At 73.4% G+C, this 57671-nt stretch carries 43 protein-coding genes, 1 tRNA gene, 1 other RNA gene and 1 pseudogene (2 of these 46 only partly in view); 30 read left to right on the top strand and 16 right to left on the bottom strand.

The window, feature by feature from the left end; all coding sequences use genetic code 11:
- Together OG370_RS15515 and OG370_RS15510 are read right to left on the bottom strand one after the other, a co-directional pair.
- Positions 1–828, bottom strand: partial view of an ABC transporter substrate-binding protein gene (locus OG370_RS15515; RefSeq protein WP_443060675.1) — the 5' portion only. Its footprint begins 585 nt before the window's first position; the window shows 828 of its 1413 coding nt (coding positions 1–828); its start codon is at positions 826–828; its stop codon lies off the left edge, out of view.
- Positions 829–1198: 370 nt separating this feature from the next.
- A complete protein-coding gene (locus OG370_RS15510; RefSeq protein WP_328464632.1) occupies positions 1199–4561 on the bottom strand; it encodes an FtsK/SpoIIIE domain-containing protein in 3363 nt (1120 codons plus the stop codon).
- A 555-nt stretch (positions 4562–5116) separates the two neighbouring features.
- On the opposite strand from OG370_RS15510, the gene OG370_RS15505 reads away from it, so the two are divergent.
- The 4 genes and pseudogenes from OG370_RS15505 to OG370_RS15490 all read left to right on the top strand — a co-directional run bounded on the left by OG370_RS15505 (position 5117) and on the right by OG370_RS15490 (position 11948).
- Positions 5117–6868 (top strand): serine/threonine-protein kinase, encoded by a 1752-nt coding sequence (locus tag OG370_RS15505; protein WP_328464630.1) that lies wholly within the window; start codon positions 5117–5119, stop codon positions 6866–6868.
- 357 nt (positions 6869–7225) lie between these two features.
- Positions 7226–8533 (top strand): annotated as a pseudogene (locus tag OG370_RS15500) (serine/threonine-protein kinase); the annotation flags it as partial.
- Positions 8534–9658: 1125 nt separating this feature from the next.
- Positions 9659–10777 (top strand): peptide chain release factor 2, encoded by a 1119-nt coding sequence (prfB, locus tag OG370_RS15495; RefSeq protein WP_328464628.1) that lies wholly within the window; start codon positions 9659–9661, stop codon positions 10775–10777.
- Between the two features lie 253 nt (positions 10778–11030).
- Positions 11031–11948 (top strand): hypothetical protein, encoded by a 918-nt coding sequence (locus OG370_RS15490; protein WP_328464626.1) that lies wholly within the window; start codon positions 11031–11033, stop codon positions 11946–11948.
- 100 nt (positions 11949–12048) lie between these two features.
- Here OG370_RS15490 and OG370_RS15485 read toward each other — a convergent pair whose 3' ends face one another.
- Positions 12049–12240, bottom strand: coding sequence for a hypothetical protein (locus OG370_RS15485; protein WP_328464624.1), 192 nt, complete (start codon positions 12238–12240; stop codon positions 12049–12051).
- Between the two features lie 389 nt (positions 12241–12629).
- On the opposite strand from OG370_RS15485, the gene ftsE reads away from it, so the two are divergent.
- From ftsE to OG370_RS15435, 10 genes are all read left to right on the top strand, one after another.
- Positions 12630–13319, top strand: coding sequence for a cell division ATP-binding protein FtsE (ftsE, locus tag OG370_RS15480; RefSeq protein WP_328464622.1), 690 nt, complete (start codon positions 12630–12632; stop codon positions 13317–13319).
- Positions 13320–13367: 48 nt separating this feature from the next.
- Positions 13368–14288, top strand: coding sequence for a permease-like cell division protein FtsX (gene ftsX, locus OG370_RS15475; protein ID WP_328464620.1), 921 nt, complete (start codon positions 13368–13370; stop codon positions 14286–14288).
- A 210-nt stretch (positions 14289–14498) separates the two neighbouring features.
- Entirely contained in the window at positions 14499–15809 is a 1311-nt protein-coding gene (locus tag OG370_RS15470; RefSeq protein ID WP_328464618.1) for a S41 family peptidase, read from the top strand.
- An 18-nt stretch (positions 15810–15827) separates the two neighbouring features.
- A complete protein-coding gene (smpB, locus tag OG370_RS15465) occupies positions 15828–16307 on the top strand; it encodes an SsrA-binding protein SmpB (protein WP_328464616.1) in 480 nt (159 codons plus the stop codon).
- 122 nt (positions 16308–16429) lie between these two features.
- Positions 16430–16816, top strand: a transfer-messenger RNA (tmRNA) gene (gene ssrA, locus OG370_RS15460).
- A gap of 237 nt (positions 16817–17053) precedes the next feature.
- Positions 17054–18196, top strand: coding sequence for a uroporphyrinogen-III synthase (locus tag OG370_RS15455; RefSeq protein ID WP_328464614.1), 1143 nt, complete (start codon positions 17054–17056; stop codon positions 18194–18196).
- Positions 18197–18623: 427 nt separating this feature from the next.
- Positions 18624–19265: a CGNR zinc finger domain-containing protein gene (locus tag OG370_RS15450; protein WP_328464612.1), complete on the top strand. Its 642-nt coding sequence runs from the start codon at positions 18624–18626 to the stop codon at positions 19263–19265.
- A gap of 152 nt (positions 19266–19417) precedes the next feature.
- Complete coding sequence (locus OG370_RS15445) at positions 19418–21703, top strand: HelD family protein (protein ID WP_328464610.1); 2286 nt, start codon at positions 19418–19420, stop codon at positions 21701–21703.
- Positions 21704–22134: 431 nt separating this feature from the next.
- Entirely contained in the window at positions 22135–23577 is a 1443-nt protein-coding gene (locus OG370_RS15440; RefSeq protein ID WP_328464608.1) for an NAD-dependent malic enzyme, read from the top strand.
- A 191-nt stretch (positions 23578–23768) separates the two neighbouring features.
- Positions 23769–24050 (top strand): HU family DNA-binding protein, encoded by a 282-nt coding sequence (locus OG370_RS15435; RefSeq protein WP_103888102.1) that lies wholly within the window; start codon positions 23769–23771, stop codon positions 24048–24050.
- A gap of 244 nt (positions 24051–24294) precedes the next feature.
- On the opposite strand, the gene murA is transcribed toward OG370_RS15435, so the two are convergent.
- Positions 24295–25653 carry a UDP-N-acetylglucosamine 1-carboxyvinyltransferase gene (murA, locus tag OG370_RS15430; RefSeq protein ID WP_328464601.1) on the bottom strand — a complete coding sequence of 453 codons (1359 nt, stop codon included), beginning with the start codon at positions 25651–25653 and terminating at the stop codon, positions 24295–24297.
- 154 nt (positions 25654–25807) lie between these two features.
- Between murA and OG370_RS15425 the strand changes: the two genes are divergently transcribed.
- From OG370_RS15425 to OG370_RS15395, 7 genes are all read left to right on the top strand, one after another.
- Positions 25808–26395, top strand: coding sequence for a YqgE/AlgH family protein (locus OG370_RS15425; RefSeq protein ID WP_328464599.1), 588 nt, complete (start codon positions 25808–25810; stop codon positions 26393–26395).
- Between the two features lie 11 nt (positions 26396–26406).
- The gene (locus OG370_RS15420) at positions 26407–26715 is read left to right on the top strand and encodes a DUF3039 domain-containing protein (protein WP_328464597.1); all 309 of its coding nucleotides are present in this window, start codon (positions 26407–26409) and stop codon (positions 26713–26715) included.
- A 58-nt stretch (positions 26716–26773) separates the two neighbouring features.
- Positions 26774–27961 carry a tetratricopeptide repeat protein gene (locus tag OG370_RS15415; RefSeq protein ID WP_328464595.1) on the top strand — a complete coding sequence of 396 codons (1188 nt, stop codon included), beginning with the start codon at positions 26774–26776 and terminating at the stop codon, positions 27959–27961.
- 88 nt (positions 27962–28049) lie between these two features.
- Positions 28050–29678, top strand: a complete 1629-nt coding sequence (locus OG370_RS15410) for a beta-N-acetylhexosaminidase (protein WP_328464593.1) — start codon at positions 28050–28052, stop codon at positions 29676–29678.
- 264 nt (positions 29679–29942) lie between these two features.
- The gene (locus OG370_RS15405) at positions 29943–30815 is read left to right on the top strand and encodes an FAD binding domain-containing protein (RefSeq protein WP_328464591.1); all 873 of its coding nucleotides are present in this window, start codon (positions 29943–29945) and stop codon (positions 30813–30815) included.
- Positions 30812–32902, top strand: a complete 2091-nt coding sequence (locus tag OG370_RS15400; RefSeq protein ID WP_328464589.1) for a 2Fe-2S iron-sulfur cluster-binding protein — start codon at positions 30812–30814, stop codon at positions 32900–32902. Before OG370_RS15405 ends, OG370_RS15400 begins: the two co-directional genes overlap by 4 nt.
- 41 nt (positions 32903–32943) lie before the next feature.
- Complete coding sequence (locus OG370_RS15395) at positions 32944–35217, top strand: xanthine dehydrogenase family protein molybdopterin-binding subunit (RefSeq protein ID WP_443060868.1); 2274 nt, start codon at positions 32944–32946, stop codon at positions 35215–35217.
- Positions 35218–35362: 145 nt separating this feature from the next.
- On the opposite strand, the gene OG370_RS15390 is transcribed toward OG370_RS15395, so the two are convergent.
- The gene (locus OG370_RS15390) at positions 35363–36109 is read right to left on the bottom strand and encodes an isocitrate lyase/PEP mutase family protein (RefSeq protein ID WP_328464587.1); all 747 of its coding nucleotides are present in this window, start codon (positions 36107–36109) and stop codon (positions 35363–35365) included.
- Positions 36106–36552, bottom strand: a complete 447-nt coding sequence (locus tag OG370_RS15385; protein ID WP_328464585.1) for a carboxymuconolactone decarboxylase family protein — start codon at positions 36550–36552, stop codon at positions 36106–36108. The genes OG370_RS15390 and OG370_RS15385 overlap by 4 nt, the downstream gene beginning before the upstream one ends.
- A 240-nt stretch (positions 36553–36792) precedes the next feature.
- Here OG370_RS15385 and OG370_RS15380 point away from each other — a divergent pair, with 240 nt between their 5' ends.
- Positions 36793–37956: an SPFH domain-containing protein gene (locus OG370_RS15380; protein WP_328464583.1), complete on the top strand. Its 1164-nt coding sequence runs from the start codon at positions 36793–36795 to the stop codon at positions 37954–37956.
- 146 nt (positions 37957–38102) lie between these two features.
- A complete protein-coding gene (locus OG370_RS15375) occupies positions 38103–39284 on the top strand; it encodes a hypothetical protein (RefSeq protein WP_328464581.1) in 1182 nt (393 codons plus the stop codon).
- A 124-nt stretch (positions 39285–39408) separates the two neighbouring features.
- On the opposite strand, the gene OG370_RS15370 is transcribed toward OG370_RS15375, so the two are convergent.
- Positions 39409–39482, bottom strand: a tRNA-Cys gene (locus OG370_RS15370).
- 405 nt (positions 39483–39887) lie between these two features.
- On the opposite strand from OG370_RS15370, the gene OG370_RS15365 reads away from it, so the two are divergent.
- Positions 39888–41312, top strand: coding sequence for an MFS transporter (locus tag OG370_RS15365; protein WP_328474125.1), 1425 nt, complete (start codon positions 39888–39890; stop codon positions 41310–41312).
- A 115-nt stretch (positions 41313–41427) separates the two neighbouring features.
- On the opposite strand, the gene OG370_RS15360 is transcribed toward OG370_RS15365, so the two are convergent.
- The gene (locus OG370_RS15360; RefSeq protein WP_328464579.1) at positions 41428–42657 is read right to left on the bottom strand and encodes a hypothetical protein; all 1230 of its coding nucleotides are present in this window, start codon (positions 42655–42657) and stop codon (positions 41428–41430) included.
- A 249-nt stretch (positions 42658–42906) separates the two neighbouring features.
- Between OG370_RS15360 and OG370_RS15355 the strand changes: the two genes are divergently transcribed.
- The 3 genes from OG370_RS15355 to OG370_RS15345 all read left to right on the top strand — a co-directional run bounded on the left by OG370_RS15355 (position 42907) and on the right by OG370_RS15345 (position 46966).
- Complete coding sequence (locus tag OG370_RS15355; protein WP_328464577.1) at positions 42907–44700, top strand: DEAD/DEAH box helicase; 1794 nt, start codon at positions 42907–42909, stop codon at positions 44698–44700.
- 267 nt (positions 44701–44967) lie between these two features.
- Positions 44968–45738: an IclR family transcriptional regulator gene (locus OG370_RS15350; protein ID WP_328464575.1), complete on the top strand. Its 771-nt coding sequence runs from the start codon at positions 44968–44970 to the stop codon at positions 45736–45738.
- A 439-nt stretch (positions 45739–46177) separates the two neighbouring features.
- On the top strand, positions 46178–46966 hold the full coding sequence (locus OG370_RS15345) for a hypothetical protein (protein WP_328464573.1): 789 nt from the start codon (positions 46178–46180) through the stop codon (positions 46964–46966).
- Between the two features lie 91 nt (positions 46967–47057).
- On the opposite strand, the gene OG370_RS15340 is transcribed toward OG370_RS15345, so the two are convergent.
- From OG370_RS15340 to OG370_RS15310, 7 genes are all read right to left on the bottom strand, one after another.
- Complete coding sequence (locus OG370_RS15340) at positions 47058–48419, bottom strand: MFS transporter (protein ID WP_328464571.1); 1362 nt, start codon at positions 48417–48419, stop codon at positions 47058–47060.
- Between the two features lie 103 nt (positions 48420–48522).
- Positions 48523–49107, bottom strand: coding sequence for an ArsR/SmtB family transcription factor (locus OG370_RS15335; RefSeq protein ID WP_328474123.1), 585 nt, complete (start codon positions 49105–49107; stop codon positions 48523–48525).
- 162 nt (positions 49108–49269) lie between these two features.
- Positions 49270–50319, bottom strand: coding sequence for a glycine betaine ABC transporter substrate-binding protein (locus OG370_RS15330; RefSeq protein ID WP_328464569.1), 1050 nt, complete (start codon positions 50317–50319; stop codon positions 49270–49272).
- A gap of 32 nt (positions 50320–50351) precedes the next feature.
- The gene (locus OG370_RS15325; RefSeq protein WP_328464567.1) at positions 50352–51296 is read right to left on the bottom strand and encodes an ABC transporter permease; all 945 of its coding nucleotides are present in this window, start codon (positions 51294–51296) and stop codon (positions 50352–50354) included.
- Positions 51293–52570: a betaine/proline/choline family ABC transporter ATP-binding protein gene (locus OG370_RS15320; protein ID WP_328474121.1), complete on the bottom strand. Its 1278-nt coding sequence runs from the start codon at positions 52568–52570 to the stop codon at positions 51293–51295. Before OG370_RS15320 ends, OG370_RS15325 begins: the two co-directional genes overlap by 4 nt.
- 40 nt (positions 52571–52610) lie before the next feature.
- The gene (locus OG370_RS15315; RefSeq protein ID WP_328464565.1) at positions 52611–53258 is read right to left on the bottom strand and encodes an ABC transporter permease; all 648 of its coding nucleotides are present in this window, start codon (positions 53256–53258) and stop codon (positions 52611–52613) included.
- Positions 53259–53298: 40 nt separating this feature from the next.
- Positions 53299–53769 (bottom strand): Lrp/AsnC family transcriptional regulator, encoded by a 471-nt coding sequence (locus OG370_RS15310; protein ID WP_328464563.1) that lies wholly within the window; start codon positions 53767–53769, stop codon positions 53299–53301.
- Positions 53770–53893: 124 nt separating this feature from the next.
- Here OG370_RS15310 and hppD point away from each other — a divergent pair, with 124 nt between their 5' ends.
- Positions 53894–55018: a 4-hydroxyphenylpyruvate dioxygenase gene (hppD, locus tag OG370_RS15305; RefSeq protein WP_328464561.1), complete on the top strand. Its 1125-nt coding sequence runs from the start codon at positions 53894–53896 to the stop codon at positions 55016–55018.
- Between the two features lie 168 nt (positions 55019–55186).
- Complete coding sequence (locus tag OG370_RS15300) at positions 55187–56557, top strand: FAD-binding oxidoreductase (protein ID WP_328464559.1); 1371 nt, start codon at positions 55187–55189, stop codon at positions 56555–56557.
- Positions 56558–56752: 195 nt separating this feature from the next.
- Here the strand turns inward: OG370_RS15300 and OG370_RS15295 are convergent, their stop codons facing one another.
- The gene (locus tag OG370_RS15295; RefSeq protein ID WP_328464557.1) at positions 56753–57232 is read right to left on the bottom strand and encodes an SsgA family sporulation/cell division regulator; all 480 of its coding nucleotides are present in this window, start codon (positions 57230–57232) and stop codon (positions 56753–56755) included.
- Positions 57233–57513: 281 nt separating this feature from the next.
- Here OG370_RS15295 and OG370_RS15290 point away from each other — a divergent pair, with 281 nt between their 5' ends.
- Positions 57514–57671 carry the beginning of an RDD family protein gene (locus tag OG370_RS15290; protein ID WP_328464555.1) on the top strand. 1135 nt of this gene lie beyond the right edge of the window, so the window shows 158 of its 1293 coding nt (coding positions 1–158); its start codon is at positions 57514–57516; its stop codon lies off the right edge, out of view.

Below are 57671 nucleotides of genomic sequence, written 5' to 3'. Positions count from 1 at the left end.
GAGCTGGGCGAGCGTGGTCAGCGCGGTCTTCACCGACGGGTCGGTCCACTTGATCTTGTGCGCGGTGAGCGCGTCGTACTTCGCCGGACCGGCCTGCGAGAGGTAGATGTTCTCGAACCAGTCGGTGAGGGTCCAGCCGTCCGCGCCGCCGATCGACACCGCCGGGGTGCCGGACTCGTAGACGGTCTCGGCGGTCTTCAGGAAGTCCGCCCAGGTCTTCGGCACGGTCGCGCCCGCGTTGCTGAAGGCGCTGGAGTTGTACCAGATCAGTGACTTGTTGGCGACCTTGGCGTAGACGCCGTACTGCTTGCCCTTCCAAGCGCCCAGGTCCTGCCAGCCCTTGGAGTAGTTCTTGCTCAACTGGGCCTGCGCGCCAGGGCCGAGCGGTTTGAGCCAGCCCTTGTCGGCGAACTGGTGCAGCACGCCCGGCTGGGCGAGGAACGCGACGTCCGGCGGCTGGCCGCCCTCGATCTTCGTGCCGAGGAAGGTCGACTGGCTGTCACCGGTCGGTACGAAGGTGGACTTCGCGCCGGTGAGCTTGTCGAACTGGTCCAGGACCTTCTGGAACGCCTTCTGTTCGGGGCCGGTCCACACGGCCGCGACCTCGAGCTTCTGGCCGTGCAGGTCGGGCAGTTTCAGTTCGCTTCCGTCGCTCCCGCTCCCCGTGGAGGACGCCGACGACGTGTGCTTGGCATCGTCCTTCTTGCCGCTGCCCCCGCCGCACGCCGCGGTGGTGAGCGCAAGCGCCGACACCGCCACCGCGGCGAGCGCTATGCGCGTAGTGCTCCGTCGTGCGTGCTTGGTGTGTGTGCGCTTTAAGGTACGCATGTCGTCATCCCCTCAGTCCCGTGGCGACTGTCCTACGCCCGTCGCGACAGCGCTCGCAAGGTCTTACGCGGGCTTGCGGGGGTCATTGTGACTATGCCGTGATCTTGGATCAAACCCTTCGGGGGCAGGTACGGACGGACCGTCAGGTCCGGGCGGAAAGCCGTGCGGAACCACTCGGCGAACGTGTCGGCGCGGGTCTCGGCGAACGCCGGAACGGGGGTCCCTGGCAAGGGATTTGGCCGGAGTCGCCGTGCCCGCGCCGAGCCGCGCCGTGCCCGCTCCGCGCGGTGCCGTGCCCCTGCGGCGCCGCCTTCCAAGCCGCGCCGCCTTCCAAGCCGCGCCGCCTTCCGGGCCCGGCCGCCTCCCCGCCCTAGATCCGCGGTCGGATCAGCGCGGCCGGCGCGGTGGCGGCGGCCGCCTGGCGCGCGCCGCGCGGCGCGGGCTCCTCCGGCGGCGTCTCGGCGGCGCGCTGCAGCGCGCTGGCCAGCAGCGCCAAGTCGGTCGGCCCGTTGCCGAGTTCGCGGACCTGGCGGCGCGCCGGCGGGTCACCCATCCGCTCCCACTCCAGCGGCACCACGGTCGGCCGCAGCGTCGCGGTACGCGGGATGCGCGCGCTGACCCGGGCGGCCTGGAACGGCGTCACCGCGCCGCCGGGGCGCCGTAGATAGCCGCGCCCGGGCACCGCGTCGTCCAGCCCCGCCGGGTCCTCGACGTGCACCAGCAGGGCCGCCGACTCCGGGTCCGCGGTCCGCAGCGCTATCCGCAGCCGGGCCCGTTCGTCGGTGTCGGTGCCCGCGGTGCGTTCGGGGCGGCCGGTCGCGGCGAACAGGTGCACGCCGAGCCGTTCGCCGTCCCGCGCCACCGCTTCCAGCGCCCGCACCACGCTGCCCGCGGACGGCCGTCCGGGACTGCCGAGGCCCGGCGCCACGAGCGCGTCGAAGTCGTCCACGACGACGACCAGGCGCGGGAGTACGGGCACGGGCCGCGCGGCCGCACCCGGCCCGGAGCCGGTCGAAGCGGAACCGGCGGAGCCGGGAGAACGGGCCGAACCCGCGGCACCGGCCGAACCCGGGGCACCGGCGGAACCGGAGACCGAACCCCTCGAACCTGTCGCGGAGTCGGCCGAGCCCTGACCTCCCCTGCGCCCGCCCTGGTGCGGCACCATCCCCGCCATCGCGCCCCTGCTGTGCCACGCCGCGAAGTCCTCGCCGCCGAGCACCTCGGCCCGCCGCTTCAGTTCCGCGCTCAGCGCCTGCGCGAACTCCCGCATCCGCACCGGGTCCGTGGCCACCAGATGCGTGGAGACGTGCGGCAGGTCGGCGCAGGAGGCCAACCCCTCACCGCGCTCCGCCCCGGCCCCGTCCACCAGCACCAACGCCAGCCGCTCCGGCCGGTCCGCCGCCGCCAGCGCGGCCACCAGCGAACGCAGCAGCTCCGTCTTCCCCGTGCCGGGCGCGCCCCCGACGATCGCGTGCGGCCCCTCGGCCACCAGGTCGACGGCCACCCGGCCGCCCGCCCCCACCCCGATCACCGCGGCCGCACCCCCGGCCGTCCCGGGCGCCTCGCCCCACCGCGCCGCGATCCGGGCGGGCGTCGCGATCGCGAGGTCGAGCTCGTCCAGCAGCCGAACGGTGGTCGGCAGCACATGCCGTGACGGTACGTCCACCGATCCGGCGTCGGCCTCCCGCAGCGGTGCCAGCGCCCGCGCGAAGTGCTCGGCCCACACCGCGGACACCGCGTCCAGCACTATCGTGCCGTCCACCGGCGCCGCCGGGTACGTGCCCGCGCCCGCCCCCGCGCCGTACGTCCCCGAGGCCGCCTCCAACCGCAGCGTGGTCGCCACGTCGCCCGACACGTGGGCCACCACACCGCCCTGGACGGCGGGGCGTTCACCGGTCTCGGCGAGGCACAGCACGTGGATGCCGGCCGACGGTCCGGCCGTCGATATGCGGGTCAGGGCGTCGCGCAGGGCCGCGGAACCGGGGTCGCCGTCGAGGACGAGAAGCGTGTACGGGCCGTCGTGGCGGGCCGCGGCGGCGGTGACGGCGGACTCCGGCGCGGTCGCCCACCCGGGCCCGAGCGGGCCGGACTCCAGCCGCCGGACCAGCTCGGAGGTGCGGGCCTCGGCCTGGTCGCGGTCGAAGGCGAGCAGCAGCCGGCAGTCCTGGCCGTGCGCGGGCCGCAGGTGCGGCAGCCAGTTCAGCCAGGACCACTCCTCGGTGCGCTCGTCCGCGCCCCGGGTGCGGTCCGCGCTGACCAGCACCACCTCCAGCACGGCGGGGGAGTGCAGCGCGCACAGCTGCGCGAGCACCGCCCTGCCCAGCCCGGCCAGCCGCGGCCGGGGACCGGCCAGGGTCAGCGCCGAGGTGGCGGGGGCCCGCAGGTCCACGGTGTACGGGGCGCCGCGCAGCAGCCCGGTGCCGTCCGGTGCCGGCAGGTCGGCGGTGCCGAGGCGTACGGTCAGCGCGTCCGGGTGGGTGGGGGCGCGCTCCCACAGCCGGCGGCCCGGGCCGAGCACGGTCAGCAGGACCGCCGCCGGGTCGGGCCAGCGCTCGCGCAGCGCCTCCGCGGCGGCGGGGTCGTCCGCGGCCGTCTCGGGCCCGGCGTCGTCGGGCGCCTGGCGACCGCCGGCCAGCCGCCTGGCCCACGCTCCTATGGCGCCGACGACCCCGGCGCGCGGTGGCTCGTCGAGTTCGCGGCGGTTCCGCTCGCCGGTGGCGCGCCGGGAGCTGTCCACGGCGGGCGGCTCGGCGGGCGGCCACGCCGCGCCCCCGAGAGTCTCCGGGCCGCGGTCGTGGCCGCTGTGACCGCCAGGGCCGCCGTCACCGGCGAAGCCGCCGTAGCCCCCGTAGCCGTCGCCGTCGGCGCCGCCGGGAACGGCGTCACCGTCCGGTCCACCCCTGCCCGCAGCACTCGGAGCACCGTGCGGACCGTCGCCGCGGACTTCTTCGTACGGTCCCGGTCCCGCGGCCGGCCGCTTGGCGCCGGCCGAACCCCTGGTCCCCGGCTCCGCGCCGCTCTCGGGCCCGCCGTCCCCGCCGCGCGGCGCCACCCGCAGGTGCCCCTCGCTGTCCACGGCGGTCGACAGCGGCGGGGGAGCGGCCGGGCGGGCCCGGGTGAGGCGGAGCGTGGACTCGCCGATCCGCAGCAGTTCGCCGGGCGGGAACGGCAGCGGGTGGGCGCCGACCGGGCGGCCGGACAGCGTGGTGCCGTTGGTCGAGCCGAGGTCGGCGACGGTGACCGTGCCGTCTGCGCCGACCGCGATCTCGCAGTGCAGCCGTGACACGTCGGGGTCGTCGAGCGGCACGTCCGCGTCGGCGGAGCGGCCGACACCTGCCTGCCCGCCCTGGAGCAAGTGCACGCCGCCCGCGTCGGGACCGCCCACCACATGCAGCGTGGCGAGGTCGGCGGGCGGCCTGCCGTACTGCCCGAAGCGGCCGTACTGGCCGTGGTCGCCTTGTTGCTCGGCAGGGGCGTGCAGGGAGATCAGCGCGCCGTCCACGAGGGGCGGGACGCCGAGGACCGCGGTGGGGGCGAGCCGGCCGGTGCCCGCGTACAGCACCACGGAGCTGCCCGAGGAGCGGCCGCCGGGCTGGGCCGAGCCGGCCGCCGAGGCCAGGGCGCCCGCGACGGTGCTCAGCGCGGTGCCCGCGGGAGCGGTGACGAGCACGTCACAGCCGCGGGCTGCCCGGCCGCTGCCGCGCGGCCCGAGGACGGTCAGCCGGATCTGCATCTCGTCCGCGGTCCCTTCTCCCCGTGGCGCGGGTGCGCGCAGGGAAGATGCTCCCCGCCCGCGCCCGCACCTCGACGTACACCTACGCGGTCACGCGCGCAGTGGCCCGACGGACGCGCGTACGCGGTGACTTGACCCCTGCATCCTCCCACCCCTCGGTGACAGTTCGCCCCCGCCCCGACGATCTTGGCTCCCCGGGGTGCGCTTGGTGCGGCCGGAGGCCGCAGGCCCTGCCTCTGCGGTGGGTGTGCCGGGACCATCGGCCGGTGGGTGGCTGGTCGCTCCGTTCTCCCCCGGAGCTTCGCCTGGGAGGTGCCCCCACGCGCCCCTGGAGGGTGAACGACTTCCGCGACGGTTCGCCAGGGTCCCTGACTCGGTGCCCTTTGCCCGGGGGAGGGGTGCGGCGCTGGCCGCGGAGGGTGCCGTGCGTACGGGGAGGGGGCGCAACCGTTGGGGCGCGGCGCAGCGTCTACCTGGGAATCCGGCACCCGGCGGCGGCAGGCTCTACGCTGGGCCGGACCGGGAAAGACCATCACGCAGCAGGGAGCGCATGACGTGCGGCCGGTAGGCAGCAAATACCTTCTGGAGGAACCGCTCGGACGCGGTGCCACCGGGACCGTCTGGCGTGCCCGGGTGCGCGAGGACGAGGGCACCCTGGTCGCGGTCAAGGTGCTCAAGGAGGAACTGGCCGGCGACCCGGACGTGGTGATGCGCTTCCTGCGCGAGCGCTCCGCCCTGCTGCGGCTGCGGCACCCGCACATCGTCCGGGTCCGCGACCTCGTGGTCGAGGGTGACCTGCTCGCGCTGGTCATGGACCTGATCGACGGCCCCGACCTGCACCGCTACCTGCGGGAGAACGGCCCGTTCAGCCCGATCGCCACCGCCCTGCTGACCGCGGCCGTCGCGGACGCGCTCGCCGCCAGCCACGCCGACGGCATCGTGCACCGCGACCTCAAGCCCGCCAACGTGCTGCTCGCCACCACCACCGGCGAGGACGGCGCCGAGCGGATGCACCCGATGCTGACCGACTTCGGTATCGCCCGGCTGGCCGACTCCCCGGGGGTGACCCGCACCCAGGAGTTCGTGGGCACACCGGCCTACGTCGCCCCGGAGTCCGCGCAGGGCCGCCCGCAGACCTCGGCGGTCGACGTGTACGGCGCCGGCGTGCTGATGTACGAGCTGGTCACCGGGCGTGCGCCCTTCCGCGGCGACTCCGCGCTGGAGGTGCTGCACGCCCACATGACCGACCAGGCCGAGCGCCCCGGCAACGTGCCGGAGCCGCTGTGGACCGTGATCGAGCGCTGCCTGCGCAAGAACCCCGATCAGCGGCCCAGCGCGGAGAACCTGGCGCGGGCGCTGCGGGTGGTCGCCGCGGGCGTGGGGGTGCACGCCAGCCCGGCGCAGGCCGAGGCGGCACTCGGCGTGGGCGCGCTGCTCGGCCCCGAGGCCGACCCGGCGCTGGTGCCGGGCACCGGTGATCCCGCGGCTGCCGGAGCCTTCGGCGACGCCGAGCCCACCCAGGTGCTGCCGGCCGGCAGCACGGCGTACGACCCGAACGCGACGACCGGCGTGCTCGACTCGGACCGCTATCGCGGGGCCGTGGACGCCGCCGATGCCGCGAACGCCGCTGACGCGGCGGGTGTGGCCGGCGCCGCCGACGGCACCCGTGTCCTGCCCGCCTCCGAGGCGCAGGGCCCGCCGCAGGCCCAGGGCCCGCACCCGTGGGAGTCCCAGCTCAGCGCCGCCCGCCACCGCAACGAGCAGACCGAGGTCCGCCAGGTCCCGCCGGAGATGGACCCGCTCTACCGCCGCCCGGTGCGCAGGGCACAGCAGCAGCAGCCCCCGCAGCAGTCGCAACCCCCGCAGCAGTACGGCGGCGCCCGGCCGTACCCCCAGCAGGGCAACCCGGGACAGGCCGGCCCGTACGGCTACCCGCAGCAGCAGCCCCAGCAGCAGCGGCCCCAGCAGCAGCGCTACCAGCCGCCGCCGCAGAACTACGAGCCCCAGCGGTACGAACCGCAGCGCCCGCCCGCTCCGGCGGCGCCCGCGCGGGGGCACGAGCCGCGCGAGCCGCGGCGCGGCGCGAACCCGATGAAGATCCCGGGCCTGGGCTGCCTGAAGGGCTGCCTGATGGTGATCCTCGTGCTCGTGGTCATCTTCGTCGTGGTCTGGTACACCACGCCGCTGCCCGACTGGGTGAACAGCACCCGCAACCTGTGGGACGCGACGTCGAGTTGGGTCAACAGCGCGTGGGACAAGATCTCCGCGATCACCGGCGACTCCGGTGGCGGCTCCGGCAGCAACTGACCGTTCCGAAAGCCCGCCGCAGCCCGTCCCGCCGCAGCCCGTCCCGGCTCGGCCTGACCCGGCCTCACCCTGCCCGTCCCTGCCCGGCCTTGCCCGTCCCGAGGGTGTCCCGCCGCACCCTCGGGACGGCCCGCATCCGCCCGATTCGCCTCCTGGGTTGGGGATTTGTCGACTTCCAGAGGGTGATTTCTCCGGCAGAACGCCTCCTCACCGGCCGTGGGCGTCCCGAACAGCCGTCGAGCCGCGTAGCTTTGTCGCCAACACGAGCCATCACGCGGTGCCCCACGGCGTCCCGGTCCCACCCGACGCCCGCGACACTCGGCAACGCGGCGGACCGTCGGAGGAGTCGGAGCAGCCTTGGCCAGGAAGATCGGCAGCCGGTACACCGCCCACCAGGTGCTGGGGCGCGGTTCGGCGGGCACCGTGTGGCTCGGCGAGGGACCCGAAGGCCCGGTCGCCATCAAGCTGCTGCGCGAGGACCTCGCCTCCGACCAGGACCTGGTGGGCCGGTTCGTGCAGGAGCGCACCGCGCTGCTGTCGCTGGACGACCCGCACATCGTCGGCATCCGCGACCTCGTGGTCGACGGCACCGACCTCGCCCTGGTGATGGAGCTGGTGCGCGGCACCGATCTGCGCTCCCGGCTGGAGCGCGAGCGCCGCCTGCTGCCCGAGGCGGCCGTCGCGATCGCCTCCGACGTCGCCGACGGCCTGGCCGCCGCCCACGCGGGCGGTGTCGTGCACCGGGACGTCAAGCCCGAGAACGTGCTGCTCGACTCGGCCGCGGTCCCCGGCCCCGGCGGCGCGCCGCCCGCGCTGCTCACCGACTTCGGCATCGCCCGCCTCGTGGACACCCCGCGCCGCACCCGCGCGACCCGGATCATCGGCACCCCCGACTACCTCGCCCCCGAGATCATCGAGGGCTTGCCGCCGCGCGCGTCCGTCGACATCTACGCCCTGGCCACCGTGCTCTACGAACTGCTGGCCGGCTTCACGCCGTTCGGCGGCGGCCACCCCGGCGCCGTACTGCGCCGGCACGTCACCGAGACCGTGCAGCCGCTGCCCGGAGTGCCCGAGGAGCTGTGGCAGATCCTCGCGCAGTGCCTGGCCAAGGCGCCCGCGTCCCGGCTGAAGGCGAGTGAACTGGGCGCGCGGCTGCGGGAGTTGCTGCCGGACCTGGCCGGGCTGCCGGCGCTGGACGTGGCCGCGCCCGGCGCGGAGGGCGAGCCGGAGCGGGCCGGCGGGGTGTACGACGACGCGGACGAGCCGGTGGTCGGCGCCGGCTTCGGCGCCGACCCCGACCAGGGCCTGACCCGGCCCGGCGACGACCCCGGGGGCCGCCCGGCGCGGGACCGCAGGCGCGGCGCCGTGCCGCTGGTGCGCGGGGCCGCCCCGGACTCCAGCCGCGACACCCACACCAGCATCAAGCTGCCCACCGCCGAGGAACTGGCGGGCTTCGGGGCCGAGGCCGCACGCTCCGGGCGCCCGGGCCGGGCCGGCCACGCCGACGGCGCGGGCGCCGCGACGGGTCCGGCCGGCAGCGCGGGAGGCGGCGGGAGCGGCGCAGGACGCGGTCGCGCCTCCGCGGCCGACCGCCCGGCCAGCCCCCGGCACCGCTCGGTCTCCGACGCCGTACGCCAGCGGCGGATCAAGCTCGCGGCAGCCGCCGCGGCCGCGCTCGCCGTCGCCGGGCTCGGCGGCTGGGGCATCGCCTCGGCCGGCTCCCCCGACCACGGCGGCCACCCGGGCCCAGGCGGCACCTCCCGCGACGACAAGGGCCCCTCGACCGACTCCGGCTCCGGCTCCGACACGGCCCACGGCGCCAACGCCGGCCACGGCACCCCGGCCGCCCCCACCGGGGGCGCCGACTCCCCGCAGGGCCGCACCGGCGCCCCGGTCGACCTGCCGAAGTGGTCCGCCTTCCGCGACGCGCCCGCCGCCGGGGTGCGGCTCACCGGCGGCCCGCGCACGCTCGTCGTCGGCGGCGACACGTACGTCTTCGCCCGCGGCACCGACAAGAACGTCTGGTACCTGGTCCGGGACGGCTCGGGCTACGGCGCCTGGCACAAGCTCACCGGTATAAGCGTCGACGCCGACCCGGCCGTGGTGTCCGCCGGGCCCGGGTCGATCGACCTGTTCGCCCTGGGCACCGACGGCCTGCTCTACCGCCGGACCCTGACCGGCGGCTACTGGAAGCCCTGGCTCCAGGTCGACGAGCGCACCCACTTCGACGCGGCGCCCGCGGCCGCCTCCTCCGCGCCCGGCCGGATCGACCTGGTCGGGCGGGTCGGCGGCGACCTCGTCACCGCCTCCCTGGTCGACGGCCGCTGGAACGCCTGGGCGCTGGTCCCGACGGCCGGCCGGATCACGTACGGGCCCGCGCTGGTCTCCTCCGCCCGCGGCACCCTGGACGCGTTCGTCGTACGCAAGGCGGACGGCGCGGTGCTCCGGCTGTCGTTCTCCGACGGCGCGTGGCGGCCCGCCAAGGTGCTCGCCCACCTCACGGGCGACGTGCGCCCGGACGCGCTGGCCACCGGCGGCCACCTCTACGTGTTCGCCGCCGCCGCCATGATCGACGCGGCGAACGCCGCGAGCGCGAGCGGCGCCGAGCCGGCCGGTGATCTGCTGCTGCCCCACGGCGCCTCCGGACCGATCGGCGCGAGCGCCTCCGCCCACACACTCGACCTCTACGTGGTGACCGCCCAGGGCCGGCTGTCCCGTGCGACGGCCGCCGCATGACCGCCCCGCGACCGAAAACCGCCCATCACCCGACCAGCCGGTAGGCTGGACCCCGTGGCGATCGTCGACGTTTCCGAAGAACTGAAGTCTCTCTCCTCCACCATGGGGTCGATCGAGGCCGTGCTCGACCTCGACCGGATGCGGGGGGACATCGCCGCGCTCGAGGAGCAGGCCGCGGTGCCCTCGCTCTGGGACGACCCGGAGAACGCGCAGAAGGTCACCAGCCGGCTCTCGCACCTCCAGGCGGAGCTGCGCAAGGTCGAGACGTTGCGCGGCCGGATCGACGACCTCGCGGTGCTCTTCGAACTCGCCGAGGCCGAGGACGACGCCGACACCCGCACCGAGGCCGAGGCCGAGATGGAGCAGGTCCGCAAGGCGCTGGACGAGATGGAGGTCCGCACCCTGCTCTCCGGCGAGTACGACGCCCGTGAGGCGCTGGTCAACATCCGCGCCGAGGCCGGCGGTGTCGACGCGGCCGACTTCGCCGAGCAGCTCCAGCGGATGTACCTGCGCTGGGCCGAGCGGCACGGCTACCCCACCGAGGTCTACGAGACGTCGTACGCGGAGGAGGCCGGCATCAAGTCGACCACCTTCACCGTCAAGGTCCCCTACGCCTACGGCACCCTCTCCGTCGAGCAGGGCACCCACCGCATGGTCCGCATCTCTCCCTTCGACAACCAGGGCCGCCGGCAGACCTCCTTCGCCGGCGTCGAGGTGCTGCCCGTCGTCGAGCAGTCCGACCACGTCGAGATCGACGAGTCCGAGCTGCGCGTCGACGTCTACCGCGCGTCCGGCCCCGGCGGCCAGGGCGTCAACACCACGGACTCCGCGGTCCGCATCACCCACCTGCCGACCGGCATCGTGGTCTCCTGCCAGAACGAGCGCTCGCAGATCCAGAACAAGGCGAGCGCGATGAACGTCCTCCAGGCCAAGCTGCTCGAACGGCGCCGCCAGGAGGAGCAGGCCCTGATGGACTCGCTCGGCAAGAGCGACGGCGGCAACTCCTGGGGCAACCAGATGCGTTCGTACGTCCTGCACCCGTACCAGATGGTGAAGGACCTGCGCACCGAGCACGAGGTCGGCAACCCGCAGGGCGTCCTCGACGGCGACATCGACGGGTTCATCGAGGCGGGCATCCGCTGGCGCAAGTCCCGCGAGAAGGCCGACGCGTAACGCCTTGCGGGCAACGGCAGTTGCGTCTCCCGTGTCACAGTGCTGTACGGAACTGACGGGCACAGGCGGGCAATTCGCCCAAGGTGTGCGTAACGACCTTGACGGTGCTGGGCAAAGTCGCAAGGGTGTTGCGCGGCATGCGCATGTTTATGAGGTGTGAGCGTTTGGGGGCGGGCGCATCCGGGCCCCAGTGGCACCGCACTCCGCATGGCTGCGCATCCCTAAGCAGACATCTGATGGGGGTACTTGAGACATGACCAAGCGCAACACACGGCTGCGCGTCACACGCATAGCCGCAGCGGCCGTGATCGCGGCCGGCGCCTCCCTGACGGCCGTGGGTGCGGCCCAGGCGGCCTCCCAGCCCAGCAGCACCCCGAGCGTGAAGCCGGCCAGCTCGCTGGATCTCATCGGTGGCATCACCAGCGGTGTGACCAACGGTGGCATCACCAGTGGGGTGACCAACGGTGGCACCACCGGCGGTGACACGACCACTTCGGGCGGGGACACCACGTCCGGCGGCGACACCACCTCGGGCGGCGACACCACGTCCGGCGGCGACACGACCACGTCCGGTGGCGACACCACCTCGGGTGGCGACACGACCACGATCGGGGGTGACACCACCTCGGGCGGGGACACCACCTCGGGCGGCGACACCACGTCCGGTGGGGACACCACGTCGGGTGGCGACACGACCACGTCCGGTGGTGACACGACCACTTCGGGTGGCGACACCACGACCGGTGGCGACACCACGTCGGGCGGGGACACCACCACTTCGGGTGGTAACACCGGTGGCAACACCGGCGGTACCAGCTCGACCGGTGGCGGCAACTCCGGTGGCTCCTCCAGCACCGGTGGCTCCTCCAGCAGCGGCGGTTCGTCCACCTCCGGCGGCGGTTCGTCCACCTCCGGCGGTGGCTCGTCCACCTCGGGCGGCAACGACAACACCTGCACCCTGACCGGCGACAGCGTCGACTGCGGCAACAACGCCAGCACCGACAACCAGCAGGTCCAGCAGGGCAAGACCACCTCGCAGCTCGCCGAGACCGGCTCCAGCGGGACCACCTTCATGATCATCGGTGCAGCGACCCTGATCGCGGGCGGTGTCGGCTTCCGGCTGACCCCGCGCCTGATCAACCGCGGCGGCGGCGACGGCGCCGCGGCCTGACGGTCGCAGCAGCACGAACAGGCGGGCCCGGGGCGCTCAGCGCCCCGGGCCCGCCGGTGTCTGTCTGTCCGTATCCGTGTGCCCGCCGTGCGGGCGGGTGTCACGCGGTGGCGTGCTCCACGACGATGACCACTGCCAGAAGCGCCACCAGGAGTGCTATCAAGGTGGCGGGGGATATCGTCGACCAGCCGCCCTGCTGTTCCATGCGCGCGCGGTTCGCGCGGCAGACCGGACAGCGGCCCTCGCTCACGGGGCCGGCGCAGTTGGCACACACCAGTCGGTCGAACGTCATCGCGCTCTCCTTTTCCGTCCGGTGAACGCCCCCGGTCATGAAATCGTTCCCTGGGCTCGACGCGTCTACTCCGTGCCCGCCCCGTGGCTTCCATTTGTGCCGCGGTGTCCTGACAACGTGCACACCATCTACTGTGCCAGGTTCCGCCCGGAAGGGCGCCCCGAGGGCGTCATCGCGGGCCCGGAACCGGCGGTCTGGAGAGGGGTCGCGCGGCGGCGGGATCGCGGTGCGGAAGGGGGCGATGACGGGTTTGTCCGAGTGTGCCCTGTGGTCCGGGCCACCAACCGCTCACCGCGACTGCGCGGGCCTCGCCGGGTCGCGTAGTGTCGCCTCCACATCCCCTATCCGGCCCTACCCCAAACCCCGATCCCGCAACCCCTGGTGCCAACGTGATCCGTTTCGACAGCGTCACCAAGACCTACCCCAAGCAGAACCGTCCCGCACTTCGGGATGTCTCGCTGGAGATCGAGAAAGGGGAGTTCGTCTTCCTGGTGGGCTCGTCGGGCTCAGGGAAGTCGACCTTCCTGCGACTCATCCTCCGCGAAGAGCGCACGGACACCGGCATGGTGCACGTCCTGGGCAAGGACCTCGCCCGGCTGTCGAACTGGAAGGTCCCGCAGATGCGGCGCCAACTCGGCACCGTCTTCCAGGACTTCCGGCTGCTGCCGAACAAGACCGTGGCCGAGAACGTGGCGTTCGCGCTCGAAGTGATCGGCAAGCCGCGCGGCACCATCCGCAAGACCGTGCCCGAAGTGCTCGACCTGGTGGGTCTGGCCGGCAAGGACGACCGGATGCCCGGCGAGCTGTCCGGCGGTGAGCAGCAGCGGGTGGCGATCGCCCGCGCCTTCGTCAACCGCCCGATGCTGCTGATCGCCGACGAGCCGACCGGAAACCTCGACCCGCAGACGTCGGTGGGCATCATGCGTCTGCTGGACCGGATCAACCGGACCGGCACCACCGTGGTGATGGCCACCCACGACCAGAACATCGTCGACCAGATGCGCAAGCGCGTCATCGAACTCGAGAAGGGGCGACTGGTCCGCGACCAGTCGCGCGGTGTGTACGGCTACCAGCACTGACTGGGCCGGCCCGCTCGCACCAACCCTCCGGAAGGAACCCCGACCCCCATGCGTGTCCAGTTCGTTCTGTCGGAGATCGGCGTCGGTCTCCGCCGGAACCTCACGATGACCCTTGCCGTCGTCATCTCCGTGGCGCTCTCCCTCGCCCTCACCGGCGGTGCCCTGCTCGTGAACAAGCAGGTCGACGCGATGAAGGGCTACTGGTACGACAAGGTCGAGGTCAGCGTCTACCTCTGCAACAAGAACGACGCGGCCACCACGCCCAACTGCGCCGCCGGTCCGGTGACCGACGACCAGAAGGCCCAGATCCTCGCCGACCTGAAGAAGCTGCCGGTCGTCAAGAAGATCTACTACGAGACGGCCGAGGGCGCGTACAAGCACTACAAGGAGCAGTTCAAGTCCAACAAGCAGCTCGCCGACTCCATCACGCCGGACCAGATGGAACAGAGCTACCAGGTCAAGCTGAAGGACCCGACGAAGTTCGAGGTGGTGGCGAGCGCCTTCAACGGGCGCAAGGGCGTGCAGTCGGTGGAGGACCAGCGCAAGGTGCTGCAGAACCTCTTCGACCTGCTCAACGGCATGACCCGGGTCGCGTACGTGGTGCTGGCGTTCATGCTCACCGTGGCGATGCTGCTGATCATCAACACCGTACGGGTGTCCGCGTTCTCCCGGCGCCGGGAGACCGGGATCATGCGGCTGGTGGGCGCGTCGAGCTTCTACATCCAGATGCCGTTCATCATGGAGGCCGCCTTCGCGGGGCTGGTCGGCGCGGGACTCGCGTGCGTGATGCTGCTCGGCGGACGGTACTTCCTGATCGACGCGGGCCTCAGACTCCAGGACAAGATCCCCTTGGTGTCCTTCCTCGGCTGGGGGCCGGTGGTGCAGGTGCTCCCGCTGGTGCTGCTGATCGGCGTGGTGATGCCAGCGTTCGCGGCGTTCATCGCACTGCGCCGCTATCTGAAGGTCTGAGCAACTGAGCGGCTGACGCTTCGGGCGTCGGCCGACGCTCCGGGCGGCAGACGCCCGGAGGTTCGTACGGCGGGGCGGCGGTGCCCCGGGGCCGGGTCCGTTCGCGGGCCTGCGGTCCCGGGGCGCCGCCGTCCGCGGTTGCGGCGGCCCCCGGTCGGGTGTAGCCGCAACTTCCCGTGTGCGTACGCTTTCTGCCCTAGACTTCCGGCCATGTCCGGCCCGTCGTTGTTCGGGACGCCCCGCCGCTGGCGCCGCGGGGCCACCTTGACATTGGTGTGCGGCGCGATGCTGGCCACCGGCGCGGCGGCGAGCAGCCTCACCGGTGTGGACGCACAGGGCCGCAGGAACGGCCACGAGGTCGCCTCGGCCCCGGCCGGCGCCGCACGGACCGCCGGCGGCGCGCCCTCGGGCGGCGCCACGGGTAAAGGTTTCGGCTCCCCCGGCAGCGGCGTGACGGGCAGCGGAAGCACCGACGACGGGCGCGGCGGCGGTGGCGCCCCGACGGCCACGGCCGGCGGGGGCAAGGACCCCGCGGCGGACACCGGCCGCATCAGCCGGGAACCCGACTCCGGCGCCCCCGGCTCCGACGCCGCGCAGCAGCTCGTCAGCCGCAGCGGCGACCGCTGGTCGTCGTTCTACACCGCCCAGGAGTACGCGGGCTTCCAGCAGGCGCTGAACGGGCGGTACGTCGGGACCGGCGTCTCCGTGCGCCGGATCGACGGCGGCCGCATCCAGATCGCCAAGGTCCAGGCCGGCAGCCCCGCCGACCGGGCCGGGCTGCGCGGCGGCGACGTGCTGGCCGCCATCGGCGACACCCGATGTACCGGCCTGCCCGTCACCGAGGTCGTCGCGGACCTGCGCGGCGACAACGTGCCGGGCAGCCCCGTCACCCTCGACGTGGAACGCGGCTCGCGCGACTGGACGGTCGCGGTGCACCGCGCGACCCTCGCCACCGAGGCGGTCACCGTCACCCGGCAGCAGGACGGCCCGACCGTGATCAAGGTCGACGCCTTCACCAAGGGGGTCGGCGAGCAGGTCGCGGCGGCGGTCAAGGGCTCCGACCACGGCGTCCTGCTCGACCTGCGCGGCAACTCCGGTGGCCTGGTCACCGAGGCGGTCGCCACCGCGTCGGCCTTCCTCGACGGCGGCCTGGTCGCCACGTACGACGTGCACGGACAGCAGCAGGCGCTCTACGCGGCGGCCGGCGGCGACACCGCGGTGCCGCTGGTGGTGCTGGTCGACGGCGGCACCATGAGCGCGGCCGAGATGCTCTCCGGCGCGCTCCAGGACCGGGGCCGGGCGGTCGTGATCGGTTCGCGCACCTTCGGCAAGGGCTCGGTGCAGATGCCCACCACCCTCGCGGACGGCTCGGTCGCCGAGCTGACCGTCGGGCACTACCGGCTGCCGGACGGCCGTACCGTCGACGGCAAGGGCATCACCCCTGACGTGGTCGTCTCCGGCGGGCAGGACCCGGTCGCCGCGAGCCGCGAGGTATTCGCTGGCCTCGGTGCCCCCTCCTAGTGGGAGAATGGCCCCGCTATGGCTAAAGAGACGGGTCGCAAGATCATCGCGCAGAACAAGAAGGCGCGGCACGACTACCTCATCCTCGACACGTACGAGGCGGGGCTGGTCCTCACCGGCACCGAGGTGAAGTCGCTGCGGATGGGCCGCGCGTCACTGGTGGACGGCTTCGCCCAGCTGGAGGGCGGCGAGGCGTACCTCTACAACGTGCACATCCCCGAGTACACGCAGGGGACCTGGACGAACCACTCGGCACGCCGCAAGCGGAAGATGCTGCTGCACCGCGCGGAGATCGACAAGCTCGACCAGAAGTCCCAGGAGAGCGGGCACACCGTGATCCCGCTGGCGCTGTACTTCAAGGACGGCCGGGTGAAGGTCGAGATCGCCCTCGCCAGGGGCAAGAAGGAGTACGACAAGCGGCAGACGCTGCGGGAGAAGCAGGACCGGCGCGAGACGGACCGCGCGGTCTCCGCGGCACGGCGCAGGCAGCGCGCCTGATCCGTGGGAATGCGCTGGCCCCGTGGTGCGTTCTGCCACTACACTGGTGAACGCGGGGACAGCGACGCTGGACCGGCACCGAACCGCCGGGTGACCGGCGGTGCACCTTGAAAACACCACATGGGGATGATCGGTTTCGACTGGGGATGTCGAAGCAGGGGAAGCGAGCCGAGGAAGCGGCAATGATCTCGTTAACCATATGCCGAAACCAATAATCGCCAATTCCAAGCGCGATTCCTCCGCCTTCGCTCTCGCTGCCTAATTAGCAGCTAGCGAAGACTCTGCGGAGTGTCAGCCCGGGGGTGTTCCCGACCCGGACCCTGGCATCATTCAGGGGACTCAACCGCCGAGCCCGGCCACGGGGCACGGCGGGAAATCTCACAGTGGCTGGGCCCGTCGGTAGCTTGTCCGCGTGACTGCCGGGGCCGAGAAAAGCACAGCGGACTGCGCTCGGAGAAGCCCTGGTTCCGCACCACAGGACGCGGGTTCGATTCCCGCCATCTCCACTCATCCCATGCGACAAGGCGACGTCGCCCGCGAAAGCGGGCCGCGTCGCCTTTGTCGTTTTCGGGCCGCCCGGGTCGTATACCGGTGGGCGGCCGGAGGCGGTGCGCGGGGGAGCGGGTGCGGGGTAATGCGGGGTGGGCGGCGATGGGCGTAACACCCGGGAAATCCGGGCGAACCGCATGCGTCACCCTGGATGGGGAGGATGGTCCTCCCGGGGACAGCAGCGAGGTGGGACAGCGATGGATGCGGACTCCGAACCGAACGGTGCGGCCGGCGGGGTGCCGCCGCTCGCCGGGTTCACCGTCGGGGTGACCGCCGCCCGTCGTGCGGACGAACTGGCCACGCTGCTGGAGCGGCGGGGCGCGGTGGTGCTGCGGGCGCCGAGCCTGCGGATCATGCCGCTCGCCGACGACACGGAACTGCTGGCGACCACCAAGCGGCTACTGGACGACGCGCCGGACGTCGTGGTCGCCACCACCGCGATCGGCTTCCGCGGCTGGCTCGAGGCGGCCGACGGGTGGGGGCTCGGTGAGGCGCTGCTCCGGCGGCTCGCCGAGACCCGGGTGTTCACCCGCGGTCCGAAGGTGCGCGGCGCGGTCCGCGCGGCCGGGCTCGCCGAGGCGTGGTCGCCGGCCTCCGAGTCGATGGCCGAGGTGCTGGAGCAGTTGCTGGCCGAGGGCGTCGAAGGGCGGTGCGTCGCCGTCCAGTTGCACGGCGAACCGACGGCCGGGTTCGACGAGGCGCTGCGGTCGGCCGGGGCGCGGGTGGTGGCCGTGCCGGTCTACCGGTGGATGCCCCCGGAGGACCTGGGGCCGGTCGACCGGCTGCTCGACGCGGTGTTCGCGGGCGGGGTCGACGCGGTGAGCTTCACCTCCGCGCCCGCGGTCACCTCGCTGCTGAAGCGGGCGGAGCAGCGCGGGCGCCTCGACGATCTGCTGCGGGCGTTCCGGGGGGAGGTACTGGCCGCGTGCGTGGGGCCGGTGACGGCCCTTCCGCTCCAGGAGCGGGACGTTCCGACTCTGCAGCCCGAGCGGTTCCGGCTGCTGCCGCTCGTGCAGGTGCTCGCGCGTGAACTGCCCGCGCGGGTCCACCCGTTGCCGGTGGCCGGGCACCGCGTCGAGGTGCGCGGGCATGCGGTCCTCGTCGACGGTCTGCTTCGGCCGGTGCCCCCGGCCGGGATGGCGCTGCTGCGCGCGCTGGCCCGCCGGCCGGGGTGGGTGGTCGGCCGCGGTGAGCTGCTGCGGGTGCTGCCCGGGGCCGGGCGCGACGAACACGCCGTCGAGACGGCGGTGGCGCGGCTGCGTACCGCCCTCGGGGAGCCGCGGTTGGTGCAGACCGTGGTGAAGCGGGGGTATCGGTTGGCGCTGGACCCCCCGGGCTGACCCGTCCCGCCGGTCCCGGGACCACCCCCTGGTGGTGGGTACGGCGTCCCGCCGTCACGGTTCCGCCACGTCCCCGGCCGCAGCCCGGTGGCCTGCTGGTCGCGCAGTTCCCCGCGCCCCTGGGGGTGAGCCTCCTTCCGCGGAGTGAGCCGCACAAACCCAGGGCGCTGGGGGTACTCCCCCTGGCTCCGCCGGGGGCACCCCCACCCAGGCGGAAGCTCTGGGGGAGGAACTGCGCGCTCAGCAGGCCACGAGCCGGTGGTCGGGAACGAGACGGGCACCGTAGCCGCGCGTGGCCGAAGGGGCGCGGGGAACTGCGCGGCAAGCCCACCACCGGGGGAAGGCCGGTACGAGACGGAACCGTGGCGGCGGGACGGGTAGCGGCTCCTCCCCCGGAGGGGCACCCTGGGGTGGGAGGTGCGGGTGGATGCGGTTTGACGGGGGCCGGGTGTGTCTGGATCTGGCGGCCACGAAGGAGCACGGGCAGGCGGAGACCGCGGACGAACTGCGGGACACCGCGCAGCTGAGCCGGTGGCTGTACGGCGCGGGCCTGGTCCCCGCGGCCACCGCGATACCGGTGGAGAGCGGGTGGCTGCCCCACTTCCATGAACTGCGCGCACTGCTGCGGCGGCTGGTGGCGTGCGAGGTGGACGGCGACGCGCCGGCCCCGGACGACATCGCCGCGCTCAACCATTTCGCGCGCCCCGCGCCCCCCGCACCCGCGGCCGTACCGGAGCCGCGTACCGAGCCCCGTACGGCGACGCATACGGCGACGCGGAAGCCGCCGCAGAAGGAGACGGAGCCGGCCGTCGCGCTGTCGAGGCGGCTCGCCGCACCTCCCACCTGGGAATCCCTCGCCTCCGTCGTGGCCCGGGACGCCGTGGACCTGCTCACCGACCCGGTCGCGCGGGACCGGCTGCGCCGCTGCGAGGGCGAGCGCTGCCACCGCGTCTACCTCGACACCTCGCGCGGCCGGCGCCGCCGTTGGTGCAGCAGCGAGGTGTGCGGGAACCGGGAACGGGTCGCCCGGCACCGCCGCCGCACCACCCTCGCCGGCACCCAGGGCTGACCCGGCGGTGGGCACGGCCGGCGGGCCCGGCGCACGTCGGGTCCGCCGCGGGCGCGCGCCCGGGTGGGCACGGGCGCGCAGGTCGCGTACGGTTGCAGGCTGCCCCACGCACGGACGCGCACGGGGCGTCGCACAGCAGAAGGGGGTCCTGCGTGGCCGCGCAGACCGCAGCACCGGGGGTCCGGGACCAGGAGATCGCCGCGGAGCAGGCGCACCTGGACCGGGTGTACAGCCGCTTGGAGGAGAAGATCCACGAGGCGGAGTTCCTGATGAGCGACGCCGCCAAGCGCGGGCAGGTCGGCACGCCCGGCGCGCTGGCCGAACGCGACGCGCAGGTCTTCCGCGCGGGCGTCCACCTCAACCGCCTCAACAGCGAGTTCGAGGACTTCCTCTTCGGCCGGATCGACCTGCTGCCCGGCAAGGACGGCAAGAAGGGCGCGGACGGGGCGTACACCTCGATCGAACCCGCCGACGACGCGATCCGCGCCGACGGCGCCGCGGACATCGCCGAGACCCTGCACATCGGCCGGATCGGCGTGCTCGACGCGGAGTACGCCCCGCTGGTGATCGACTGGCGGGCGCCGGCCGCCGCGCCCTTCTACCGCTCCACGCCGGTCGCGCCCGGCCGGGTGGTGCGCCGCCGGGTGATCCGCTCCAAGGGCCGCCGGGTGCTCGGCGTCGAGGACGACCTGCTGCGCCCGGAGCTGACCACCGGGCTGCCGGTGGTCGGCGACGGCGCGCTGATGGCGGCGCTCGGCCAGGCGCGTACGCACAGCATGCGCGACATCGTCTCCAGCATCCAGGCCGAGCAGGACCTGGTGATCCGGGCCCCCGCCGCGTCCGTGACCGAGGTGTCCGGCGGCCCCGGCACCGGCAAGACCGCGGTGGCCCTGCACCGGGCCGCGTACCTGCTCTACCAGGACCGCCGCCGCTACTCCGGCGGCATCCTGTGCGTGAGCCCCACCCCGCTGCTGGTCGCGTACACCGAGGGCGTCCTGCCGTCGCTCGGTGAGGAGGGCCAGGTCGCGATCCGCGCGGTCGGCTCGCTGGTCGACGGCGTGACGGCGGAGCTGTACGACGACCCGGCGGTGGCCCGGATCAAGGGTTCGCTGCGGATGCTGAAGGTGCTGCGCAACGCGGCCCGCGGCTGCCTGGAGCTGCCGCCGGACCCCGCTGCGGGCGGCGGCGCGAGCCCGCAGGGCGGGCGGCTGCGGGTGGTCGCCTTCGGCCGCCGGGTGGAGCTGGAGGCGAACGAGCTGAACGCGGTGCGCCAGCAGGTGCTGGGCGGCACCACCCCGGTCAACCTGCTGCGCCCGCGCGCCAGACGGCTGCTGCTGGACGCGCTGTGGCGCAAGACCGGCCGCCGGTTCGACGACCCGGACCTCGCCGCGCAGGAGCGCGCGGGCTTCGACGAGGACATCAGCACCGAGCCGGATTTCATGGAGTTCCTGGACGCCTGGTGGCCGGTGCTGGAGCCGGTCCGGGTGCTGGCCGCGCTCGCCGACGACAAGCGGCTGGCCCGCTGGGCCCGCCGGGTGCTCAGCCCGCCGGAGGTGCGCCGGGTGGCCAGGTCGCTGCGGCGGGCCGGCACTTCGGTGCACGACGTGGCGCTGCTGGACGAGCTGGACACGCTGCTGGGTTCGCCGCCCCGGGAGAAGCGCCGCGAGGTCGATCCGCTCGACCAGCTCACCGGGCTGGAGGAGTTGATGCCGCAGGCGAGCGCCGAGACCCGCAGGGAGCGGGCGGAGCGGCTGGCGCGGGAGCGTACCGAGTACGCGCACGTGATCGTGGACGAGGCGCAGGACCTCACGCCGATGCAGTGGCGGATGGTCGGCCGGCGCGGCCGCACCGCCACCTGGACGATCGTCGGTGACCCGGCGCAGAGTTCGTGGACGGACGTCGACGAGGCGGCCCGGGCGCGTGACGAGGCGCTGGGCACCCGTCCGCGCCGCCGGTTCACCCTCACCGTCAACTACCGCAACCCCGCGGAGATCGCCGAAGTCGCCTCCACCGTGCTGGCGTTGGCGATGCCCGGCAGCCCGTCGCCGCGCGCGGTCCGCTCCACCGGGATCGCGCCGCGCTACGACGTGGCCGGCGAGGATCTGGGCGCCGACGTGCGGGCCGCCGCGCGGCGGCTGCTCGGCGAGGTGGACGGCACCGTCGGGGTCGTGGTGGCGATGAACCGCCGCGCGCAGGCCCGGCGTTGGCTGGACGGGCTCGGCGACCGGGTGGTCGCGCTGGGCAGCCTGGAGGCCAAGGGGCTGGAGTACGACGCGACGGTCGTGGTCGGGCCGGCGGAGATCGCGGAGGAGTCCCCGGCGGGGCTGCGCACCTTGTACGTCGCCCTGACGCGGGCCACGCAGCGCCTCACGGTGCTGGCGGTGCCCGCGGACCTGCCCGACGCGGCAGGCGTGCCGGATCTGTTGCGGGCGGACTGAGCCCGGCCGCGGCGCGCCCGGGCGGACCGGACCCGGCCGGGCGGCGCGCGGACCGGGCCGCGCCGGCCGGACGCACATCGGGCGCCCCCTTCGCCGAAGGGGGCGCCCGAATGACGCTGGTGACACCGACCCGCCATGCTCGCCTCGCGGCAAGTGGGCGCTCGAAGCGCCTAAGGTTGGGCCCGGGGGCTTGGATCGAGTCGGTGCCGTACCCAGGCTAACAAACCCTCCTGCGAACCTCTTCCCGCAGGCCGGAATTGGTCGTCCGTCACCCGCCCGCCACGTGTTCTTCCGCCGCTGTGCACCCCGCGCGTGGCCTGCTCCCGTATCGCGGAAGTACGATTCCACTACTGTGAGCGGGTTTACGCGTACCCGCCGGTAGGTGCGACCATCACGAGAATCCCTCAGGCAGGAACCGGAAGAAGGCAGTCATGGCAACGGCGCCAAGCGTCTCGTACTCGATCACGGTACGGCTGGAGGTCCCCGCCAGCGGGGGCGCGGTCGGCCGGCTCACCACCGCGGTCGAGTCCTCCGGCGGGTCGGTCACCGGCCTGGACGTGACCGCCTCGGGCCACGAGAAGCTGCGCATCGACGTCACCATCGCGGCCAGTTCCACCGACCACGCCGCCGAGATCGTCAGCAAGCTGCGCTCGATCGACGGCGTGACCATCGGCAAGGTCTCCGACCGTACGTTCCTGATGCACCTCGGCGGCAAGATCGAGATGCAGTCCAAGCACCCCATCCGCAACCGTGACGACCTGTCGATGGTCTACACGCCCGGTGTGGCGCGGGTCTGCATGGCCATCGCCGAGAACCCCGAGGACGCCCGCCGGCTGACCATCAAGCGCAACTCGGTCGCCGTGGTCACCGACGGCTCCGCGGTGCTGGGTCTGGGCAACATCGGGCCGAAGGCGGCGTTGCCGGTGATGGAGGGCAAGGCGGCGCTGTTCAAGCGGTTCGCCGGGATCGACGCGTGGCCGCTGTGCCTGGACACCCAGGACACCGACGAGATCGTGGCGATCGTCAAGGCCATCGCGCCGGGCTTCGCGGGCATCAACCTGGAGGACATCTCCGCGCCGCGCTGCTTCGAGATCGAGGCGCGGCTGCGCGAGGCGCTGGACATCCCGGTCTTCCACGACGACCAGCACGGCACCGCGATCGTGGTGCTCGCCGCGCTGACCAACGCGCTGCGCTGCGTCGGCAAGCAGATCGGCGACCTGCGGGTGGTCATGTCGGGCGCGGGCGCGGCCGGCACCGCGATCCTCAAGCTGCTGCTGGCGGCCGGGGTGAAGCACGCGGTGGTCGCCGACATCCACGGCGTGGTGCACGCCGAGCGGGACGACCTGAAGGACGCCGGCCCCGAGACCGCGCTGCGCTGGATCGCCGAGAACACCAACCCCGAGGGCGCCACCGGCACCCTCAAGGACGCCGTGGTGGGCGCCGACGTGTTCATCGGGGTCTCCGCGCCGAACCTGCTGCAAGGCGCGGACATCGCCCGGATGGCCGAGGGCGCCATCGTTTTCGCGCTGGCCAACCCCGACCCCGAGGTGGACCCGGCCGAGGCGCGCGAGACGGCCGCCGTGGTGGCCACCGGCCGCAGCGACTTCCCGAACCAGATCAACAACGTGCTGGTCTTCCCGGGCGTCTTCCGCGGCCTGCTGGACGCGCAGTCCCGCACCGTCAACACCGAGATGATGCTGGCCGCCGCACGTGCGCTGGCCTCGGTCGTCGGCGACGACGAGCTGAACCCGAACTACATCGTGCCGAGCGTCTTCAACGACAAGGTGGCCGGCGCGGTCGCGGACGCGGTCAGGAACGCGGCCAAGGCGGTCACCCCGGAGCGCGGAAACGGATTCCCAGCGTCGACCCTCTGACGACAGCGCGTGATGCTCTCGCCCCAGGGTGCCGCCGCCTGGCCTCTCCCAGCGCTTTTTCCGCGACTCGCGCGGGCAGGCGATTGGCTTTCCCCCCATATATGGGGGCAGGATGCACACCTGGGCGGTGAGGCACACAGCAAAAGCTTCGGCTCGCGCCCCCATGGCAGCAAGAACACGGGAGTACAGATATGAACCGCAGTGAGCTGGTGGCCGCGCTGGCCGACCGCGCCGAGGTGACCCGCAAGGACGCCGACGCCGTGCTGGCCGCGTTCGCCGAGACCGTCGGTGAGATCGTGGCCAAGGGTGACGAGAAGGTCACCATCCCCGGCTTCCTGACCTTCGAGCGCACCCACCGCAGTGCCCGCACCGCGCGCAACCCGCAGACCGGTGAGCCGATCGAGATCCCGGCAGGCTACAGCGTGAAGGTGTCCGCGGGTTCCAAGCTGAAGGAAGCCGCCAAGGGCAAGTGAGCCCGGTGGTGCAGTAGCACCGAAACGCCGAGGGCGGCCGCCTCCTGAGGGAGGCGGCCGCCCTCGGCGTCTGCCGGGCCGGCAGGGGCCCGCAGCCGCCATACCGGCCGGGCCGGGCTCCGTACCGGCGGCATACGGCTCGCACGGCCTGTACGGGGGCGCTGCGGGCCGTACGAAGGCTCGGGTCGGGGCTCCAGCGGCGGGACCGGGGCCCACGGCTCCGGCCACGGCTCGGGTCGGGCTCTCAGGCCACCTCGGCGGCCCCGCTGTCCGGCAGCGGCGGAAGCTCGATGTCGGCGCCCAGCCCCTGGAGCTTCGCCAGGAAGTTCTCGTAGCCGCGGTTGATCAGGCTGATCCCGTGCACCCGCGAGGTGCCCTGCGCGGCCAGCGCCGCGATCAGGTACGAGAAGCCGCCGCGCAGGTCGGGGATGACCAGGTCGGCGCCCTGGAGCTTGGTCGGCCCCGACACCACCGCGGAGTGCAGGAAGTTGCGCTGCCCGAACCGGCAGGCGCTGCCGCCCAGGCACTCGCGGTAGAGCTGGATGTGCCCGCCCATCTGGTTGAGCGCCTCGGTGAAGCCCAGCCGGGACTCGTAGACCGTCTCGTGCACGATCGACAGCCCCGACGCCTGGGTGAGGGCCACCACCAGCGGCTGCTGCCAGTCGGTCTGGAAGCCCGGGTGCACGTCGGTCTCCAGCGCGATGGCCTTCAGCGGGCCGCCCGGGTGCCAGAAGCGGATGCCCTCGTCGTCGATCTCGAAGGCGCCGCCGACCCGGCGGAAGGTGTTCAGGAAGGTCATCATCGAGCGCTGCTGCGCGCCGCGCACGTAGATGTCGCCCTCGGTGGCCAGCGCCGCGCTCGCCCAGGAGGCGGCCTCCAGCCGGTCCGGGATGGCCCGGTGGACGTAGCCGCCGAGGGAGTCCACGCCGGTGATCCGGATGGTGCGGTCGGTGTCCACCGAGATGATCGCGCCCATCTTCTGCAGCACGCAGATCAGGTCCTCGATCTCCGGCTCCACGGCGGCGTTGGTGAGTTCGGTCACCCCCTCGGCGAGCACCGCGGTCAGCAGCACCTGCTCGGTGGAGCCCACCGACGGGTACGGCAGCCTGATCCGGCAGCCGCGCAGCCGCTGCGGCGCCTCCAGGTACTGGCCGTCGGCGCGCTTCTCGATCGTGGCGCCGAACTTGCGCAGCACGTCGAAGTGGAAGTCGATCGGCCGGCCGCCGATGTCGCAGCCGCCCAGGCCCGGGATGAACGCGTGCCCGAGCCGGTGCAGCAGCGGGCCGCAGAACAGGATCGGGATGCGCGAGGAGCCGGCGTGCGCGTCGATGTCGGCCACGTTGGCGCTCTCCACCCGGCGCGGGTCCAGCACCAGCTCACCGGGCGCGTCGCCGCTCTCCACGGTGACGCCGTGCAGCTGGAGCAGGCCGCGCACCACCCGCACGTCGCGGATCTCGGGCACGCCCAGCAGCCGGCTCGGTTCGCTGCCCAGCAGGGCGGCCACCATGGCCTTCGGCACGAGGTTCTTCGCACCTCTGACCTTGATCTCGCCCTCCAGGGGGGTCCCACCATGGACAAGCAGCACATCGGCGATGTCGGTCATGGATCTCGCGATCTTCTTCAGAAGTCGTACGGGCTTCGGCGTGCACGGCCGCGGGTCTTTCGCCGCCGCGCGGGAACCAGAAGAGATGGTAATGCGCTTGACGGGTCCGCCTACCCCGCCGTTGACCCTCCGAACGGGCATCGGTTGGGGGATCATGTGCACCATGACCGAGGTGTCCTCGCTCACCGGACGACTGCTGGTGGCCACGCCGAAGCTCGCGGACCCCAACTTCGACCGGGCGGTGGTGCTCCTCCTCGACCATGACGCGGAGGGGTCGCTCGGCGTCGTCCTGAACCGGCCGACGCCGGTCGGCGTGGGCGACGTCCTGGAGTCGTGGGCGGCGCTCACCGTCGCCCCGCCGGTGATCTTCCAGGGCGGCCCGGTCTCGCTGGACTCCGCGCTCGGCCTGGCCGTCGTCCCCGGCGAGCCCGGTGCGGACGGCGACGAGGCGATCCTGGGCTGGCGCCGGGTGCACGGCGCGATCGGCCTGATCGACCTGGAGGCGCCGCCCGAGCTGCTCGCCGCGGAGCTGGGCTCGCTGCGGATCTTCGCCGGTTACGCGGGCTGGGGGCCGGGCCAGCTGGAGAAGGAACTGGCCGACGGCGCCTGGTACGTCGTCGAGTCCGAGCCGGGTGACGTGTCCGCGCCGGACCCGGAGAAGATGTGGCGGGCGGTACTGCGCCGGCAGCGCGGCAAGCTCGCGATGGTGGCCACGTATCCCGACGATCCCTCTCTCAATTAGGCTTGACGGTTATGAGCACTCTTGAGCCCGAGCGCGGGGCGGGCACCGGCACACTGGTCGAGCCGACTCCGCAGCTCTCCCACGGTGACGGCGACCACGAGCGCTACGCGCACTACGTCCAGAAGGACAAGATCATGGCGAGCGCGCTGGAAGGCACGCCCGTCGTCGCGCTCTGCGGCAAGGTCTGGGTCCCCGGCCGGGACCCGAAGAAGTACCCGGTCTGCCCGATGTGCAAGGAGATCTACGAGGGCATGCCGGCCGGCGGCGGCGCCAACGACAAGTCCGGCTCCGGCAAGTCCGGAAGGGGCGGCAACGGCTGACAGCGGCGCGTTCGGTGCGGCGGACGCGCCGGACGACGACGCGAGCAGCGGTGAGCGCGTGCACTCCCTGGTGGGCCAGGGCCGGTTCGCCGAGGCGCACGCGCTGATCAGTGACGCCTTCGTGGAGCGCAACGGCAGCGCGGGGTACCTGCTGCGCGCCTGGGTGCTCGCGCAGGAGCAGCGGCCCGCGGAGGCCCGCGACGCCGTCGACTGGGCGCTGGCGATCGCCTCGCCCGCCGAGGCCGGCGACGTCTTCGTGCTGGCCGGGGTGGTGCTGCTGTCGCTGGACGAGGCGCACGCCGCGCTCACCGTGGCGCTGCGGGCGACCGGGGCGGACCCCGACGGCTGGGAGCCGTCGGTGCTGCTCTCCGACGTCTACCGGCGGCTCGGCCGTATCCCCGACGCGATCGCGGCCGCCCGCCGCGCGGTCGCGCTCGCCCCGCGCGAGGCGGAGGCGCAGATCGCGCTGGCCCGCTCGCTGTCCGCGGGGCGCGGCGTGTTCGGGCGGATACCGCGCCGCAACCGCGCGGAGCACCGTGCGGCGGCCGAGCGGGCGCTCACGCTCGGCGCGGCACCCGGGCAGCTCGTGGTGCCGCGCGGAGGCGCGGTGCTCGGCGGCGTGGGGCTGGCGGTCTTCCTCGGGGTGCAGCTCTACCGGATCGAGACCGGCGGGACCTGGGAGCTGGTGGCCGCCGGGATCGTCTTCGGGGTCACCTTCGGGTTGATCGGGGTGCTGGCCGCCATGGGGTCCCGGCGGTCCGGGGTGAGCGCGCGCACGCGGTTGCGCGGGGTCCGCGCCACCACCCGCACCGAGATGGTCGGCGACGAATGGCTGTGGCGGATCGCCGCGGTGCATGTCGCGACGGTCCTGCCGCTGCCCGCGCTGCTCACGACCGGGCTCGTCGCCGACCGGGCGTGGCGCGGCGCGCCCTGGCCGCTGTGGTCCGTGGCCCTGCTCTCCGTGGCCGGGCTCGCCGCGGTCTGCGCGGTCCTGCTGAGCGTGCCCTGGTGGTACGGCGAGATGTTCGCCCGCCGCATCCTTCGCTACGCCGGACTGGTCCGGCTCCAACTCACCGCCACGGGGCTCCTGATCGGAGGGACCCTCGCGCTCGCGGTGCGCGGGCGGACCTCCACGGAGGCGTGGGCGCCGGTCGCCCTCGGGCACCTGTGCTGGACGGTCGGAGGGTGGCTCGCCGCGAGCGTCTTCTCCGCCCGCCTCCACGTGTTGCGGCGCCGCGCGCTCTAGCCCTCCCCCGGAGGAGCCGCACGTACGCAGGGCGCGGGGCGGCGTATTGGTCTATGCCAATCGGTGGGGCGTATTGCAGGATGGGCCCATGGATCTCATCCCCATGCCGAGCGACGCCACGACGTACTCCGCCGACGACGAAGTCTTCACGCTGCGGCCGGAGACGGTGATCGCGGCCGGGCCGGGTACGGAGGCGGCCGCGCGGTGGCTGCGGGGCACCGTGGGCGCGGCGACGGGGTTGCCGCTTTCCGCGGGGGAGGCGTCGGGCGGGGGAGCCGTGCGGCTGGCGGTGGACGAGACGGTGCCGGGCGGGCCGGAGGGGTACCGCCTGACCGTCGACCCGGTGGGCGGCGTACGGATCACCGGCGCGGGCCCGGCCGGCGTCTTCTGGGGCGCCCAGACGTTCCGCCAACTCCTCGGCCCAGACGCCTTCCGCCGTGCCCCGCTGGCCGAACGCACCTGGACCGTACCGGCCTGCCACCTCGCCGACGCCCCCCGCTTCGGCTGGCGCGGCTTCATGCTGGACGTGGCCCGCCACTTCATGCCGAAGGACGTGGTCTTCCGCTACCTCGACCTGATGGCCGCGCACAAGCTCAACGTGCTGCACCTGCACCTCACCGACGACCAGGGCTGGCGGGTGGAGATCCGCCGCCACCCCCGCCTCACCGAGGTCGGCGCCTGGCGCGAGCGCACCAAGGTCGGCCTGCGCGAGTCCCCGCTGTGGGACGAGCGCCCGCACGGCGGCTACTACACGCAGGACGACATCCGCGAGATCGTCGGATACGCCGCCGCCCGGCACATCACCGTCGTTCCCGAGGTGGACATCCCCGGCCACTCCCAGGCCGCCATCTCCGCCTACCCGGAACTCGGCAACACCGACGTGCTCGACACCAGCGCCCTGCCGGTGCTCACCAGTTGGGGCGTGAACCCCAACGTGCTCGCCCCGACCGAGGCCGTGCTGCGCTTCTACGAGGAGGTGTTCACCGAACTGCTGGAGCTGTTCCCCGGCACGTTCTTCCACATCGGCGGCGACGAGTGCCCCAAGGAGCAGTGGACCGCCTCGCTCGCCGCGAAGGACCGCATCGTCGAACTCGGCCTGCGCGACGAGGACGAACTCCAGAGCCGGCTGATCAGCCACTTCGACCGCTGGCTCGCCGAGCGCGGCCGGCGGCTGATCGGGTGGGACGAGATCATGGAGGGCGGCCTGCCGGAAGGCGCCACGGTCTCCTCCTGGCGCGGGTGCCGCGGCGGAATCACCGCCGCCCGGGCCGGACACGACGTCGTGATGTGCCCGGAGAGCCATGTCTATCTCGACTGGCGACAGTCCGACTCGCCCGACGAGCCGGTGCCCATCGGGTACGTCCGCACCCTGGAGGACGTCTACCGGTTCGAGCCGGTCCCACCGGAGTTGACGCCGCAGGAGGCCGCCCACGTCATCGGCACCCAGGCCAACGTCTGGACCGAGGTGCTCGATTCGGTCCGCGCGGTCGACTACATGGTCTTCCCCCGGCTGGCCGCCTTCGCCGAGGTCGCCTGGTCCGCGCTCGGCGCCCCCGCCGACCGGGACTGGCCGGACTTCCAGGCCCGGATGCGCACCCACTACGCCCGGCTCGACGCTCTCGGCGTCGAATACCGCCCACCCGGCGGCCCGCTGCCCTGGCAGCGCCGCCCCGGCGTCCTCGGCCGCCCGAAGCCCGGTTCGCCCCCGATCGTGTGACCGAACCGGGAACCCGCCGCCGCGGCGAGCGCCGCGGCGGCACCCTGGACCCGTACCGTCCCAACTGCCTTGAAGGGTGGCAATCCAGACACTGCGCCCGATCCGTGTCCAGTCGTACGATCAACCCTGTGAGGGGCGGATCGGTACTTCGTGGACCCTCGCGTCGGGCGCCCCGGAACATGTGCCAGAGTTGCCACGTCCGGGCTGTCAGCACGTACGGTACGGCTACCGCGTGACGTAGGTAGGCCGGGAAGGGGCAGCGTCGTGAGCACGTATGCACGGCAGGAGGCGGCGAACGTCACGCTGCCCTCCTCGCTCGACGAGGCGGTGGCGGCACTGGCCGACATGCCCAGTGCCGTGCCCGTCGCCGGGGGCACCGACCTGATGGCGTCGGTCAACTCCGGCCTGCTGCGCCCGGCCGCGCTCGTCGGCCTCGGCCGGATCAGCGAGATCCGCGGCTGGCAGTACGCCGACGGGGCCGCCCTGCTCGGCGCGGGACTGACCCACGCCCGCATGGGGCGCCCCGACTTCGCCGCGCTGATCCCCGCGCTGGCCGCCGCCGCCCGCTCCGCGGGCCCCCCGCAGATCCGCAACGCCGGCACCCTCGGCGGCAACATCGCCAGCGCCGCGCCCACCGGCGACGCCCTGCCGGTGCTGGCCGCCCTGGAGGCGAGCGTGATCCTCGCCGGGCCGGACGGCGACCGCGAACTGCCGGTCAGCCACCTGCTCACCGGCATGGACCCGCTGCGCCCCGGGGAGTTGCTCGCCTTCGTCCGTATCCCGCTGCTGCACGCCCCGCAGACGTTCCTCAAGGCCACCGGGCGCACCGGACCCGGCCGGGCGGTCGCCTCGGTCGCCCTCGTCGTCGACCCCGCCCGGCGCCAGGTGCGCTGCTCGGTCGGCGCCGTCGCGCCCGTGCCGCTGCGGCCGTTGGAGGCCGAGCAGTGGGTGGCGGGGCTGATCGACTGGGACGGCGAGCGCAGCCTCGCCCCGGAGGCGTGCACCGCCTTCGGGGAGTACGTGGCCGCCGCCTGCATCCCCGACCAGCCAGGTGTCGAACTGCCACCCGCCGCCGTCCAGTTGCGCCGCACCGTGGCCGCACTGTCCCGCCGAGCGCTCGGGAGGGCCCTGGCATGACCGACCAGCAGCCGAACGAGCGGGACCAGCAGGGCCGGCACGGTCCCGGCACCTCCGGCGCCTGGCAGCCGGTGCCCGGTGGCGGGGACTACGACCCCGACCAGACCATGCACGTCTCCTTCGCCGCCCAACTCCCGCCCGAGCCGCGCCCCGGCGAGGACCCGCTCGGCGCGCACGGCCCGGCCGGCCCCGGCTGGTCCGGCCACTCCGAGGAGGAAGCCGGCTACCTGGAGAACGGCGGCTACCAGGTCGGTCAGCCGCTGTACGGGCCCGGCCCGGGCGGCGGCTCGGCGTACGACTACCGGCCGCAGGAGCAGCAACCCGGCCCGCACGGCGGGCACTCCGGCCGGCTGCCCGGCAACCCCGAGCGGCCCGGCAACCCCGAGCGGCCCTACGAGCACGGGGGGCACGGGGGATACGGCGGCGGGCAGGATGTCCCGGCCGGTGCTCCCGGTGGCGGGCACGGCGACGGGCACGGCGACGGCGGTTCGGGCACCGGCGGCCTTGGCGCGGGCGGAACCGGTGGCGCGGCCGGCGTCGGCGGTGCGGGCGGTACGGGTGGCGACCACGACCCGGTCACCGCCTGGTCGATCCCGGTCATAAGGGAGGAGTCCGAGGCCGAGTCCGGCGAGTACTCCCTCGGTGCCTTCTCACCCTCCTGGGACCAGACGCCCTCACCGGCGCCCACCCAGTCCTTCCCCGCGGGCATGTTCGGCCAGGGTGCCGCTGCCGCCGCCCAGGCGGCGCGGGAGCGGGCCGCGGCCGAGCGGGAGCGCGGCGGCGCCGAGGCGCCGTCCGACCCCGGCAGCGGCCACTGGGAGATGCCGTTCACCGGCCCCGAGGGCGGCGACGCGGTGCCGTGGCTGCCCGCGCACGCGCCGGCGGCGGACGCGGCCTGGTCGGGCATCGTGGACGACCCCGAGGGCCCGCCTCCCGCGCCCCGCGCGCCTCACGTCCCTTCCGCGCTGTCCGCGCCTTCCACGGCCGACGGCATCGACACCGGGCAGGACCGGCCCGCGGGCCACGACGCCGCCGCGGGCGGCGAGATCCCCTACTCCGTACCGTCCTTCGACCAGCCGGCCGCCGTCGACGAGCCGGCCGGGTACGGCGAGGACGTCGGATCGGCCCGGCCCGGCGGCCACGGCGACCCCGCGGGCCTCGCCGACCTCGCGATCCCGGACGACCTGCGGGAGTCCGCGGCAACACCCGGCGCGGACCGCCCGGATGACGCCGAGGCCGCCGAGGCCGCCGAGGCCGCCGAAGTGTCCGGCACCGACGGCGCGTCCCCGCACGACGTCGGCCCCGAACTCGGCTCCGACGTCGGCCCCGACTTCGGCGCCGGACCCGGCCAGGACGGTCAGGACGGCGCGGACGGCAACCCGCACGGCGACGACGCGTCCGACGGCGACCCCGGCGCCGCCCCGGACGCCGCGGCCGACTTCGGCACCGCGGACGCCGGTTCGGCCGATCCGGACCCGGCGGAGCCGTTCGAATCCCCCGAGCCGACCCGCAGCGAGCACCCGCTCGCCTCCTACATGCTCCGGGTCAACGGCACCGACCGGCCCGTCACCGACGCCTGGCTCGGCGAGTCCCTGCTGTACGTCCTGCGCGAGCGGCTGGGCCTGGCCGGCGCCAAGGACGGCTGCGAGCAGGGCGAGTGCGGCGCCTGCTCCGTCCAGGTCGACGGGCGGCTGGTGGCGTCCTGCCTGGTGCCCGCGGCGACCGCGGCCGGCAGCGAGGTGCGCACCGTCGAGGGCCTGACCGTCGACGGCCGGCCCTCCGACGTCCAGTGCGCGCTCGCCGACAGCGGCGCGGTGCAGTGCGGCTTCTGCATCCCCGGCATGGCGATGACCGTCCACGACCTGCTCGAAGGCAACCACAAGCCCACCGACCTGGACGTCCGCCAGGCGCTCAGCGGCAACCTCTGCCGCTGCTCGGGCTACCGCGGCGTCCTCGACGCCGTCCGCTCGGTCGTCGCCGCGCGCGACACCGGCCGCGACCCCGACGACCCCGCGGCCGCGGGGCCCGACGACCCCGCCCGCGTCCCCCACCAGGGCGGCTCCGCGGGCTCGGGAGGTGCCCAGTGAGCAGCAGCATCGTCGAGGGCCCCGGAGCGGTGGCCGAGACGCTGGCCGGCCAGGGCGGCGAACCGCACGGCATCGGCGCGCCGGTGCCCTCCACCGAGGCGCTGCCGAAGGCGCAGGGCACCTACCCGTACGCCGCCGACCTGTGGGCCGAGGGGCTGCTGTGGGCCGCGGTGCTGCGCTCGCCGTACCCGCACGCGCGGATCACCCGGATCGACACCTCCGACGCGGTCGCGATGCCCGGCGTACGCGCCGTCGTCACCCACGAGGACGTGCCCGGCGACGCCATGCACGGCCGCAAGGTCGCCGACCGGCCGGTCTTCGCCCACGACGTCGTACGCCACCACGGCGAGCCCATCGCCGCGGTCGCCGCCGACCACCCCGACACCGCCCGGCTGGCCGCCGCCGCGATCCTCGTCGAGTACGACGTGCTGGAGCCGGTCACCGACCCGGAGAAGGCGTTCGCGGCGGAACCGCTGCACCCCGACGGCAACCTGATCCGGCACATCCCGCTGCGCTTCGGCGACCCGGAGGCGGTCGGCGAGGTCGTGGTGGAGGGCCTGTACCGGGTCGGCCGCCAGGACCCCGCGCCGATCGGCGCCGAGGCCGGCCTGGCCGTCCCGCGCCCCGACGGCGGCGTGGAGCTCTACGTCGCCTCCACCGACCCGCACGCCGACCGGGACATCGCCGCCGCCTGCTTCGGGCTCGAAGCCGACCGGGTCAAGGTCGTCGTCACCGGAGTGCCCGGCGCGATGGGTGACCGCGAGGACTCCGGCATCCAGCTCCCGCTGGGCCTGCTGGCGCTGCGCACCGGCTGCCCGGTGAAGTTCGTGGCCACCCGCGAGGAGTCCTTCCTCGGCCACGCCCACCGCCACCCGACCCTGTTGCGCTACCGCCACCACGCCGACGCCGAGGGCCGCCTGGTCAAGGTCGAGGCGCAGGTGCTGCTCGACGCGGGCGCCTACGCCGACGCGTCCTCCGACGCGCTCGCCGCCGCGGTCGCCTTCGCGGCCGGCCCCTACGTGGTGCCGCACGTCTTCGTCGAGGGCTGGGTGGTGCGCACCAACAACCCGCCGTCCGGGCACGTACGCGGTGAGGGCGCCCTCCAGGTCTGCGCGGCCTACGAGGGCCAGATGGACAAGCTCGCCGCCAAACTCGGCCTGGACCCGGCCGAGATCCGGATGCGCAACGTCCTGGCCACCGGCGACCTGCTGCCCACCGGCCAGACCGTCACCTGCCCGGCGCCGGTCGGCGAACTCCTCAAGGCCGTGCGCGACGCCGACCTGCCGCCGCTGCCCGACGGCGACGACGAGTCCCAGTGGCTGCTGCCCGGCGGCGTCTCCGGCGCCGGCGAGCCCGGGGCGGTGCGCCGCGGGGTCGGCTACGCGCTCGGCATGGTGCACCTGCTGGGCGCCGAGGGCGCCGACGAGGTGTCCACCGCGACCGTACGCATCCACGACGGCCGCGCCACCGTCATCTGCGCCGCCGTCGAGACCGGGCAGGGGTTCACCACGCTGGCCCGGCAGATCGTGCAGGAGGTGCTGGGCGTCGACGACGTGCGGGTGCTGCCGTCCGACACCGACCAGCCGCCCGCCGGGCCCGCCGCCCGTGGGCGGCACACCTGGGTGTCGGGCGGGGCGGTGGAGCGCGCCGCGAAGATGGTCCGCACCCAGCTGCTCCAGCCGCTCGCCGCGAAGTTCGGCATGTCCGTGGAGCTGCTGTCCATCGCCGACGGCAAGATCACGTCCTACGACGGGGTGCTGTCCACGACGGTCGCCGAGACGCTCGACGGCAAGGAGCTGTGGGCGACCGCGCAGTGCCGCCCGCACCCCACCGACCGGCTCGACGACAACGGCCAGGGCGACGCCTTCGTCGGGCTCACCTTCTGCGCGATCCGCGCGGTGGTCGACGTCGACATCGAGCTGGGCGCGGTGCGGGTGGTCGAGCTCGCCGTCGCCCAGGACGTCGGGCGCGTGCTCAACCCGCGCCAGCTCGCCGCCCGGATCGAGGCCGGCGTCACCCAGGGGCTGGGGCTGGCCCTCATGGAGGACCTGCGGGCGCCGCGCGGCATCGTCAAGCGGCCCAACCTCACCGGGTATCCGCTGCCGACCGCCCTCGACGCGCCCGACGTCCGTATCGTCAAGCTCGTCGAGGAACGTGACGTCGTCGCGCCCTTCGGGGCCAAGGCCGTCTCCGCGGTGCCCGTCGTCACCTCACCGGCCGCCGTCGCCGCGGCGGTCCGCGCGGCCACCGGCCGCCCCGTCAACCGCCTCCCTATCCGCCCCCAGGCAGCCGTCGTCAAACCCCCCACCCCGTAAGAAGCCCCCGCCTCGCCCTCGGGGTCCCGGCGTGCACCGACAGGGTCGCGGGGAACTCCCCCCGAGGGGGTACCCGCAGCGACGAGCCACCCACCGGCCGTCAGGTCCGGGTACTCCCAGGACGGGGCAGTCCGGGCGGACCGGCTCAGCCCCGCAACGCCTCCGCGGTGACGCGGAGATCGTCCATCGCCTGGTGCTGCATGCCTCCCCCGAAGGTCACCCGGGTGGCGCCGAACACCCCGAGTTCGCGGGGCGCCGGCCCGCCCGGCTTGCACAGCGCGTTGACGGGGAGCCCGACCCCCTCGGCGATCAGGCCGAGCGTCTGCGGACCGGCGAGGATCGGGTAGATCACGTCCACCCCGGCCTCGGCGTACCGCCGCCCTCGGGCGATCGCGGCCGCGGGCGTACGGTCGGCCCCCGCCAGATACGTGTCGACGCGCGCGTTGAGGACGAGCGCGTCGCCCGCCGCGGCCCGCACCTCCGCGAGGAACTCCGCCTGGGCGCCCGGGTCCCGCAGCGCACCCGTCGCCGGGTCGGAGTCCTCCAGGTTGCACCCGACGGCCCCCGCTTCGAGCAGCCGCTCCACCAACTCCGCGGCGGGCAGCCCGTATCCGGCCTCGACGTCCGCGCTGACCGGCACGTCCACGGCCCGGGTGATCCGGCGGATCGCGGCGAACATCTCGGCCGGGGGAGTGCCCTGCCCGTCGGGGTAGCCGAGCGACGCCGAGACCCCCGCGCTGGGCGTGGCCAGCGCGGGGAAGCCGGCATCCGCGAACACTTTCGCGCTCGCGGCGTCCCACGGTCCGGGCAGCACCAGCGGATCGTCGGCCGCCCGGTCGTGGTGCAGGGCGCGCAGGACGGCGGCCTTGCCGCCGATGGCCGTGCCGCTCATGCCTGGCTCCCGGGGGCCGTGCGGAACGTCACGTTGAAGCGGTTCCACGCGTTGATCGCCACGATCGCGCTGACCAGCCGGGTCAGTTCGGCCTCGTCGAAGTGCGCCGCGGCCCGCGCGTACACCTCGTCCGGCACGAACCCCTCGGTGAGCACCGTGACCGCCTCGGTCAGCGCCAGCGCCGCCCGCTCCTTGTCGGTGTAGAGCCCGTCGACCTCCTCCCACGCCGCCAGCAGGTCGATCCGCTCGTCGCTCTCGCCCGCCTTCCGCGCGTCCTTCACGTGCATGTCCAGGCAGAACGCGCACCGGTTGATCTGCGAGGCCCTGATCTTCACCAGTTCCCCGATCACCGGGTCGAGCCCCTTCACGGCCGCCTGACTGAACGCCAGCATCGTCCTGAACACGTCCGGCGCCTGCTGTGCGTAACTCCCTCGTCGCGTCATACCCCTGACGCTACGTCCCCCCGCCCCTCCACCCCTGGGCCACTACGACTCCCGATCTCCGGGCCAATCCAGGCGGCGGCCCGACGCCTCCCCACCGCGGGGCGGTGGAACCGGGGATTCGGGAGCGGACGTCATGAGGGGTGGCGGTGGGGGTGGTTGCTAGAGTGCCCGGGTTCGGGCGTGCTCGGACGCTTGGTCGGTCAATGGGGCGGGCAGTGCGCGCGAAGCGCGGGATGGGGGATGGGCGTGGGTCTGTTCGACGCGATCCGGGGCGAGTTCATCGACATCGTGGAGTGGACCGACGACAGTCGGGACACCATCGTGTGGCGCTTCCCCCGGCACGACAACGAGATCAAGATGGGCGCCAAGCTCATCGTGCGCGAGTCCCAGACCGCGGTGTTCGTCAACGAGGGCCAGATCGCCGACGTCTACACGCCTGGCACCTACACCCTCCAGACCCAGAACATGCCGATCCTGTCCACGCTGAAGGGCTGGAAGTACGGCTTCGACTCGCCGTTCAAGGCCGAGGTGTACTTCGTCACGACCCGCCAGTTCACCGACATGAAGTGGGGGACGGCGAACCCGGTGATCGTGCGGGACGCCGAGTTCGGGATGGTACGGCTGCGGGCGTTCGGCTCGTTCGCCGCGAAGGTGGTGGACGCGCCCGCGCTGCTGCGCGAACTGGCCGGCACCGACCCGCAGTTCCGCACCGAGGAGGTGCAGGAGTACCTGCGGCAGCTCATCGTCGGGCGGCTGTCCAACGCACTGGCCACCTCGGGCGTGCCGATGCTGGACCTGGCCACGCAGCAGGACGCGATCGGCGCCCGGCTGGCCGTGGTGCTCAGCCAGGAGCTGGCGTCGGTCGGCATCTCGGTGCCGAAGTTCGTGATCGAGAACATCTCGCTGCCGCCGGAGGTCGAGCAGGCCATCGACACCCGCTCGCGGATGGGCATCGCGGGCAACCTCGACCAGTTCACGCAGTTCCAGGCGGCGAACGCGATCGGGGAGGCGGCCCGCAACCCGGGCGGCGCGGGCGAGGGCGTCGGCCTGGGCATCGGCATGGCGATGGGCCAGCGGATCGCCGCGGGGCTCACCCCGCAGGCCCCGGCGGCTCCCGCGACCGCGGCCCCGGCCGCCGCCGCCCCGGCCGCACCCGCACCAGCCCCCGCCGCGGCCGCCCCGCCGCCGCTGCCCCAGCCCGCCCAGTGGTTCGTCGGGATCGGCGGCGCCCAGCAGGGCCCGTACGACGCCGCCGCGCTGTCCGGCCTGGTCGGCGCGGGCACCCTCACCCGCGAGACGCTGGTCTGGAAGGACGGCATGGCCGGATGGCTGCCGGCCGCCCAGGTCCCCGAGGTCGGCGGGCTGTTCGGGGCCGTACCGCCGCCGCTGCCGCCGCAGGCGTGAGGACGCCCGGCGCCCGGGCGGCGGGGCACGGCGCACCCGTGTAGCCGGCCGGACCCGTCGCGACGTACACAAGTACGCACGTACGGAAGCACGCACGCACGTCGAGGCACGGACGGACGACCCAAGGAGTGGGGGAGAGCACTGCCATGAGCACGGAAGAGCGCGGGCCGGAGGGCGTGGTGGCCGGCACCGGTTCCACCCAGGCGGGGCCGGGATCGGGACCGGAAGCAGGGACGGCGGCCGGGGCGGGCGGCGTGCGGTCGACCCCCTGCGAGGCGTGCGGCGCCACCGTCGAGTTCTCGCCGGGCGCGGGCGCGCTCAAGTGCCCGTACTGCGGCCACGAGCGGGCGTTGGCGGAGCTGCCGCGCCAGGTCCGCGAGCACCCCATCGCGGAGCTCGCGACGCTGCGGGACAAGCCGCGCGCCGCGGTGCTGGGCGAGGCGCGGGCGTTCCTCTGCCCGGGGTGCGGCGCCCGTACCGAGACCGACGACCTGTCGGCGCGCTGCCAGTTCTGCGCGACCCCCCTGGTCGCCGACGCCGAACTGACCGAGCGGGTGGTGCCCGAGGCGGTCGTCCCGTTCGGCCTGGACCGCAGGGCCGCCCGGGACCGGCTGAGCACCTGGACGTCCTCGCGCTGGTTCGCGCCGAGCAGCCTGAAGAAGGTCACCGAGGCGGAGACGTTCAAGGGCAGCTACCTGCCGCACTGGACGTACGACGCGGCGACCACCTCGCACTACCAGGGCCAGCGCGGCGAGCACTACTACACCACCGAGACCTACACCACGACGGAGAACGGGGAGCAGGTCACCCGCACCCGCCAGGTCCAGCACACCCGCTGGCACCACGCCTCCGGCACCGTGGCCCGCGCCTTCGACGACATCCTGGTGGCCGGCACCAGCCATGTGAAGTCCAAGCAGCTGGACAAGCTCACCCCCTGGCCGCTGGAGGAGGCGCGCCCCTACCAGCCGGAGTACCTGGCCGGCTTCCAGACGGTGCGCTACGACGTCGAGCCCGAACAGGGCCTGGAGACGGCGAAGCAGCGGATGGCGGGCGTGATCGAGGGGGACTGCCGCGCCGACATCGGCGGCGACGAGCAGCGGGTCACCTCGGTGAACACCCGGTACGACGACGTGACGTTCAAGCTGATGCTGCTGCCGGTGTGGTTTCTGACGTACCTGCACGCGGGCAAGAGCTGGCAGGTCATGGTGAACGCCCGCACCGGCGAGGTGATCGGCGAACGCCCGTACAGCGCCGCGAAGATCACGGCGGCGATCGTGGCACTGGCGGTGGTGATCGCGGTGATCGTGGCGGTGGTGATGGCCAGGTGAGGCCGCCGGGCGGGGGGTTGCGGGGTTGCGGGGGTTGACCCGCCCGGGGCCCGGCATCCCGCCGCGTAACGGACGCGTGAACGCCGACCGGCCCGGGCCCGTGTGACGGGCGCCGGGCCGGACGTGGAGGCCGCGACCGGATTCGAACCGGTGTAGCTCGCTTTGCAGACGAGTCCCTGACCACTCGGGCACGCGGCCGCGTGCTCTCGCTGCTCTGACCATGCCGGTCCGCGGTACGCGCGGTCAACGGTACGGCCCATCCCGCAACACGACTGCCATACGGCGTTCACGGCCGGCCACGCGCTCCACCCGCCGCGCGCCCGGCGCCCGGCGCACGTTCCGGCGCGCGGCCTAGGTCCATCGGCTGATCCGATTAACGCCTACGGGTAGGGGCGCGCACTGCCCGGCGACCCTTACCCTGGCCGGATGGCACCGACGAGACCGACCACGCGCACCCGCCACGGACGGCGCGGTGCCACCGCGGGGAAAGCCGCCGCGGGCACGACCGTTCAGGCCGGCGCCGCGCCGGACAGTGCCGCTCCGGGCGGCGCGCACGGCGCGGGGACCCTTCCGGAACAGGCCGCCGCACGGGACCTGGCGCAGATGCCGGCGACCGACGGCGGCGTGCTGTCCCGCCCGTACCGCGCGCTCACCTTCGGCATCGTCTCCGTGGTGCTGATGATCGCCTTCGAGGCGACCGCCGTGAGCACCGCGATGCCGGTCGCCGCCCGGGACCTGCACGGCGTCGGGCTGTACGCGTTCGCGTTCTCCGGCTACTTCACCACCTCGCTGCTCGCCATGGTGGTGAGCGGGCAGTGGTGCGACCGCGGCGGCCCGCTGGCGCCGCTGGCCACCGGCATCGCCGGGTTCGGCGCGGGCCTGGTGGTCAGCGGCACCGCCCAGTCGATGGGCGTGTTCGTGCTGGGCCGGGCGGTGCAGGGGCTCGGCGGCGGACTGGTGATCGTGGCGCTGTACGTGGTGGTGGGCCGGGCCTATCCCGAACGGCTGCGGCCCGCGGTGATGGCCGCGTTCTCCGCGTCCTGGGTGGTGCCCTCGATCGTCGGGCCGCTGGTGTCCGGCACGGTCACCCAGCACCTCGGCTGGCGCTGGGTGTTCCTGGCGATCCCGGTGCTGGTGGTGCTGCCCCTGGCCGTGATGCTGCCCGCGCTGCGCCGGGCCACCCGGGAGGCAGCGGCGGCGCAGCGCGGGGAGAGTTCCGCTGCGCGGCCGGCGGGCCGGCGGATCTGGTGGGCGGGGGCGCTCGCGTGCGGCGCCGCGCTGCTCCAGTACGCGGGGCAGGACCTGCGGCCGCTGTCCGTGCTGCCGGCGGTGGCCGGTGCGGGGCTGCTGGTGCCGGCCGCGCTGCGGCTGTTGCCGCGGGGCACGTTCCGGGCCGTACGGGGACTGCCGACGGTGGTGCTGATGCGCGGCATCGCGGCGGGTTCGTTCTTCGCGGCGGAGAGCTTCGTGCCGCTGATGCTGGTCACCCAGCGCGGCCTGTCCCCGACGCTGGCCGGCCTCTCGCTGTCGGGTGGCGGGCTGACCTGGGCGCTCGGCTCCTACCTGCAGTCCAGGCCGCGGCTGGAGCCGTTCCGCGAGCGGCTGGCGCAGGCCGGCATGGCGCTGACCGCGGCCGCCATCGGCACGCTGCCGTTCGTGCTGATCCACTCGGTGCCGCCGTGGATCGTGGCGGTGGCCTGGTGCGCGGGCGGCCTCGGCATGGGGCTGACCATCTCCGTGCTGAGCGTGCTGATGCTGCGGCTGTCCCCGCCGGCCGAGGCGGGCACCAACTCCGCGGCCCTCCAGGTCGCCGACTCGCTCTCCAACGTGCTGATCGTGGGCGGCGCCGGCACCGTCTTCACCGCGCTCGGCGGCGGCTCGGTCGGCGCGGCCACCGGTGCCGCGGTCGCGGGCGCCACCACCGGCCACCCGGCCGCGTTCGCCGCGGTATTCGTGCCGACGGCGGTGATCGCGCTGGCCGGCACACTGGTCGCGGCGCGGCTGCGCACCAGGCCGGCCCGCGGCTGAACCCCGGGAGGGCCGCGGGCGCGCGAGCGGGGTCCCGGGCGGGAACTCCCGGGGCCGCACAACGGGGCCCGAACTTCCGGCTTCCGGATTCCGGGTCGATGGCCTCGGGTTCCGGCTAGGAGACGGCCACTTCGAGCGTGTAGTGCACCATCCCGTCCAGCGCGAGCCGTCCGTCGCGGTAGGCCATGCCGGCCGGCAGGGAGCAGGGCAGTTCGAGGGCGCTCACCGCGTGCGGCAGCGTGCAGTCGAGAACGTGCGCGGCGGTGTGGCTGTGCCCGACGACCCGGGCCTTGCCGTCGTGGAGGTGGACGATGTAGTCGTCCAGGCCGCCGGTGGACCCGCTCCCGCCGCTCCCGCCGCTCCCGCCGACCGCGTCGACGTAGACCCCGTCGGCGCCGTCCCCGGCCAGCGACTGCACGGTGAGCCGGTCGGGGTCGCCGGGCAGGCCGGGAATCCTCTTCGGGATCGGGAGCGGCGCGGACTCGCCGGACGGGGTGACCCGGGTGATGCGGTGGGAGAGGCCGGCGACGTGGTCGGCCGCGGCCACGAAGTACACGTCACCCGCGGCGTCGGCGGTGGGCCGTACGGCGTCGGTGTCGGTGTCGGTGTTGAGGTAGGCACTGGCGACGGGGGTGTCCAGCACCTTGGTCGCGGTGCCGTCCTCGACGGCGTAGACGGCGCTGAAGTCCTGGACGAGCAGGGCGCCGTCCGGCCGCGTGCCCAGCGGCCGGGCCACGCCGACGAACGCGGTGGAGCCGGCGGGGAGGGTCGAGCCCGTCGCGTCGGTCGACCCGGCGGGGCCCGCGGCGCCCTTCGCGCCGGAGTCCCCGCCCGTGCTGCCCGTGCCGCCGGTTCCGCTCGTACCGCCGGTGCCGGCGCCGTCGTCGTCGCCCTTCCCCTTCTTCTTCCCGGGCGCCGGGTCCGGGCTGCCCGCCAGCGTCGACGCCTTGCCGTGCGCGTCGATCCGCAGCACCCCGCCCCGCACGCCGACCGCGACGGTGCCGTCGGGGAGCACCGTGAGCCCGCCGGTGGCGTACGCGCCGGCCCGCCACACCCGGGACACCTTGCGGTCGGGCGAGACCCTGAACAGGTCGGTGCGCAGCACGTAGAGGGAGCCGTCGGGAGCGAAGGCCATGCCGTCGTCGGCGCGGATCGTGTTGAGGTCGAGACCGGAGCCGGCCTGGTCGGCGGTGAGCAGGATCGACGCCTGGCCGGCGCGCGGCGGCACGTACGGGGTGCCCTTGTCGCGCCGCTCGTACTTGACCAGCGCCACCACCCCCGCCAGCACCAACAGCACCGCCAGCGCCACCACGCCGGCCCGCGCCCGCCCGCCGCGTCCGGTCATGCCGATTCCCATCCCGCCCCCCGGGTTCGCCGCCGCCCCCTCGCGGCCCCACACCGCGCTGTCAGGCAGTCTGCCGCACCGGAGACGCAACCCGCGCCGTCCTTTCGCCGCACTGTGAGGTGGGTCGCACCGGGGCGGCGCGCTCGCGCCGCCGCGGGATGGCCGCCGTGCCGCCCGGTAGGCTGAGGCGGTTTTCGTACCGAACCGACCCGCGCGGCCGCCCGCGCCGACAACCCCCTTACGGAGACCGTGACTACCGCCGCCTCGCACCCCCATTCCCACCACCTGTCGCCCGCCTTCCCCGGGAGGGCCCCCTGGGGCACGGCGAACAAGCTGCGGGCCTGGCAGCAGGGCGCCATCGACGCCTACGTGGCGGCGCAGCCGCGGGACTTCCTCGCGGTGGCGACGCCCGGCGCCGGGAAGACCACCTTCGCGCTCAGCCTGGCGTCGTACCTGCTCCACAACCACATGGTGCAGCAGATCACCGTGGTCGCCCCGACCGAGCACCTCAAGACGCAGTGGGCGGACGCCGCGGCGCGGATAGGGATCAAGCTCGACCCCGACTACAGCGCGGGCCCGGTCGGACGCGAGTTCCACGGAGTCGCCGTGACGTACGCGGGCGTCGGGGTGCGGCCGATGCTGCACCGCAACCGCTGCGAGCAGCGCAAGACCCTGGTGATCCTCGACGAGATCCACCACGCCGGCGACAGCAAGTCCTGGGGTGAGGCCTGCCTGGAGGCGTTCGAGCCGGCCACCCGCCGCCTCGCGCTGACCGGCACCCCGTTCCGCTCCGACACCAACCCGATCCCGTTCGTGGTCTACGAGGAGGGCAACGACGGCATCCGCCGCTCCTCCGCCGACTACACCTACGGGTACGGCAACGCGCTCGCCGACGGCGTGGTCCGCCCGGTGATCTTCCTCAGCTACTCCGGCACGATGCGCTGGCGCACCCGGGCCGGCGACGAGTTGTCCGCGCGGCTGGGCGAGCCGATGACCAAGGACGCCACCGGCCAGGCGTGGCGCACCGCGCTCGCGCCCACCGGCGAGTGGATTCCCAACGTGCTCAAGAGCGCCGACCAGCGCCTGACCGAGGTCCGCAAGGGCATCCCGGACGCGGGCGGCCTGGTGATCGCCACCGACCAGGACTCGGCCCGTGCCTACGCCAAGCTGCTCAAGGAGCTGACCGGGCACAAGCCGACCGTGGTGCTCTCCGACGACACCGGCGCCTCCAAGCGGATCGAGGAGTTCGCCGCGTCCGAGGACCGCTGGATGGTCGCGGTGCGGATGGTCTCCGAGGGCGTCGACGTGCCCCGCCTGGCGGTCGGCGTCTACGCCACCACCATCTCCACCCCGCTGTTCTTCGCGCAGGCGGTGGGCCGCTTCGTACGGTCCCGGCGGCGCGGCGAGACGGCGTCGGTGTTCGTGCCGACCATCCCGATGCTGCTGGAGTTCGCCAACGAGATGGAGGTCGAGCGCGACCACGTGCTCGACAAGCCGAAGAAGGGCGGCGAGGAGGACCCGTTCGCCGAGGAGGACCAGCTGCTCGCCGACGCCGAGAAGGCCGACGACGAGGCGACCGACGACGACCTGCTGCCGTTCGAGGCGCTGGAGTCCGACGCGGTCTTCGACCGGGTGCTCTACGACGGCGCCGAGTTCGGCATGCAGGCGCACCCGGGCAGCGAGGAGGAGCAGGACTACCTCGGCATCCCCGGGCTGCTGGAGCCGGACCAGGTGCAGATACTGCTCCAACGGCGGCAGGCCCGGCAGATCTCGCACAGCCGGAAGAAACCGGACGAAGAGGCCGATCTGCTCGAACTGCCCGCCGAGCGGCGGCCGATCGTCACCCATCGCCAGCTTCTCGAACTGCGCAAACAGCTCAACACCCTGGTGGGTGCGTATCACCACCAGAGCGGCAAACCGCACGGCGTCGTGCACAACGAGTTGCGCCGGGTTTGCGGTGGTCCGCCCAGTGCCGAGGCGAGCGCCGGGCAGCTCGCCGAGCGCATCAAAAAGGTGCAGGAGTGGGCGACCCGAATGCGGTGATCTCCGCCGGATTGTAGGTGATCGGCACCGGGATGAACCCCAAAGTCCGGTCAAGGGAACGCCCGGATTGTGGACGACCCCTTCCGCTGAGCGGTACTCGCTCGCTACGGTGCCGGTCACGCACGCGCCGTGGCAGTGCAGCCGCGGAGCGCAGCCGGGTAACGAACCGACCGGCGGCCTCTCCGCGCACTGCCGCGGGACCGGCAGTGCGCACCCCGAAGGCGGGGGTGGTGAGATGCGCCGCCGATTTCACGAGGAGGGGGCGTCGTGACCGCGGAGACGTCTCAAACGCTCGACCGGGGCCTACGGGTTCTCAAACTGCTCGCCGACACCGACCACGGTCTGACCGTGACGGAACTGGCCGCCAAACTCGGCGTGAACCGCACGGTGGTGTACCGCCTGCTGGCCACGCTGGAGCAGCACTCGCTGGTCCGCAGAGACCTCGGTGGGCGGGCCAGAGTGGGGCTCGGGGTGCTGGGTCTCGCCCACCAGGTGCATCCGCTGCTGCGGGAGGCCGCGCTGCCCGCGCTGCGGGCGCTGGCGGAGGACATCGGGGCGACCGCCCATCTGACCCTCGTCGACGGCACGGAGGCGCTCGCCGTCGCCGTGGTCGAGCCCACCTGGACCGACTACCACGTGGCCTATCGGACCGGCTTCCGGCACCCGTTGGACCGTGGCGCCGCCGGGCGGGCGATCCTCGCCGGCCGCGGGATGCAGCCCACCGCGGACGGGGGTGGCTGGGAGCGGGCCGAGAGCGAGGAGTTCGCGGGGTTCGCGGCGAGGTCGGTCGGCGCGGTGGATCACCCGGTCGACGGGACCGACCGCGTCATCGGGGTCGGCGGGGCGTTCGGGCAGGCCCGCTACGTCATCACCTCCGGCGAGTTGGAGGCCGGTGCCGCCGGCGCCGCCGCCCCGCTTCTCGGGGTGCCCGGTATCGAGGGCAGCGTCGGTGTTGTCATGCTCGCGGAATCCGTCCCGGAACGGGTGGGTATGCGCGTGGTCGAGGCCGCGACGGAAGTGTCCGAGGCTTTGCGCTGACCCTCCGGGGTGTCTGGTGCTGTCGGTTCCGGGACCACCCCCCGTGGGTGGCTGAACGCGCAGTTCCTCCCCCGGAGCTTCGCCTCGGTGGGGGTGCCCCCGGCGGAGCCAGGGGAGTACCCCCAGCACCCCTTGGGGGCGACCGTCCTTCCGCGGAAGGAGCCGCACCTACCCAGGGGCGCGGGGAACTGCGCGAGCAACCACCGTGCACGGCAGGGTGAAGGCGCCACCGCAAGAGGCACCCACCAAGGGGCGCTGGGGGTACTCCCAGGCGAAGCTCCGGGGGAGGAACTGCGCGACCAGCAGGCCACCGGCCTGCGGCCGGGAACGAGCCGCAACCGGGACGGCGCGTAGCCGAGGGACCCCACCCGCAGGTGGTCCCTGAACCGACAGGACAGGGGCGACCGGGGGGTCAGGGGCACCCGGGTAAGCTCGGCGCATGCCTGCCGTATCCCGCCGCACCCTGACCCTCGCCGTGTGCGGCGCGATCGTGGTCGCGCTGCTGGCCGTCGCCGCCCTCGCCCCCCTCCCCATGTCCATCGTGCTGCCCGGGCTGACGGCGAACGTGCTGGGCGCCGACAAGGGCACCCCGGTGATCACGGTGAGCGGAGCGAAAACGCGGCCGACCAGCGGCCAGCTCCGCCTGGTGACCGTGGCGGCCACGGCCCCGAACGCCTCGGTGCACTTCTCGGACGTCGCGAAGGCGTGGTTCAGTTCGGACAAGGCCGCGATGCCGCGCGACTCGGTCTACCCCAGCGGCAACTCGGTCGCGGAGATCCAGAAGGCCAACGAGAAGGAGATGACCGACTCCCAGCAGGACGCCACCGCCGCCGCCCTGAAGCACCTGGGCCTGTCACCGTCGAAGGTGAAGGTCACGCTGCGCCTGGCCGACGTGGGCGGCCCGAGCGCCGGTCTGCTCTTCACCCTCGGCATCATCGACAAGGTCGACGGCGACGGCCACGGCGGCGACCTGACCGGCGGCCGGGTGATCGCCGGCACCGGCACCATCGACAGCTCCGGCAAGGTCGGCGCGGTCGGCGGCGTGCCGTTGAAGGAGAAGGCCGCCGTCCGGGACGGCGCCACCGTCTTCATCGTGCCGCGCGGCGAGTGCTCCGACGCCAAGGCCGCGCTGCCCGGCGGCCTCAAGCTGATCCCCGTCACCACCCTGGACAACGCGCTGTCGGCGCTGTCCGCCCTGCGCGCGGGCCAGAAGACCCCCACCTGCTGACAGCGGGCCCGCCCGGGCCGGTACGGCTCCGGACGGGCCCGCGGCCCTGGACGAGCGGGACGAGCGCCCCCTACGCCTTCCTGACGTCTCCTTACGCCTCCGCGCCGACCGGCTGCCGCGCTTCCTCGGCGGCCACGTCCCCGGCCGTGTCCCAGGCCCGGAAGGCGGGCAGGACGAACGGGCTCAGCGTGGTCACCAGGTAGATCGCGCTGACCGTCACCATCCCGGTGCGCAGCCCGGCGTACTGCACGATGTACCCGCCGAGCAGGCCGCCCAGCGGCACCGCGACCAGCACGCCCGAGGTCACCGCGCCGAAGACCCGGCTGCGCAGCCGCTCGGGGATCAGCCGCACCATCTCGGTGCCGATGATCGGGTTGAGCACCCCGGCGCCCAGCCCGCACACCGCGGAGACGATCAGCAGCGGCGTCAGTCCGGGGAGGAACGCGGCCACCGCGGTGCGCGGGAAGCCGCAGACCAGGAAGCCGCCGATGAACAGGGCGCGTTGCGAGAACCGGTGCCCGATCGCCCCGAACAGCAGCGACCCGGTGAGCGCGGCCGCGGCGAAGACACCGGAGACCATCCCGATGCCGACCGATCCGCCCAGGTGCTCACGCGCCTCCACCGGCAGCAGCACCGACGACCACGCCTGGTCCAGCGCGTTGGTCACCATCACCATCGCCACCACCGAGAACAGCAGCCGGGCACGGACCAAGTAGCGGTATCCCTCGGCGAGTTCGGCCCGGTACGCGGCGAGCGCCGACCCCTTGCCGCCCTTGGCGGCCTTGGCGGGCTTCGGCGCCGCGGTCCGCTCCGCGCGCCGGGTCCGCTCATGCACGCCCAGGCCGATCAGCAGCGCGGACACCGCGAAGGTGCCGGCGTCCAGCACCAGGACGTTCGCCGCACCTATTCCCGCGATCAGCACACCCGCCAGCGGCGCGCCCAGCATCCGCGCCCCGCGCGAAGCCCCTTCGTATCCGCTCGACGCCCGTGCCACCGTGGTGCCCGCGCGTTCGGCCAGCCGCGGCATCAGCACCTCGCGGGCGGTCTCGCCGGGGGAGTGGAACAGGCCGCTGACGGCGACCAGGACCAGCAGCAGGCCGTACGTCAGGTGCCCGGTCGCGTGCAGCACGGGTACCGCGGCCACCGCCAGCGCGCACACCCCGTCGGAGACGACGCTGGTCACGGTGTAGCCGAGCCGGTCGATCAGCGGGCCGCCCAGCAGCGCCGCCAGGATCACGGGCACGGTCGAGGCGAAGGCGACCAGTCCGGCGCGGGCCGGGCTGCCGGTGGTGGAGAGCACGAACCACGGGATGGCGACCAGCGTGAGCATGTTGCCCGCGACGGAGATGACGTTGGCGGTGAGCAGCAGCAGGAGCGGGCGGCGGTCCCTGGGACGAACCGGCGTCCTGGGCGCGGTCGGCGAGCCGGAAGCGGGCATGGCTGATGAACTCATGGCGGGTCCCCCGTGAGTGCGATGAGCGGTATGGGAATTGCGGTGCGGGTGGCGCCGGTTCTACGGTGCCCGGTCGGTCAGGAGATCGGGTGGTGCGGCTTGCTCAGTCGACGCGGCGCGGGAAAGCATGAAAGTGGATGCGGACGCTCGCCGAGCCGTCGGCCGCGGGGCTGCGCGGGTGCTCGTCCTCGGGCGGCTCCGGCACCCGGTCGCGGTAGGAGCCGATCAGCTCCTCCACCCGCTGGCTCAGCTCCATGGCCAGTTCATGGGTCAGCCGCAGGGTGAAGCTGCTCAGGTTCCCCGACTCCCGCCAGGGCTCCGGCCATTCGTCCGAGGTGCCGAGCCAGCCGGTGAGCTGCTCCGCGTGCTCCACGGCGATCTGGTGCATGAACGAGCGCATCGCGCCGCGCACTTCGGGGTCCGGGTGGGCGAGGAAGTCCTCGGTGCTGTCGAACCGGGTGCCCCGGTGCACCGCCTTCCACCACCGCTCGCGGCCGGTGCCGCGCTTCGGGTCGTCCTCCACGAAGCCGTGCGCGGCGAGTTGCCGCAGGTGGTAGCTGGTCGCCCCGCTGGACTCGCCGAGCCGGTCGCCGAGCCCGGAGGCGGTGGCGGGACCGTACTCGCGCAGCGCGGCCATGATCCGCATCCGCAGCGGGTGGGCGAGGGCGCGCAGCGAGCGCGGGTCCATGACGCGGACCTCGTCCGCGGGGTCTTGGTGGCGGATCTCGTCCGCGGGCTTCTTGGGCACGTCCCTACCGTAGGGGAGTGCAAAGAATCTTTGCAAGACTCTTTTGCAAAAAGTCTTTGCATCTTCGCCGGGCCCGGTCGGCCCGTGCCGTTCCGCCCCGGTTCAGCCCTCCTTGATGAAGCCCTCCTTGACCAGCCAGTCCTTCGCCACGTCGTGCGGGTCCTGGCCGTCCACGTCCACCTTCGCGTTGAGCTGCTGCGCGACCGCCGTATCGAGCTTGGCGCTGACCGGGTCGAGCAGCTTCGCGATCACCGGGTGCTTGCGGAACGCCTTGGAGTAGATCACCGGCGCCGCGTTGTAGTTGGGGAAGAAGTTCCGGTCGTCCTTCATCACCGTCAGGTTCATGGACCTGATCCGGCCGTCGGTGGTGTACACCTCGCCCAGCAGGCAGGAGTTGCTCTTGTTGATCTGGGTGTAGATGATCCCGGCGTCCATCTTCTGGATGTTCCCCGACGGCAGGTTCATGCCGTACGCCTTCTCCATGCCCACCAACCCGTCCTGCCGGGAGGCGAACTCGTTCTCCACGCAGAGCGTGACCGCCTTGGGGTCCTTGCGGGCCAGCGCGGCCACCTCGGAGAGCGTCCTGAGGTGGTACTTGGCCTCGTTCTTCGCGCTGATCGCCAGCGAGTAGGTGTTGTCGAGGGTGGACGGCGGCAGCCAGGTCAGGCCGTTCTTCAGGTCCTCGTCGTGCACCGCCTGCCACTGCGCGTGCGGGTTCTTGATCGGGGTGGTGTGCCCGAGGTACGTGATCCAGGCGGTGCCGGTGTACTCGTACATCGCGTCCGCCTGGCCGGACTTGACCGCCTCGCGGGCGCCGATCGACCCGGTGATGTTGGTGCGGTCCAGCACGGAGGCGCCGGCCGCCTTGAAGACCAGGCCGATCATCTCGCCGAGGATGATGTTCTCGCTGAAGTTCTTGGACGTGACGGTGAGCGAGGCGCCCTTGAGCGGTTTGCCGCGGCCGAGCGTGCCCGGCTGCACGTTGTCCACCAGCGGGCTGCCGCTGGTCAGGCCGCACGAGGAGAGCACGGCGAGCGCGGCCAGCGCGGTGAGGGCCGCGGTCCCGGCGAGCAGCGTCCGCCGGCCCGGCGCCGTACGTCGGCTCGCGGCCGTAACGCCGCCGCGCCGCGCGGCGGTTGCGGCCCGTCGCATGCCACCGGCCCCTCGCCCGCCTCCGGCCCGCCTCACGCCTCCGCCCCCAGCCCGCGCGGCCGCAGCAGCGCCTCCGCGATCGCGGCGAGCCAGTCCACGAACAGCGCCAGCGCCACCGTCAGGATCGAGCCGAGGATCAGCACCGGCATGCGCTGGTTGACGATCCCCGACGTGATCAGGTCGCCGAGCCCGCCGCCGCCCCCGAAGGTGGCCAGCGTCGCGGTGCCGACGTTGAGCACCAGCGCGGTGCGCACCCCGGCCAGGATCAGCGGTACCGCCAGCGGCAGTTCGACCCGGGCCAGTACCCCCGGCGCCGACATCCCGATGCCGCGGGCGGCCTCCACCATCGTCGGGTCGATCGCCCGCAGCCCGGCGACCGTGTTCGACAGCACCGGCAGCACCGCGTAGGCGACGATGCCGATGATCGCGGTCCGCGCGCCGATGCCCAGCCAGATCACCAGCAGCGCCAGCAGCCCGATCGCCGGGGTGGCCTGGCCGATGTTGGCCAGCGCGGTGAACACCGGTGCGACCGGCCGCAGTCGGCGCCGGGTCAGCGCGATGCCCAGCGGGATCGCGATCAGCAGCACCCAGAAGGTGGAGATCGCGGTGAGCCGGATGTGCTGCCACAGCCGCAGTTGCACGTTGCCGTTGTCGAGCGAGTTGTGCTCGATCGCGTCCAGGTGGATGTTGGTGATCCACAGGTAGGTGGCGACCAGCGCGATCACCAGGACGGCCGGGCGGAACACCAGCATCCGCCAGGTCACCTTGCGGGCGGGCCGGCGCGACCGCCCGCCTGCGCCGCCGTCTGTGCCCTCCCCGCCGTCGCCCCCGGCTCCGTCGATGCCGGTGTCGGCGTCCGCGTCCGTGCCGTGCGGCGCGAGCCCGGCGGCCCCGCGCGCCTCGTCCCAGCGGCTCGACCCGCCGCGCCCGACGCCCCCGCCGGGCCCGCTCTGCCCGCCGGGCCGGACCCCGGTCATGACGGCGGCTCCGCGTCCGGGCCCGGCGACTGGCCGCCCTGCTCCTGCCGCGCCCTGACCTCCTCCAGGTCGTGCCGGTGCTCCATCGCGGTCAGCCGGTCCGCCTCCAGCATCTCGTGCACCGAGTTCATCAGGGTCTCCATGTCCACCACCCCGATGTACTCGCCGCGCCGCCCGGTCACCGCGACCCGCCCGCCGCTGTCGGTGAGCACCGCCTCCAGCGCGTCCCGCAGCGTCGCGTCCCGGGTCACCGTGTGCGTCACCAGGGTGCCGGAGCGGGCCAGCGAGCCCCGGGCCCGCATCAGGTCGCCGCGCCGCAGCCACTTGTACGGCCGCCCGCGGTGGTCCAGCAGCAGCAGTTCGTTGTGCTGGCTGGTGCGCAGCCGGTCGAAGATGGACTGCAGCGGCTCGTCCACGGTCACCGCGGCGAAGTCGGCGATCTCCACGTCCCGCACCCGGGTCAGGTTCAGCCGCTTCAGTGCCGCGCCCGCGCCCACGAAGCCGGAGACGAACTCGTCGGCCGGGTTGGTGAGGATCGCCTCCGGGGTGTCGAACTGCGCGATGTGCGAGCGCTCGCGCAGCACCGCGATCCGGTCGCCCAGCTTGATCGCCTCGTCGAAGTCGTGCGTGACGAAGACGATGGTCTTGTGCAGCTCGTGCTGGAGCCGGATCAGCTCGTCCTGGAGGTGGTCGCGGGTGATCGGGTCCACCGCGCCGAACGGCTCGTCCATCAGCAGCACCGGCGGGTCGGCGGCCAGCGCCCGCGCCACGCCGACCCGTTGCTGCTGGCCGCCGGACAGCTGCCGCGGGTAGCGGCCATGGAACTCCCGCGGGTCCAGGCCGACCAGGTCGAGCATCTCCTCCACCCGGTCCCGCACCCTGCTCTTGCCCCACCCGACCATCTTCGGCACCAGCGCGATGTTCTCCGCGACCGTCATGTGCGGGAAGAGCCCGGAGGACTGGATCGCGTAGCCGACCTTGCGGCGCAGCTTCACCGGGTCGATCCCGGTGACGTCCTCGTCGCCGATCCTGATCCGCCCGGACGACGGCTCGATCAGCCGGTTGATCATCTTCAGCGTGGTGGACTTGCCGCACCCGGACGGCCCGACCAGGATCACCGTCTCGCCGGCCTTGATCTCCATGCTCACGCTCTCCACGGCGGGCCGCGGGTTGCCCGGATAGCGCTTGGTCAGGTTCTCCAGCACGATCGGGGCGCCCGACGCCAGTCCGCCGCCGGGTGCTTCTCCGCCGCCGAGCGCCCCGGCGCCCTCCAGGGCCCCGCCGCCGTCCTTCGCCCGTGCCGGCTCCGCTGCCTCAGCCACGAATCCCCCTCGGGATGGTCAGTCGGCCGATCAGGACGTAGACCGCGTCGAAGGCCAGCGCCAAAACGATGATGCCGAGGGTGCCCGCCAGCACCTCGTTGAGCGCGTTGGCGCTGCCCAGCGACGCGATGCCGGTGAAGATCTCGTTGCCCAGGCCCGGCCCCGAGGCGTACGCGGCGATCGCGGCGATGCCCATCAGCATCTGCGTGGAGACCCTGATACCGGTGAGGATCGGCGGCCAGGCCAGCGGCAGTTCCACCCGCACCAGCCGCGCCAGCCGGGACATGCCGATGCCGCGGGCGGCCTCCACCAGCGAGGCGTCCACCCCGCGCAGGCCCACGATCGAGTTGCGCACGATCGGCAGCAGCCCGTACAGCACCAGGGACGTCACCGTCGGCGGGACGCCCAGGCCGAGGATCGGGATCAGCAGACCGATCAGCGCCAGGGAGGGGACGGTGAGGATCGCCGCGGTCGTGGTGATCGCGAGGTTGCCGGCCCACTCGGTGCGGTAGGTGAGCACCCCGATCAGCACGCCGATCACGGTGGCGATCACCATGCACTGGAAGACCGCGCTGGCGTGCTGGTAGGCGTCGACGAGGAGCTGCTGGTGCCGGGTGGACAGGAACTGCCAGAAGCTCACCGCCGGCCTCCTCCCGTCGCCTCGCGTCCCGCGCGGCTCGTCAGGTGTCCCGCGCGGCCTGCTCCACCAGCGGGATGATCCGCAGCGGCACCGGGTTCTCCATGACGATCGCCGTGGCGGCCCGGACAATGCCATCAAAGCCGACAACCCGATCGATCACCCGCTGGAGATCGGCGTTCGACCGGGCCACCAGCCGGCAGAGCATGTCGCCCTCGCCGGTCGTGGTGTGCAGCTCCAGCACTTCCGGCACCCCGGCCAAATGCGCGCGCACGTCCGCGCCTTGGCCCTGCCGGATCTCCAACGTGGCGAACGCCGTCACCGGGTAGCCGAGCGCCGCCGGGTCCACCTGCGGTCCGAAGCCGCGGATCACTCCATTGGCCCGCAGCCGGTCGAGCCTCGCCTGCACGGTGCCGCGCGCCACGCCCAGCCGCCGCGACGCCTCCAGCACGCCGATCCGCGGCTCCCGGTCCAGCAGTGTGATCAGCCGCCCGTCCAGCGCGTCGATCCCCATCCCCGCCCGCCTTCCATGGTCATCCTGTACAGATTGACGATACGAGCCTGACCACCGCTGAACACTCTGTCCAGCGAAAACCGGAACTATTGCGCACTCTGAAGGGCGGCGGGACGCTTTTCCCATGACTGCACTCACTGGGACCCCGGATGCTTTCCCCGTCAAGGGCATGGACGCCGTCGTCTTCGCGGTGGGCAACGCGAAGCAGGCCGCGCACTACTACTCCACCGCGTTCGGCATGCGCAAGGTGGCCTACTCCGGCCCCGAGAACGGCAGCCGCGAGACCGCCTCGTACGTCCTGGAGTCGGGCGGCGCCCGCTTCGTCCTCACCTCGGTGATCAAGCCGGTCACCGACCACGGCCGCTTCCTCGCCGACCACGTGGCCGCGCACGGCGACGGCGTGTTCGACCTCGCCATCGAGGTGCCCGACGCCCGCGCCGCGTACGCCTACGCGGTCGCGCACGGCGCCACCGGCGTCACCGAGCCGTACGAGCTGAAGGACGACCACGGCACCGTCGTGCTCGCCACCATCGCCACCTACGGCGAGACCCGGCACACCCTGGTCGACCGCACCGGCTACGACGGCCCCTACCTGCCCGGGTACCAGGCCGCCGAGCCCATCGTCGAGCCGCCCGCCCGCCGCTTCTTCCAGGCCGTCGACCACTGCGTCGGCAACGTCGAACTCGGCCGGATGAACGAGTGGGTCGCCTTCTACAACAACGTCATGGGCTTCACCAACATGAAGGAGTTCGTCGGCGACGACATCGCCACCGAGTACTCCGCCCTGATGTCCAAGGTGGTCGCCGACGGCTCCCGCAAGGTCAAGTTCCCGCTCAACGAGCCGGCCGCGGGCAAGAAGAAGTCCCAGATCGACGAGTACCTGGAGTTCTACGGCGGGCCGGGCGTCCAGCACATCGCGCTGGCCACCAACGACATCGTCGCGTCCGTCCGCGCCATGCGCGCCGCGGGCGTCGAGTTCCTCGACACCCCCGACTCCTACTACGACACCCTCGGGGAGTGGGTCGGCGAGACCCGCGTCCCGCTCGACGAGCTGCGCGAACTCAAGCTGCTCGCCGACCGCGACGAGGACGGCTACCTGCTGCAGATCTTCACGAAGCCGGTGCAGGACCGGCCGACCGTCTTCTTCGAGATGATCGAGCGGCACGGCTCCATGGGCTTCGGGAAGGGCAACTTCAAGGCGCTCTTCGAAGCGATCGAGCGCGAGCAGGAACGCAGGGGCAACCTCTGACGAACCCACCGGGGTGCCCCCGGACCCCGTCTCGGGACCACCTGTCGGTGGCTGGTCGCTGGGGGCACCCCCTCTGGGGGAGGAACTGCGCGACCAGCAGGTCACCGGCCTGCGGATCGGGAGTGGACCGCACTCCACAACGGCGGAGCCGTATGACACGCTGACGGCATGCGCGACGACGTAAAAGCCGAGCTGGCGGCGGGGCTGCCCGCGGAAGCGATACTCACAGATCCGGACGTGGTGGCGTCGTACGCCCACGACATGGCGAGCTTCTCGGACGTGGGCACCCCGGACTTCGTGGTGCGCCCCAGGTCCGTGGAAGAGGTCCAGCACGTGATGCGGACGGCCACGAAGTTCCGCGTCCCGGTGGTACCGCAAGGCGCCCGCACGGGCCTGTCCGGCGGCGCCAACGCCGTGGACGGCTGCATCGTGCTGTCGCTGACCGCGATGGACCGCATCCTGGAGATCGACCCGGTCGAGCGGATCGCCGTCGTGGAACCCGGCGTCGTCAACGCGGTGCTGTCCCGCGCGGTCGCGGAGCAGGGCCTGTCCTACCCGCCGGACCCGTCGAGCTGGGAGCAGTGCACGATCGGCGGCAACATCGGCACCGGCGCCGGCGGCCTGTGCTGCGTGAAGTACGGCGTGACCGCGGAGTACGTCCTCGGCCTCGACGTCGTGCTCGCCGACGGGCGGCTGCTGAGCACCGGCCGGCGCACCGCGAAGGGCGTCGCCGGCTACGACCTGACCCGGCTCTTCGTCGGTTCCGAGGGCACCCTCGGCGTGGTGGTCAAGGCGGTGCTCGCGCTGAAGCCCGCCCCGCGCCCGCAGCTCACCCTGGTCGCGGAGTTCCCGTCGGCCGCGGCGGCCGGCGCCGCGGTGTGCGCGGTCATGGAGAGCGGCCACGCCCCCTCGCTGCTGGAACTGATGGACGCCACCACCATCCGCGCGGTCAACGACATGGCGCGGATGGGCCTGCCGGAGAGCACCGAGGCGCTCCTGCTCGCCGGGTACGACTCCGCCGACCCGGCCGCGGACCTCGCCGCGCTCGCCGAACTGTGCACGGCGGCGGGCGCCACCGAGGTGGTGCCGGCCGACGACCCCGCCGAGTCGGAGATGCTGCTGGAGGCCCGCCGGCTGGCGCTGCCCGCGCTGGAGCGGATCTCCACCGCCTCGATGATCGACGACGTGTGCGTGCCGCGCGCGAAGCTCGCCGACATGCTCGACGGAGTGGCCGCGATCGCCGCGAAGTTCGAGCTGACCATCGGGGTGTGCGCGCACGCCGGCGACGGCAACACCCACCCCATCGTCTGCTTCGACGCGCAGGACCCCGACCAGACCCGCCGGGCCCACGAGTCCTTCGAGGCGATCATGGCCCTCGGCCTGTCGCTGGGCGGCACCATCACCGGCGAGCACGGCGTGGGCCTGCTGAAGAAGGACTGGCTCGCCCGCGAACTGGGCCCGGTGGGGGCGGAGTTGCAGCGCGGCGTCAAGGCGGTCTTCGACCCGCTCGGGCTGCTCAACCCCGGCAAGGTGCTCTGACCGCGCCCGGCCACGGCACTGGGCCGTGTTTTGGAAGTAGCGCCGTCCGCCCAAAGGGCGGGGCCCGTGGCGTCTGGTGCGTGCGATCGCAAGGCGGAGAGTTGTCCTCGTAGTGGGCCTACTCGGACAAACCCGACAACGAAGCGAGCGTGTGTGCCAGGCGCCACGGGCCAGGCGGGACTTCCAAAACACGGCCTAGGCACTGGCGTCCGGGGTGTCGTCGGAGTCCGACCACGGGTCGCGCAGCCACAGCTCGTCCCCGGCCGCGGGGGCGAGCAGCCGGCTCAACCCGTCGTCCATGCCGAGCTGTTCGTGCTCGCTGCCCGGCGGGACCACCCGCAGGGTGCGCTCCAGCCAGGCGGCCACCGGCGACGACGGCGCCTCCAGCAGCGCGTCGCCGTCGGGCGAGCTGAGCGCCATGCACAGCACGCTGCGCCCGTTGACCTTGGTCGGCCAGATCCGCACATCGCCGTGCCCGCACGGCCGGAACACCCCCTCCACGATCAGCTCGCGCGCGAACGTCCAGTTGACGGGCGCGTCGGAGCCGACGTGGAAGGTGATGTGCACCGCGTACGGGTCGTCCGTACGGTAGGCGAGCCGGGCCGGCACCGGAATGCTTCGTTCCGGTGAGAGTACGAGCTGCATCTCGAGTTCGCGTTCCACCACGTTCTGCATGAGTCCGACGTCCTTTCCTTGGCGCGGTGGCCCCGGGGGCGGGTGTCGCAACGGGGCCCGCACCTGGAAGAGAGCGCGTGCCTCCTCAACCATTACGCGGGTTTCCCCGATTCGGTTCAGATTTCCTGAACCCGGAGCGCACGACGGCGCATCGGGGTAATGACGTGTGCACGAGACGTCAGCGAGCGGAGTGCGCGGCACGGTGGACACGCCGGGTCGGCCATTCTGGTAGATGTGGACGTCACACCACCCCGCGGCCGAGCAGATACGGAACTGTGACCATGAGCGCACCCACTTCTGGCTCCTCAGGTTCGTCGGCGTCCTCCCAGCCGTCCGCTTCCGCGGGTGGGTCCGGCGCCCCGGTGCCGGGGTACTACCCGGACCCCTCGATCCCGCACTACATCCGCTACTGGGACGGCTCCGCGTGGGTGCCGGGCAC

Source organism: Streptomyces sp. NBC_00448 (assembly GCF_036014115.1).
Taxonomy (GTDB): domain Bacteria; phylum Actinomycetota; class Actinomycetes; order Streptomycetales; family Streptomycetaceae; genus Actinacidiphila.
Note: the sequence above shows the minus strand (reverse complement) of the source record. Positions and strands in the feature narration are given on the sequence as shown.

Bases quoted from the DNA above. Each gene is read 5' to 3' on its own strand.
- OG370_RS15510 (WP_328464632.1), bottom strand. From the start codon at position 4,561: ATGCAGATCCGGCTGACCGTCCTCGGGCCGCGCGGCAGCGGCCGGGCA.
- OG370_RS15490 (WP_328464626.1), top strand. From the start codon at position 11,031: ATGACCAAGCGCAACACACGGCTGCGCGTCACACGCATAGCCGCAGCG.
- OG370_RS15485 (WP_328464624.1), bottom strand. From the start codon at position 12,240: ATGACGTTCGACCGACTGGTGTGTGCCAACTGCGCCGGCCCCGTGAGC.
- ftsX (WP_328464620.1), top strand. From the start codon at position 13,368: ATGCGTGTCCAGTTCGTTCTGTCGGAGATCGGCGTCGGTCTCCGCCGG.
- OG370_RS15470 (WP_328464618.1), top strand. From the start codon at position 14,499: ATGTCCGGCCCGTCGTTGTTCGGGACGCCCCGCCGCTGGCGCCGCGGG.
- smpB (WP_328464616.1), top strand. From the start codon at position 15,828: ATGGCTAAAGAGACGGGTCGCAAGATCATCGCGCAGAACAAGAAGGCG.
- OG370_RS15455 (WP_328464614.1), top strand. From the start codon at position 17,054: ATGGATGCGGACTCCGAACCGAACGGTGCGGCCGGCGGGGTGCCGCCG.
- OG370_RS15450 (WP_328464612.1), top strand. From the start codon at position 18,624: ATGCGGTTTGACGGGGGCCGGGTGTGTCTGGATCTGGCGGCCACGAAG.
- OG370_RS15440 (WP_328464608.1), top strand. From the start codon at position 22,135: ATGGCAACGGCGCCAAGCGTCTCGTACTCGATCACGGTACGGCTGGAG.
- OG370_RS15435 (WP_103888102.1), top strand. From the start codon at position 23,769: ATGAACCGCAGTGAGCTGGTGGCCGCGCTGGCCGACCGCGCCGAGGTG.
- murA (WP_328464601.1), bottom strand. From the start codon at position 25,653: ATGACCGACATCGCCGATGTGCTGCTTGTCCATGGTGGGACCCCCCTG.
- OG370_RS15425 (WP_328464599.1), top strand. From the start codon at position 25,808: ATGTGCACCATGACCGAGGTGTCCTCGCTCACCGGACGACTGCTGGTG.
- OG370_RS15420 (WP_328464597.1), top strand. From the start codon at position 26,407: ATGAGCACTCTTGAGCCCGAGCGCGGGGCGGGCACCGGCACACTGGTC.
- OG370_RS15410 (WP_328464593.1), top strand. From the start codon at position 28,050: ATGGATCTCATCCCCATGCCGAGCGACGCCACGACGTACTCCGCCGAC.
- OG370_RS15400 (WP_328464589.1), top strand. From the start codon at position 30,812: ATGACCGACCAGCAGCCGAACGAGCGGGACCAGCAGGGCCGGCACGGT.
- OG370_RS15390 (WP_328464587.1), bottom strand. From the start codon at position 36,109: ATGAGCGGCACGGCCATCGGCGGCAAGGCCGCCGTCCTGCGCGCCCTG.
- OG370_RS15385 (WP_328464585.1), bottom strand. From the start codon at position 36,552: ATGACGCGACGAGGGAGTTACGCACAGCAGGCGCCGGACGTGTTCAGG.
- OG370_RS15380 (WP_328464583.1), top strand. From the start codon at position 36,793: ATGGGCGTGGGTCTGTTCGACGCGATCCGGGGCGAGTTCATCGACATC.
- OG370_RS15375 (WP_328464581.1), top strand. From the start codon at position 38,103: ATGAGCACGGAAGAGCGCGGGCCGGAGGGCGTGGTGGCCGGCACCGGT.
- OG370_RS15365 (WP_328474125.1), top strand. From the start codon at position 39,888: ATGCCGGCGACCGACGGCGGCGTGCTGTCCCGCCCGTACCGCGCGCTC.
- OG370_RS15360 (WP_328464579.1), bottom strand. From the start codon at position 42,657: ATGACCGGACGCGGCGGGCGGGCGCGGGCCGGCGTGGTGGCGCTGGCG.
- OG370_RS15345 (WP_328464573.1), top strand. From the start codon at position 46,178: ATGCCTGCCGTATCCCGCCGCACCCTGACCCTCGCCGTGTGCGGCGCG.
- OG370_RS15340 (WP_328464571.1), bottom strand. From the start codon at position 48,419: ATGAGTTCATCAGCCATGCCCGCTTCCGGCTCGCCGACCGCGCCCAGG.
- OG370_RS15335 (WP_328474123.1), bottom strand. From the start codon at position 49,107: ATGGACCCGCGCTCGCTGCGCGCCCTCGCCCACCCGCTGCGGATGCGG.
- OG370_RS15330 (WP_328464569.1), bottom strand. From the start codon at position 50,319: ATGCGACGGGCCGCAACCGCCGCGCGGCGCGGCGGCGTTACGGCCGCG.
- OG370_RS15325 (WP_328464567.1), bottom strand. From the start codon at position 51,296: ATGACCGGGGTCCGGCCCGGCGGGCAGAGCGGGCCCGGCGGGGGCGTC.
- OG370_RS15310 (WP_328464563.1), bottom strand. From the start codon at position 53,769: ATGGGGATCGACGCGCTGGACGGGCGGCTGATCACACTGCTGGACCGG.
- hppD (WP_328464561.1), top strand. From the start codon at position 53,894: ATGACTGCACTCACTGGGACCCCGGATGCTTTCCCCGTCAAGGGCATG.
- OG370_RS15300 (WP_328464559.1), top strand. From the start codon at position 55,187: ATGCGCGACGACGTAAAAGCCGAGCTGGCGGCGGGGCTGCCCGCGGAA.
- OG370_RS15295 (WP_328464557.1), bottom strand. From the start codon at position 57,232: ATGCAGAACGTGGTGGAACGCGAACTCGAGATGCAGCTCGTACTCTCA.